Source organism: Rhizobium sp. BK650, assembly GCF_014195325.1.
Classification (GTDB): Bacteria; Pseudomonadota; Alphaproteobacteria; order Rhizobiales; family Rhizobiaceae; genus Rhizobium.
In genome coordinates, this window is sequence record NZ_JACIBK010000007.1 from 222,101 (window position 1) to 279,040 (window position 56,940).

At 59.0% G+C, this 56,940-nt stretch carries 56 protein-coding genes (2 of these 56 only partly in view); 43 read left to right on the forward strand and 13 right to left on the reverse strand.

Annotated elements, in window-relative coordinates:
- Window positions 1-700 carry the 5' portion of an amino acid ABC transporter permease gene (locus FHX15_RS18670; RefSeq protein ID WP_184399701.1) on the reverse strand. Its footprint begins 503 nt before the window's first position, so 700 of the gene's 1,203 nt are visible here — the first part of the coding sequence; the start codon lies at window positions 698-700; its stop codon lies beyond the left edge, outside the window.
- 104 nt (window positions 701-804) lie between these two features.
- Window positions 805-1,830, reverse strand: a complete 1,026-nt coding sequence (locus tag FHX15_RS18675; RefSeq protein ID WP_184399703.1) for an amino acid ABC transporter substrate-binding protein — start codon at window positions 1,828-1,830, stop codon at window positions 805-807.
- A 374-nt stretch (window positions 1,831-2,204) separates the two neighbouring features.
- Here FHX15_RS18675 and FHX15_RS18680 point away from each other — a divergent pair, with 374 nt between their 5' ends.
- Window positions 2,205-3,395, forward strand: a complete 1,191-nt coding sequence (locus FHX15_RS18680) for a cystathionine beta-lyase (RefSeq protein ID WP_184399705.1) — start codon at window positions 2,205-2,207, stop codon at window positions 3,393-3,395.
- A gap of 30 nt (window positions 3,396-3,425) precedes the next feature.
- Here the strand turns inward: FHX15_RS18680 and FHX15_RS18685 are convergent, their stop codons facing one another.
- Together FHX15_RS18685 and FHX15_RS18690 are read right to left on the reverse strand one after the other, a co-directional pair.
- Complete coding sequence (locus FHX15_RS18685; RefSeq protein ID WP_184399706.1) at window positions 3,426-4,574, reverse strand: FAD-dependent monooxygenase; 1,149 nt, start codon at window positions 4,572-4,574, stop codon at window positions 3,426-3,428.
- Window positions 4,575-4,600: 26 nt separating this feature from the next.
- On the reverse strand, window positions 4,601-4,846 hold the full coding sequence (locus FHX15_RS18690) for a zinc-finger domain-containing protein (RefSeq protein ID WP_184399708.1): 246 nt from the start codon (window positions 4,844-4,846) through the stop codon (window positions 4,601-4,603).
- Window positions 4,847-4,993: 147 nt separating this feature from the next.
- Between FHX15_RS18690 and FHX15_RS18695 the strand changes: the two genes are divergently transcribed.
- The 6 genes from FHX15_RS18695 to clpA all read left to right on the forward strand — a co-directional run bounded on the left by FHX15_RS18695 (window position 4,994) and on the right by clpA (window position 10,857).
- On the forward strand, window positions 4,994-5,779 hold the full coding sequence (locus FHX15_RS18695; RefSeq protein ID WP_184399710.1) for an alpha/beta fold hydrolase: 786 nt from the start codon (window positions 4,994-4,996) through the stop codon (window positions 5,777-5,779).
- A 130-nt stretch (window positions 5,780-5,909) separates the two neighbouring features.
- Entirely contained in the window at window positions 5,910-6,743 is an 834-nt protein-coding gene (cysE, locus tag FHX15_RS18700) for a serine O-acetyltransferase (protein WP_184399712.1), read from the forward strand.
- A 134-nt stretch (window positions 6,744-6,877) separates the two neighbouring features.
- Entirely contained in the window at window positions 6,878-7,081 is a 204-nt protein-coding gene (locus tag FHX15_RS18705) for a DUF3126 family protein (RefSeq protein ID WP_132651386.1), read from the forward strand.
- A gap of 290 nt (window positions 7,082-7,371) precedes the next feature.
- The gene (locus tag FHX15_RS18710; protein WP_184399714.1) at window positions 7,372-7,740 is read left to right on the forward strand and encodes a phasin family protein; all 369 of its coding nucleotides are present in this window, start codon (window positions 7,372-7,374) and stop codon (window positions 7,738-7,740) included.
- Window positions 7,741-8,003: 263 nt separating this feature from the next.
- A complete protein-coding gene (gene clpS, locus FHX15_RS18715) occupies window positions 8,004-8,357 on the forward strand; it encodes an ATP-dependent Clp protease adapter ClpS (protein WP_112568291.1) in 354 nt (117 codons plus the stop codon).
- A 10-nt stretch (window positions 8,358-8,367) separates the two neighbouring features.
- Window positions 8,368-10,857, forward strand: a complete 2,490-nt coding sequence (gene clpA / locus FHX15_RS18720; protein ID WP_184399716.1) for an ATP-dependent Clp protease ATP-binding subunit ClpA — start codon at window positions 8,368-8,370, stop codon at window positions 10,855-10,857.
- A gap of 90 nt (window positions 10,858-10,947) precedes the next feature.
- On the opposite strand, the gene FHX15_RS18725 is transcribed toward clpA, so the two are convergent.
- From FHX15_RS18725 to FHX15_RS18740, 4 genes are all read right to left on the reverse strand, one after another.
- Complete coding sequence (locus FHX15_RS18725) at window positions 10,948-11,376, reverse strand: HIT family protein (protein WP_184399718.1); 429 nt, start codon at window positions 11,374-11,376, stop codon at window positions 10,948-10,950.
- A gap of 54 nt (window positions 11,377-11,430) precedes the next feature.
- On the reverse strand, window positions 11,431-12,621 hold the full coding sequence (locus FHX15_RS18730; protein WP_184399924.1) for a GNAT family N-acetyltransferase: 1,191 nt from the start codon (window positions 12,619-12,621) through the stop codon (window positions 11,431-11,433).
- Between the two features lie 91 nt (window positions 12,622-12,712).
- Window positions 12,713-13,432, reverse strand: a complete 720-nt coding sequence (locus tag FHX15_RS18735) for a glycerophosphodiester phosphodiesterase (RefSeq protein WP_184399720.1) — start codon at window positions 13,430-13,432, stop codon at window positions 12,713-12,715.
- The gene (locus FHX15_RS18740) at window positions 13,432-13,899 is read right to left on the reverse strand and encodes a RidA family protein (protein ID WP_184399722.1); all 468 of its coding nucleotides are present in this window, start codon (window positions 13,897-13,899) and stop codon (window positions 13,432-13,434) included. Before FHX15_RS18740 ends, FHX15_RS18735 begins: the two co-directional genes overlap by 1 nt.
- A 150-nt stretch (window positions 13,900-14,049) precedes the next feature.
- Here FHX15_RS18740 and FHX15_RS18745 point away from each other — a divergent pair, with 150 nt between their 5' ends.
- From FHX15_RS18745 to lpxB, 14 genes are all read left to right on the forward strand, one after another.
- Window positions 14,050-14,889 (forward strand): cell envelope integrity EipB family protein, encoded by an 840-nt coding sequence (locus FHX15_RS18745; RefSeq protein ID WP_184399724.1) that lies wholly within the window; start codon window positions 14,050-14,052, stop codon window positions 14,887-14,889.
- Between the two features lie 410 nt (window positions 14,890-15,299).
- Window positions 15,300-16,067 carry a 30S ribosomal protein S2 gene (gene rpsB / locus FHX15_RS18750; RefSeq protein WP_184399726.1) on the forward strand — a complete coding sequence of 256 codons (768 nt, stop codon included), beginning with the start codon at window positions 15,300-15,302 and terminating at the stop codon, window positions 16,065-16,067.
- Window positions 16,068-16,304: 237 nt separating this feature from the next.
- Window positions 16,305-17,231 (forward strand): translation elongation factor Ts, encoded by a 927-nt coding sequence (tsf, locus tag FHX15_RS18755; RefSeq protein ID WP_184399729.1) that lies wholly within the window; start codon window positions 16,305-16,307, stop codon window positions 17,229-17,231.
- A 95-nt stretch (window positions 17,232-17,326) separates the two neighbouring features.
- A complete protein-coding gene (gene pyrH / locus FHX15_RS18760; protein ID WP_184399731.1) occupies window positions 17,327-18,049 on the forward strand; it encodes a UMP kinase in 723 nt (240 codons plus the stop codon).
- 49 nt (window positions 18,050-18,098) lie between these two features.
- Complete coding sequence (frr, locus tag FHX15_RS18765; RefSeq protein ID WP_184399733.1) at window positions 18,099-18,659, forward strand: ribosome recycling factor; 561 nt, start codon at window positions 18,099-18,101, stop codon at window positions 18,657-18,659.
- Between the two features lie 37 nt (window positions 18,660-18,696).
- A complete protein-coding gene (locus tag FHX15_RS18770) occupies window positions 18,697-19,440 on the forward strand; it encodes an isoprenyl transferase (protein WP_184399735.1) in 744 nt (247 codons plus the stop codon).
- Complete coding sequence (locus FHX15_RS18775; protein ID WP_184399737.1) at window positions 19,440-20,270, forward strand: phosphatidate cytidylyltransferase; 831 nt, start codon at window positions 19,440-19,442, stop codon at window positions 20,268-20,270. Before FHX15_RS18770 ends, FHX15_RS18775 begins: the two co-directional genes overlap by 1 nt.
- 28 nt (window positions 20,271-20,298) lie before the next feature.
- A complete protein-coding gene (gene rseP, locus FHX15_RS18780) occupies window positions 20,299-21,432 on the forward strand; it encodes an RIP metalloprotease RseP (RefSeq protein WP_184399739.1) in 1,134 nt (377 codons plus the stop codon).
- 197 nt (window positions 21,433-21,629) lie between these two features.
- Window positions 21,630-23,969 (forward strand): outer membrane protein assembly factor BamA, encoded by a 2,340-nt coding sequence (gene bamA / locus FHX15_RS18785; RefSeq protein ID WP_184399925.1) that lies wholly within the window; start codon window positions 21,630-21,632, stop codon window positions 23,967-23,969.
- A gap of 50 nt (window positions 23,970-24,019) precedes the next feature.
- Window positions 24,020-25,081: a UDP-3-O-(3-hydroxymyristoyl)glucosamine N-acyltransferase gene (gene lpxD / locus FHX15_RS18790; protein ID WP_184399741.1), complete on the forward strand. Its 1,062-nt coding sequence runs from the start codon at window positions 24,020-24,022 to the stop codon at window positions 25,079-25,081.
- Window positions 25,074-25,541 carry a 3-hydroxyacyl-ACP dehydratase FabZ gene (gene fabZ / locus FHX15_RS18795; RefSeq protein ID WP_184399743.1) on the forward strand — a complete coding sequence of 156 codons (468 nt, stop codon included), beginning with the start codon at window positions 25,074-25,076 and terminating at the stop codon, window positions 25,539-25,541. Before lpxD ends, fabZ begins: the two co-directional genes overlap by 8 nt.
- Complete coding sequence (gene lpxA, locus FHX15_RS18800; protein WP_184399745.1) at window positions 25,538-26,356, forward strand: acyl-ACP--UDP-N-acetylglucosamine O-acyltransferase; 819 nt, start codon at window positions 25,538-25,540, stop codon at window positions 26,354-26,356. Before fabZ ends, lpxA begins: the two co-directional genes overlap by 4 nt.
- A 3-nt stretch (window positions 26,357-26,359) precedes the next feature.
- A complete protein-coding gene (locus FHX15_RS18805) occupies window positions 26,360-27,241 on the forward strand; it encodes an LpxI family protein (RefSeq protein WP_184399748.1) in 882 nt (293 codons plus the stop codon).
- Complete coding sequence (gene lpxB, locus FHX15_RS18810) at window positions 27,238-28,407, forward strand: lipid-A-disaccharide synthase (protein WP_184399750.1); 1,170 nt, start codon at window positions 27,238-27,240, stop codon at window positions 28,405-28,407. Before FHX15_RS18805 ends, lpxB begins: the two co-directional genes overlap by 4 nt.
- 29 nt (window positions 28,408-28,436) lie before the next feature.
- Here lpxB and gltA read toward each other — a convergent pair whose 3' ends face one another.
- A complete protein-coding gene (gltA, locus tag FHX15_RS18815) occupies window positions 28,437-29,726 on the reverse strand; it encodes a citrate synthase (RefSeq protein ID WP_184399752.1) in 1,290 nt (429 codons plus the stop codon).
- 290 nt (window positions 29,727-30,016) lie between these two features.
- Here gltA and FHX15_RS18820 point away from each other — a divergent pair, with 290 nt between their 5' ends.
- On the forward strand, window positions 30,017-32,443 hold the full coding sequence (locus FHX15_RS18820; protein ID WP_184399755.1) for a ComEC/Rec2 family competence protein: 2,427 nt from the start codon (window positions 30,017-30,019) through the stop codon (window positions 32,441-32,443).
- Here the strand turns inward: FHX15_RS18820 and lexA are convergent.
- Window positions 32,424-33,149 carry a transcriptional repressor LexA gene (gene lexA / locus FHX15_RS18825; RefSeq protein WP_184399757.1) on the reverse strand — a complete coding sequence of 242 codons (726 nt, stop codon included), beginning with the start codon at window positions 33,147-33,149 and terminating at the stop codon, window positions 32,424-32,426. The two genes, FHX15_RS18820 and lexA, sit on opposite strands and share 20 nt — an antisense overlap.
- A 193-nt stretch (window positions 33,150-33,342) precedes the next feature.
- Between lexA and FHX15_RS18830 the strand changes: the two genes are divergently transcribed.
- The 15 genes from FHX15_RS18830 to FHX15_RS18900 all read left to right on the forward strand — a co-directional run bounded on the left by FHX15_RS18830 (window position 33,343) and on the right by FHX15_RS18900 (window position 46,518).
- Window positions 33,343-34,230 (forward strand): VOC family protein, encoded by an 888-nt coding sequence (locus FHX15_RS18830; RefSeq protein WP_184399759.1) that lies wholly within the window; start codon window positions 33,343-33,345, stop codon window positions 34,228-34,230.
- Window positions 34,227-35,072 (forward strand): 3-deoxy-8-phosphooctulonate synthase, encoded by an 846-nt coding sequence (gene kdsA, locus FHX15_RS18835; RefSeq protein WP_184399762.1) that lies wholly within the window; start codon window positions 34,227-34,229, stop codon window positions 35,070-35,072. Before FHX15_RS18830 ends, kdsA begins: the two co-directional genes overlap by 4 nt.
- A gap of 131 nt (window positions 35,073-35,203) precedes the next feature.
- Complete coding sequence (eno, locus tag FHX15_RS18840; RefSeq protein ID WP_184399765.1) at window positions 35,204-36,478, forward strand: phosphopyruvate hydratase; 1,275 nt, start codon at window positions 35,204-35,206, stop codon at window positions 36,476-36,478.
- Between the two features lie 145 nt (window positions 36,479-36,623).
- Entirely contained in the window at window positions 36,624-36,944 is a 321-nt protein-coding gene (locus FHX15_RS18845; RefSeq protein ID WP_184399767.1) for a septum formation initiator family protein, read from the forward strand.
- Window positions 36,945-37,090: 146 nt separating this feature from the next.
- Window positions 37,091-38,137, forward strand: a complete 1,047-nt coding sequence (pdhA, locus tag FHX15_RS18850; RefSeq protein WP_184399769.1) for a pyruvate dehydrogenase (acetyl-transferring) E1 component subunit alpha — start codon at window positions 37,091-37,093, stop codon at window positions 38,135-38,137.
- 15 nt (window positions 38,138-38,152) lie between these two features.
- Window positions 38,153-39,550 carry a pyruvate dehydrogenase complex E1 component subunit beta gene (locus FHX15_RS18855; protein ID WP_184399771.1) on the forward strand — a complete coding sequence of 466 codons (1,398 nt, stop codon included), beginning with the start codon at window positions 38,153-38,155 and terminating at the stop codon, window positions 39,548-39,550.
- A 15-nt stretch (window positions 39,551-39,565) separates the two neighbouring features.
- On the forward strand, window positions 39,566-40,915 hold the full coding sequence (locus FHX15_RS18860) for a pyruvate dehydrogenase complex dihydrolipoamide acetyltransferase (RefSeq protein WP_184399774.1): 1,350 nt from the start codon (window positions 39,566-39,568) through the stop codon (window positions 40,913-40,915).
- Window positions 40,916-40,936: 21 nt separating this feature from the next.
- Window positions 40,937-41,578 (forward strand): SGNH/GDSL hydrolase family protein, encoded by a 642-nt coding sequence (locus FHX15_RS18865; protein WP_184399776.1) that lies wholly within the window; start codon window positions 40,937-40,939, stop codon window positions 41,576-41,578.
- 2 nt (window positions 41,579-41,580) lie between these two features.
- A complete protein-coding gene (locus tag FHX15_RS18870; RefSeq protein WP_184399926.1) occupies window positions 41,581-42,159 on the forward strand; it encodes a GNAT family N-acetyltransferase in 579 nt (192 codons plus the stop codon).
- A 16-nt stretch (window positions 42,160-42,175) separates the two neighbouring features.
- On the forward strand, window positions 42,176-43,639 hold the full coding sequence (lpdA, locus tag FHX15_RS18875; RefSeq protein WP_184399778.1) for a dihydrolipoyl dehydrogenase: 1,464 nt from the start codon (window positions 42,176-42,178) through the stop codon (window positions 43,637-43,639).
- Between the two features lie 79 nt (window positions 43,640-43,718).
- On the forward strand, window positions 43,719-43,973 hold the full coding sequence (locus tag FHX15_RS18880; RefSeq protein ID WP_007822459.1) for a GlsB/YeaQ/YmgE family stress response membrane protein: 255 nt from the start codon (window positions 43,719-43,721) through the stop codon (window positions 43,971-43,973).
- A gap of 13 nt (window positions 43,974-43,986) precedes the next feature.
- Window positions 43,987-44,235 carry a GlsB/YeaQ/YmgE family stress response membrane protein gene (locus tag FHX15_RS18885; protein WP_184399780.1) on the forward strand — a complete coding sequence of 83 codons (249 nt, stop codon included), beginning with the start codon at window positions 43,987-43,989 and terminating at the stop codon, window positions 44,233-44,235.
- 104 nt (window positions 44,236-44,339) lie between these two features.
- Window positions 44,340-45,311 carry a lipoyl synthase gene (lipA, locus tag FHX15_RS18890; RefSeq protein WP_184399782.1) on the forward strand — a complete coding sequence of 324 codons (972 nt, stop codon included), beginning with the start codon at window positions 44,340-44,342 and terminating at the stop codon, window positions 45,309-45,311.
- A 157-nt stretch (window positions 45,312-45,468) separates the two neighbouring features.
- On the forward strand, window positions 45,469-46,062 hold the full coding sequence (locus FHX15_RS18895) for an AAA family ATPase (protein WP_184399784.1): 594 nt from the start codon (window positions 45,469-45,471) through the stop codon (window positions 46,060-46,062).
- A 9-nt stretch (window positions 46,063-46,071) separates the two neighbouring features.
- Window positions 46,072-46,518, forward strand: a complete 447-nt coding sequence (locus FHX15_RS18900; RefSeq protein WP_184399787.1) for a type II toxin-antitoxin system RatA family toxin — start codon at window positions 46,072-46,074, stop codon at window positions 46,516-46,518.
- A 3-nt stretch (window positions 46,519-46,521) separates the two neighbouring features.
- Here FHX15_RS18900 and FHX15_RS18905 read toward each other — a convergent pair whose 3' ends face one another.
- The 3 genes from FHX15_RS18905 to FHX15_RS18915 all read right to left on the reverse strand — a co-directional run bounded on the left by FHX15_RS18905 (window position 46,522) and on the right by FHX15_RS18915 (window position 48,613).
- Window positions 46,522-46,827, reverse strand: coding sequence for a hypothetical protein (locus FHX15_RS18905; protein ID WP_184399789.1), 306 nt, complete (start codon window positions 46,825-46,827; stop codon window positions 46,522-46,524).
- Between the two features lie 74 nt (window positions 46,828-46,901).
- A complete protein-coding gene (locus tag FHX15_RS18910; RefSeq protein ID WP_184399791.1) occupies window positions 46,902-47,396 on the reverse strand; it encodes a CinA family protein in 495 nt (164 codons plus the stop codon).
- Complete coding sequence (locus tag FHX15_RS18915) at window positions 47,393-48,613, reverse strand: bifunctional 2-C-methyl-D-erythritol 4-phosphate cytidylyltransferase/2-C-methyl-D-erythritol 2,4-cyclodiphosphate synthase (protein ID WP_184399793.1); 1,221 nt, start codon at window positions 48,611-48,613, stop codon at window positions 47,393-47,395. Before FHX15_RS18915 ends, FHX15_RS18910 begins: the two co-directional genes overlap by 4 nt.
- Before the next feature lie 144 nt (window positions 48,614-48,757).
- On the opposite strand from FHX15_RS18915, the gene dusB reads away from it, so the two are divergent.
- The 6 genes from dusB to FHX15_RS18945 form a co-directional block, all read left to right on the forward strand.
- Window positions 48,758-49,774, forward strand: a complete 1,017-nt coding sequence (gene dusB, locus FHX15_RS18920; RefSeq protein ID WP_184399795.1) for a tRNA dihydrouridine synthase DusB — start codon at window positions 48,758-48,760, stop codon at window positions 49,772-49,774.
- Complete coding sequence (locus FHX15_RS18925; protein ID WP_184399797.1) at window positions 49,771-50,925, forward strand: nitrogen regulation protein NR(II); 1,155 nt, start codon at window positions 49,771-49,773, stop codon at window positions 50,923-50,925. The genes dusB and FHX15_RS18925 overlap by 4 nt, the downstream gene beginning before the upstream one ends.
- A complete protein-coding gene (gene ntrC, locus FHX15_RS18930) occupies window positions 50,922-52,373 on the forward strand; it encodes a nitrogen regulation protein NR(I) (RefSeq protein WP_132651426.1) in 1,452 nt (483 codons plus the stop codon). Before FHX15_RS18925 ends, ntrC begins: the two co-directional genes overlap by 4 nt.
- A 181-nt stretch (window positions 52,374-52,554) precedes the next feature.
- Window positions 52,555-54,822, forward strand: coding sequence for a PAS domain-containing sensor histidine kinase (locus tag FHX15_RS18935; RefSeq protein ID WP_184399799.1), 2,268 nt, complete (start codon window positions 52,555-52,557; stop codon window positions 54,820-54,822).
- Window positions 54,812-56,176 (forward strand): sigma-54 dependent transcriptional regulator, encoded by a 1,365-nt coding sequence (locus FHX15_RS18940; RefSeq protein WP_184399801.1) that lies wholly within the window; start codon window positions 54,812-54,814, stop codon window positions 56,174-56,176. The genes FHX15_RS18935 and FHX15_RS18940 overlap by 11 nt, the downstream gene beginning before the upstream one ends.
- A gap of 61 nt (window positions 56,177-56,237) precedes the next feature.
- On the forward strand, window positions 56,238-56,940 hold the 5' portion of the coding sequence (locus FHX15_RS18945) for a D-amino-acid transaminase (RefSeq protein ID WP_184399803.1). Its footprint extends 161 nt past the window's final position; 703 of the gene's 864 nt are visible here — the first part of the coding sequence; the start codon lies at window positions 56,238-56,240; the stop codon falls past the right edge of the window.

Here is a 56,940-nt window from a genome sequence, read left to right on the forward strand (position 1 = left end):
CGACGATGAGGCCGATCGAGACCCAGATCGTGTGGAAGGGCTGGCCCGTCGCCGCCTGCCGGCGATGCGCCCACCGTGCCGTGACGATAGTTGCGATGATCGCGATCACGAAGGCAACGCCGACCAGCCAGAAACCGTCGCCGAAGATCGGCTTGGGGAAGGCGAGGCCGCGATTGTTCAGATATGATCCGAGCGGCAGATGCAGCGAGTCACGAGCATTGGGCAGAATCGCCAGAACGCCCGAGTACCAGAAGAAGATCACCAGCAGCGGCGGAATGTTGCGGAAGACTTCCACATAGACCGTGCAGAGTTTTGCAATCAGCCAGTTCCGCGACAGGCGGCCGATACCGATGATGAAACCAATAATCGTCGCGGTAATGATACCGGTAACGGCGATGAGGATAGTGTTCAGAAGGCCGACGAGCAGCGCACGGCCATAGGTCGAATCGCTTGAATATGGGATCAGCGACTGGCCGACTTCGAAGCCGGCGCGGCCGTTCAGAAAGCCGAAGCCCGATGCGATGTTAGCGCGCGCCAGGTTGACTGCCGTATTGTGAGCAATCGACCAAATCAATGCGACCAACAAAATAATGGTAAGAGCTTGGAAGAAGATGCCCCGAATTGTCGGGTCATAGAGGGCAGACTGGAAGCTCCAGCCGCTCCTGGTCAAAGAGGATGAATCCGCAACCTGATGCGTCATGCCTGGCCAATTCCCCACGTTATGCGCCCCTTTTCGGAGCTTTTTTATAGGAGGATGAGGAAAGGCGGTTTCCCGCCTTTCCGGCTTTTCATGCCTGGTGCCGATTAGCGAACCGGCGGAGCATACTGGATGCCACCCTTGTTCCAGAGGGCGTTGAGGCCGCGTGCGATCTTCAGCGGGCTGCCCTGACCGATGTTCTTTTCGAAGACTTCGCCATAGTTGCCGACGTTCTTGACGACGTTGTAGGCCCAGTCATTAGTCAGGCCGAGGTCGGTACCGATCTTCGTGTCGGCTTCGACGCCGAGGAAGCGCTTGATATCCGGGTTCGGCGAGTTCTTCATTTCGTCGACATTGGCCTGGGTGATGCCGAATTCTTCGGCGTTGACCATCGCGTAGCCAACCCAGCTGACGATATCGAACCATTGGTCGTCACCCTGGCGAACGGCTGGGGCGAGAGGTTCCTTGGAGATGATTTCCGGCAGGATCATGTGCTCGTCGGGGTTCTTCAGCGTCAGACGCAGCGAGTAGAGGCCCGACTGGTCGGTCGTGTAGACGTCGCAACGGCCCGAGTCATAGGCGGCGTTGACTTCGTCGAGCTTCTCGAAGACCACCGGATTGTACTGCAGGTTATTGGCTTTGAAGTAGTCGGCGAGGTTGAGCTCGGTCGTGGTGCCCGACTGAACGCAGACGGATGCGCCGGAAAGTTCGAGCGCCGACTTCACGTTCAGACTCTTGCGAACCATGAAGCCCTGGCCGTCATAATAGTTGACGAAGCGGAAGTTGAGGCCGAGAGCCGTATCGCGGTTGATCGTCCAGGTCGTGTTACGCGCCAGAACGTCGACTTCGCCGGACTGCAGGGCCGGGAACCGGTTGGCGGCGCTGAGGGGCGTGAACTTCACCTTGTTGGCGTCGCCGAAGACCGCAGCGGAAACCGCGCGGCAGAAATCGACGTCGAAGCCCGACCAGTTGCCGGACGCGTCAGGGGCAGCAAAACCGGCAAGGCCCGTATTGACGCCGCACTGGATGAAACCTTTTGCTTTTACGTCTGCGAGAGTCGTGGCCGAAGCGGCCGAAGCGCCAAGAGCGAAAACTGCTGCGCCGACTGCTGCGGACAGGAGCTTGTACTTCATTTTTCCCAACCTTTTCCGTTGTCTTATCTTTATGTTTTCGGGGGTGGCCGCTAGAAACTGCCCATTTACCTCCCCGTTTCCCCGCAACCCTCCCGGCGCGAGTGGGTCTATCTCAGTCGCAAATGTCACTATGGTCAAGTGTCGCGGATGATAATTGCGGCAAATTTCAGCATTTTGGTAGATTGCGCTGTCCGCATGGGCATTTGGCTAGAAATTGAGCGCCAGGGTGAGGAAAAATAGCGCGGAAACTCCGAAGTAAAGGCCGCTGATTTCAGGGAGTGGGGTCTCAGGTCCAGGTGTAGGGGTTGACCCTGATGGCAACGGGGTCCAAATGTTCGGCCTTTGCATACCCTCGCCAGAAGGCCATTTCCGATATGAAAGATCTAGACAGTCTCCTGCCGGGCGCCGGTGTTAACACCCGGCTTTCCCACATTGGTTACGATCCCACCGATTATCATGGTTTCGTCAACCCGCCGGTGGTGCGCGCTTCGACCGTGCTCTTTCCCGATGCCAGGTCCATGGAGACGCGCGACAAGAAATACACCTATGGCACGCGCGGTACGCCGACGACCGATGCCCTTGCCGAAGCGATCAACGCGCTCGAAGGCTCGGCCGGCACAGTGCTGGTGCCCTCCGGCCTTGCCGCCGTTACTGTCGCAATCCTAGCCTATGTTGCGGGCGGCGATCATGTTCTGGTCGTCGATTCGGTCTATGGTCCGACGCGACATTTCTGCGACACGATGCTGAAGCGCATGGGTGTCGAGGTCGACTATTTCGATCCGGCGATCGGCGCTTCAATCGAAACCCTGATCAAGCCGAATACCACGGTCGTGCTGACCGAGGCTCCCGGCTCCAACACATTCGAAATGCAGGATATCCCGGCCATTGCGGCCGTGGCACATAAGCACAGTGCCGTCGTGCTGATGGACAATACCTGGGCGACACCGCTTTATTTCCGCCCACTGGATTTCGGCGTCGACGTTTCCATTCATGCTTCGACCAAATATCCGTCGGGCCATTCCGACATTCTTATGGGGACCATCTCTGCCAATGCCGAACACTGGCCTCGGCTGATCGATACGCACGGCACGCTCGGCTTGTGCGGCGCGCCTGATGATTCCTACCAAATCCTGCGTGGCCTTCGCACCATGGGAATCCGCCTGGAGCGCCACTACGAAAGCGCGCTCGCGATTGCCACGTGGCTGGAAAATCGCGAGGAGGTTGCGCGCGTCCTGCATCCGGCACTGCCGAGCTTCCCGTCGCACCATATCTGGAAGCGCGACTTCAAGGGCGCCAGCGGCATCTTCTCTTTCGTGCTCAAGGCCGGTGATCCGCAGAAGGCCAAGCCGAAGGCGCATGCCTTCCTCGATGCGCTCTCCTATTTCGGGCTCGGCTATTCCTGGGGCGGCTATGAAAGCTTGGCCTTGCTGGTCAATCTCTCCGACCGTAAGATCGCCAAGGCGCCGGCCGAAGGCCCGGTCATTCGCCTGCAGATCGGCCTCGAAGATGTCGCTGACCTCAAGGCCGATATCGAGCGCGGTTTTGCCGCCGCTAACGCTGTCTGATCAACCACCATCTGATCAGTCGCGATCTGGTCAGCCAATAGGGCGATAGCCGTAGATCCAGTCGAGATCCGCCGCAAGGCTTTGCGGCGGTTTCAGCGACAACACGATGTCACGACCGAGACGGATTGGCCCGCGCGCATGGTAGGCAAAGCGATTGAAGGCGCCACGCTGACGCAGCTTGGCGATGCGCGGTGTGCGATGCCGTTCGAAGAGAGAAATGGCCTCGGCAACCGGGCGGGTGGCAAGGAAAGCCGCAAGCTCGAAGGCGTCTTCGATCGCCATCGCCGCACCCTGCGCCGCAAAGGGCATCATGGCATGCGCCGCATCGCCGATCAGTACCGTTTTGTCGCCGTCCTGCCATCTGCCCGGTATCGCCTCGAAGAGCGGCCAGAAAGTGATGTCGTTCCGGCCTCTCAGTAGCCCGGAAATCGAAGGATGCCAGTGCCGGAAGCGGGACTGCAGAAGCTCCTGTTGCACCGGTGTCGGCTGGCCTTGCCAGGCTTGCGCCGCAATATTGCCGGCGGTGATCGCCACCATGTTGAAGCCGCCAGTTTCCTTCAGCGGATAACAGACCATATGCGCCGAGGACCCGAGCAGCGCCGAAACGCTCGTCCTGTCGAGAAAGCCCGGCGCTTCGGCCTTCGGGATTGTGAAGCGGAAGGCGACATTTCCGGAAAAATGCGGGGCATGAGCGCCTGCTATTGCCTGCCGTAATTTCGACCAGACGCCGTCAGCGCCGATAATGACCTCGGCCGGGCGCCGGCATTGCGCCAGGTTCGATTCGAAATGTGTTCCGAGATGGAGTGCGCAAAGCGGATTGTCAGTGACTGCATCCAGAAGAGTCTTCTGAAGCGTTTTGCGGTGCAGGACACCGTAGGGTGCTCCCCAGCGATTCCGGGCAAAATTTCCGGCGGGTACCGCCGCGAGCTCGCGCAGCGAACTGCCGGAAATCAGCCGAATGGATTGCGGTTCGAGCCAAACACTTGTGAGCCGGTCGAGCAAACCAAGTTCGGCAAGCACATGCGATGCGTTAGGGGAGATCTGCAATCCGGCGCCGACTTCGGCAAGCACAGGCGCCTGTTCGAAAATATCGGAGCTGATGCCACGTCTTGCAAGCGCCAGAGCGGCTGTCAGGCCCGCAATTCCCGCGCCGATGATGGCGGCATGTTCGACCGGCATGGGATGTCCGATCTAAAGAGGAGACTTTACGCTGCCTTGACGTGGAAGACGCAGCCGGGCGGGTTGGTCTGGTTCGACTTCAGCGAGGCATTGTACCGATAGAGGGTCGAGCAGTAGGAGCAGACTTTCTCGTTATCGTCGCCCATGTCGATGAAGATATGCGGATGGTCGAAGGGAACGGATGCGCCAGTGCACATGAATTCCTTGACGCCGACTTCGATAACGCTGTGACCGCCGTCGTTCTGGAAGTGGGGAATGCTGTGGCCGGCCATGTCTGTCTCCGAATGCTTTGAAATTCTGCGCGGACCTTATAGGCCTTCGAAGCAAAAGTGTAGTGCCAAAGCATGGCTCGTTTACGAGTTTTTGGCTTCACGCTGAAAGGCCGCTCGATTATGGTCCCCGCAACAAAGGACGGCCCGATGAACCTGAATACGCCTGCATTTTCAAGCTTCACCCATGATGGACTGAAACTCGCCTTTTTCGACGAGGGCGACCCCTCCGGCCCGCCGGTGCTGCTGATCCATGGCTTTGCTTCCTCGGCCAACGTCAACTGGGTTCATCCGGGCTGGCTGAAGACGCTCGGTGACGCCGGTTATCGTGTGATCGCTATCGACAACAGGGGGCATGGCGCAAGCGACAAGCCGCGTGACGCCGAGGCCTACAGGCCATGGTTCATGGCAGGCGATGCGATCGCGCTGCTCGATCATCTTGGCATCCCAGAAGCCAATCTGATGGGTTACTCCATGGGAGCGCGCATCTCCGTCTTTGCAGCACTTGCCCATCCCCACCGCGTCCGCTCGCTCGTGCTCGGCGGCCTCGGCATCGGCATGACCGATGGGGTAGGGGACTGGGATCCGATTGCCGATGCACTTCTTGCGCCTTCACTCGCCGACGTCACCCATCAGCGCGGCCAGATGTTTCGCGCTTTTGCCGATCAGACCAAGAGCGATCGTGAGGCTCTTGCCGCGTGTATCAAAGGGTCGCGCGATCTGGTTGCCCGCGCCGACATGGGCAAGATCGACGTGCCCACCTTGATCGGCGTCGGAACGAAGGACGACATTGCCGGTTCTCCTCAGGAGCTTGCAGCGCTGATGCCTGATGCCGAAGCGCTGGATATTCCAGGCCGCGATCACATGCTTGCCGTCGGTGATCGGGTGTTCAAGAAGGCGGTGCTGGAGTTCTATGCCAAGGTCGCTGCGGGATGAGGTCGCCGCCAGGTGACATAAGGTGATCTCGGGAAAAATGCGCTGAACTAACGTTCTCGGGGCACCCATTTATGTTATCGGCGTTTTCCTCTATATAATCGCATTTCAACGGAAAATGAGGAGACCGGTAATGGTCGCGAAGACGGATATCCGCACGCTGGACGCAGCCCATCCGCTGAAGGTGATGGACCCCATTTGGGATAGTCTGCGCGAAGAAGCGCGCCTGGCTGCGGAAGGCGATCCGGTGCTGGCAGCCTTCCTCTATTCGACCGTGATCAATCATCGCTCGCTGGAAGAATGCGTCATACACCGTATCTGCGAACGTCTCGACCATCCCGACATGCAGGCTAACCTGCTGCGCCAGACTTTCGAGGAAATGCTCGAGGACTGGCCGGAATGGGGCTCGATCCTGCGCGTGGATATCCAGGCAGTTTATGACCGCGACCCCGCCTGCCTGCGCTTCATGGAAGCCGTTCTCTATTTCAAGGGCTTCCACGCCCTCCAGACGCATCGGCTGGCGCATTGGCTGCTGAACCGTGGCCGCCGGGATTTTGCGCTCTACCTGCAGAGCCGTTCCTCCAGCGTCTTCCAGACGGACATCAACCCCGCTGCCCGCATCGGCAAGGGCATCTTCCTCGACCATGCGACCGGCCTCGTCGTCGGCGAAACGGCTGTCATCGGCGACAATGTGTCCATCCTGCATGGCGTCACGCTCGGCGGCACCGGCAAGGAAGGCGCTGACCGTCACCCGAAGATTGGCACAGGCGTGCTGATAGGCGCCGGCGCCAAGATCCTCGGCAATATCGAGATCGGCTTCTGTTCGCGCGTTGCCGCCGGTTCCGTTGTGCTGAAGCCGGTGCCGCCGAAGACTACCGTGGCAGGTGTGCCGGCCAAGGTCGTCGGCGCGGCAGGTTGTTCCGAGCCGGCACGCATTATGGATCAGGTTATCGGCGCCGATATCTGAACTTCTCTTGGAAAATGCGAAAAACTGCCTAAATCCTGGCGGAGGCAGTCGTTGCTAACACGATCTCGCGACCTTTACAGCGCCGCTTTACCTGTGCAAGAAGCGGCCACCGAGATCGCTACGGAGATGAGAGAGTGAAGCCTGAAGAAATCAAGAAGCTCGACGCCTATTTCAAACGCACGCTGAACCCGCAGATGGTGGTGAAGGCGCGCCCGCGCAAGAACGATTCCGCGGAAGTCTATCTCGGCGAAGAATTTCTCGGCGTCATCTATATCGATGATGAAGATGGCGACCGGTCCTACAATTTCTCGATGGCCATCCTTGACGTCGATCTCTGATCGCTCATAACCCCTACTGGAAAAGCCGGGCATCGCGAGCCGATGTCCGGCTTTTCGGCGTTATAGCATGCTAATACACCCGGGCATCAAAATTTCATCTAACCCTGTGGTTGCATGCCCCTGATATATTTTAGCAAAATCAATAAAAGACGAACGTGCCCGAAAAGCCGGTCATTTAAGCGGATATGTAGTGCAACTTTTGGATGTTTTGCAACGCACAAGACTACTTGACTCTTTGTGCGTTGCAGCTACCCTCTGCCCATAATAGCCAACTGGAGGATGGTGTGGTCATGTTCAATTTCGAAGACGCAAACCGGAAGAGCAAGGAAGCGGTGGATACCATGCTCAAGAACTATTCCGATACAGCCAAGGGTTTCCAGGCGATTGCCTCCGAGGCGGCCGAATATTCCAAGAAGTCTTTCCAGGATGCGGTTAGCCATTTCGAGACTCTGTCAGGCGTAAAGAGTTTCGAGGCCGCCTTCGAGTTGCAGAGCAGCTATGCGAAGTCCTCCTACGAGGCTTTCGTTGCTGAGGCGACGAAGCTCGGCGAAATGTATGCAGACCTCGCCAAAAATGCTTATAAGCCCTACGAAACACCGATGACCGCTGCTGCCGTTAAGGTTTCGAAAGCCGCTCCGGTGACCCCCGCAGCCGCGTAAATCTTGCGGCGCGCAGTGCGCCGTCTATTGAAAATCAAAGACCGGCACCGCATCTGCGGCCGGTCTTTTTTGTTTCTCGAAGCACGCCCTGGTTTTTACGCAGACTTTTTTGGCCTTTGCGTCAAGTCCTGCGGAATTGTGATTGCAGTCGAAAACAAGGGGCTTAAAATCGCTCTATTATGAACTACCTTAGTGTTTCAGATATTCGACGGGATAGCACCCCTCCCACGCTGCCTGCCGGATTGATTGAGGAATGAATGACAATGATCGCCAGACCGATCCGGATGCAGAATGACAGCGAAAGGAACGGGGACAACGGAAATCGCGGAACCTCGGTCATCACGCGCACCAAGCCGAAGACCAAGAAGCCCAATCTCTATCGTGTACTGCTTTTGAATGACGACTACACCCCAATGGAATTCGTCATCCATATTCTGGAGCGTTTTTTTCAGAAGGATCGGGAAAGTGCCACCCGCATCATGCTGCATGTCCATAACCATGGCGTCGGCGAATGCGGAATATTCACATACGAGGTAGCGGAAACCAAGGTGAGCCAGGTGATGGATTTTGCCAGGCAGCACCAGCATCCGCTGCAATGCGTCATGGAAAAGAAGTGAGGAACTGAACGTGCCAACATTTTCGCCTAGTCTTGAGAAGGCGCTCCATCAGGCACTGACTTTTGCCAACGAGCGGCATCACGAATATGCGACGCTCGAGCATCTGCTGCTCGCCCTGATCGACGATGCCGATGCGGCCGCGGTCATGGGTGCTTGCAATGTCGACCTCGACGCACTCCGCAAAACGCTCATGGAATACGTCGACAACGAACTCTCCAATCTGGTCACGGGCTATGACGAGGACTCCAAGCCGACATCCGGCTTCCAGCGCGTCATTCAGCGTGCGGTGATTCATGTCCAGTCTTCGGGCCGCGAGGAGGTGACCGGTGCCAACGTGCTCGTTGCGATCTTCGCCGAGCGCGAAAGCCATGCGGCCTATTTCCTGCAAGAGCAGGAAATGACCCGCTACGACGCGGTCAACTATATCTCCCACGGCATCGGCAAGCGTCCCGGCGCATCCGAAAGTCGTCCGCCGCGCGGTGCGGAAGAAGAGTCCGAATCCAAGCCGACTGCACGCGGCAACGAGGAAGAAGGCGGGCCGAAGAAGCAGCAGGATGCGCTGAAGGCTTACTGTGTCAACCTCAACGAAAAGGCCAAAGGCGGCAAGATCGACCCGCTGATCGGCCGTAACGCTGAGGTGAACCGCACGATCCAGATCCTGTGCCGACGCTCCAAGAACAACCCGCTCTATGTCGGTGATCCCGGTGTCGGCAAGACTGCTATCGCAGAGGGCCTCGCCAAGCGTATCGTCGAAGGCAAGGTGCCTGAGGCTTTGGCCGATGCCACGATCTTCTCGCTCGACATGGGCACGCTGCTGGCTGGCACCCGTTACCGCGGTGATTTCGAAGAGCGCTTGAAGCAGGTCGTCAAGGAACTGGAAGAATATCCGGGCGCCGTGCTCTTCATCGACGAAATCCATACCGTCATCGGTGCGGGTGCAACGTCGGGTGGGGCCATGGATGCCTCGAACCTCTTGAAGCCGGCTCTGTCCTCGGGCGCGATCCGCTGCATTGGTTCGACCACGTACAAGGAATACCGCCAGTTTTTCGAAAAGGACCGGGCTCTGGTCCGCCGCTTTCAGAAGATCGACGTCAACGAGCCTTCGATCGACGATGCGATCGAGATCATGAAGGGCCTGAAGCCCTATTTCGAAGAATACCACCACCTGCGTTACTCGAACGAGGCGATCAAGACCGCTGTCGAGCTCTCGGCCCGCTATATTTCGGACCGCAAGCTGCCGGACAAGGCGATTGACGTTATCGACGAGACCGGCGCGGCACAGATGCTGCTCCCGCCGTCCAGGCGCCGGAAGCTGATCACCGAAAAGGAGATCGAAGCGACGATTGCGACGATGGCGCGCATCCCGGCGAAGACGGTCTCGAAGGATGACGAAGCCGTTCTTGCCAATCTCGAGCAGGAACTGCGCTCGGTGGTCTACGGTCAAGATGTGGCGATAGAAGCCCTGTCCACCTCGATCAAGCTGGCCCGTGCGGGTCTGCGCGAGCCGAACAAGCCGATCGGCGCCTATGTCTTCTCCGGCCCAACCGGTGTCGGTAAGACGGAAGTCGCCAAGCAGCTTGCCGCCTCGCTCGGTGTCGAGATGCTGCGCTTCGACATGTCGGAATATATGGAGCGGCATACGGTTTCCCGTCTGCTCGGCGCACCTCCCGGCTATGTCGGCTTCGACCAGGGCGGCCTTTTGACCGATGGCGTCGATCAGCATCCGCATTGCGTGGTGCTGCTGGACGAAATCGAGAAGGCGCATCCGGATATCTACAATATCCTGCTGCAGGTCATGGACCACGGCACGCTGACCGACCATAACGGCAAGAAGATCGATTTCCGCAACGTCATCCTGATCATGACGACCAATGCGGGTGCTTCGGAAATGGCCAAGGCCGCCATCGGCTTCGGTTCGTCCAAGCGCACCGGTGAAGATGAAGAGGCTCTGACGCGCCTGTTCACGCCGGAATTCCGCAACCGCCTCGACGCGATCATCCCGTTCGCGGCGCTGCCGACGGCCGTCATCCACAAGGTCGTACAGAAGTTCATCATGCAGCTGGAAGCTCAGCTCTCCGAACGCAACGTCACCTTCGACCTGCACGAGGATGCGATCGCCTGGCTGTCCGAGAAGGGCTACGACGAAAAGATGGGTGCTCGCCCGTTGGCTCGCGTCATCCAGGAAAACATCAAGAAGCCGCTGGCGAACGAAATTCTCTTCGGGAAGCTGAAGAAGGGCGGCGTCGTCAACGTCACCGTCGGCCCGAAGGAAGACGGCAAGCCCGGTCTTATTCTGGAAGCCATTCCGGAAACGGCGCCGATCAAGCCGAAGCCGGAAGCCGAACTGATTCATCCGGAAGCGGTCGATGAGGATGATGGTGAGCTGAAGACCAAACCGGTCAAGAAAACGAAGGCCAAGACCGTGCCGCGGCCTGAACCGGAAGTTCGCGATGCGCCTAAGAAGGGCACGGCGGTTCCGAAAGTTCCGCGCAAAAAGTAAGTCTTCAAAGACAGAGAATGAAAAAGGCCGTTGAAAAGCGGCCTTTTTGTTTGCGTTAGACCGTGCCGCGCAGACCGGGCGGTGCGTATGTTACGCGAGTTCAGCCTTGATCTTCTCGGCATTGGCCGCGAGCACCGCGCCGTCCTCCATCTTGCCTGAATGCGGCTTCAGCGCCACGCCCTCATGCCGTGGAATAACATGGAAATGCAGGTGAAAGACTGTTTGGCCGGCTGCCGGCTCGTTGAACTGGGCGATGAACACGCCATCGGCGTCGAAGGCTTCCTTCACCGCATTCGCGACCTTCTGAACAACGGTGATCGTGTGGGAAAGGGAAGCCGGGTCGGCATCGAAGATATTGCGGGACGGTGCCTTTGGCAGAACCAGAACATGGCCTGGCGCCTGCGGCATCACATCCATGAAGACGACGGTCTTGTCGTCCTCGTAGACGCGATACGACGGGATCTCGCCGCGCAGGATCTTGGCGAAGATGTTGTTGTCGTCATAGGCGGCGCTGGTCATGGCGAAATCTCCTCATGTTTGCCCTGATCGCGTAGCGCGGCGGAGCCAAGCGCGTCAATCCTCCTGCAACCGCTCGCCCTTGCGGAAAGGTGTATGCTCGCTCAGCAACTCATTCATATATTCGACGTCTTCGCGCTCGCGCCTGAGATAGTCGGCAATTGCGCGGCGCAGACCCGTATGGGCAATATAATGTGCCGAATGTGTCGTCACCGGCAGGTAGCCACGCGCGAGCTTGTGTTCGCCCTGCGCTCCCGCCTCCACCTTTTTGAGGCCCATTTCCAGTGCGAAATCGATCGCCTGATGATAGCAGACCTCGAAATGCAGGAAGGGGTGATCCTCGATGCATCCCCAGTGCCGTCCGTAGAGCGTATCGCCGCCGATGAAGTTGATGGCGCCTGCTATATAATGGCCGTTGCGTTTGGCCATCACTAGCAGGACGTCGTCGGCCATGCGCTCGCCAATTAGCGAATAGAATTTGCGGGTCAGATAGGGCCGGCCCCATTTGCGGCCTCCAGTATCCATATAGAAGGCGAAGAACTGGTCCCAGATGCCTTCGGTTAAATCCTTGCCCGTCAGCCAGTCGATGGTAATGCCATTCTCGACAGCCGCCCGTCGCTCCTTGCGCAGCGCCTTGCGTTTGCGGGAGGCAAGCGTCTCCAGGAACGCATCGTGATTGGCATAGCCTTCATTGATGAAATGAAACTGCTTGTCCGTGCGATGCAGATAGCCGTCGGTCTCGAACACCGACATCTCCTCCTCAGGCACGAAGGTAATATGGGCCGAGGAGATATCGAGGCGGCGTACGACCTCCTTGAGACTTTCCGCCATAGCATTCTGAAGCGGCAGGCGCGCAAAGCCATCAGCCACGAGCAGGCGCGGGCCGGTCGCCGGCGTGAAGGGGATCGAGCACTGCAGCTTCGGATAATAGCTGCCGCCAGCGCGTTCAAAGGCGTCGGCCCAGCCATGATCGAAGACATATTCGCCCTGGCTATGGTTCTTGAGGTAGCCGGGCAGGGCGCCGACCAATTCACCCTTGTCCGTCTCGAGAAGCATGTGATGGCCAAGCCAGCCGGTCTGCGCGGTGGCTGAGCCGGATTCCTCCAGCGACGAGAGAAAGGCATGCGAAACGAAAGGGTTATAGGCGATGGTATCGCAGCCCCTTGAAGCTCCCGAAAGCCTGGACCAGCTCTCGGAAGAGATTTCGGTGAATGATCGCTCGATGCGAATGGAAAGTTCGTCTGACAATTCGTCTGTCATGAAACAAATGGAAAGCCGTTGGGAGGAGGGAGCGGGCTCCCTCCTTAGTCTGCGCATGATCTTGTCGAAAAAGCGAGCGTCAAACCGCCGCGTGCGGATCAAAGCCCTCGAAAGTCATCTGGTCGGCATTGTCGAAAGTGCGCTTGCGGGCCTCTTCGTCACGTACCGTCCAGGTGATGACCGGAATGCCCTTGTCGCGCTGGCCGGCAATGAAGGGGTTCGGCAGATCGGCATAATAATAGGAGATGAAATCGAGACCGAGCCCCATCGCCTTCTCGTGCGTGGCATATTCCTCCGACGTATTGCCGTTGGCGGTCAGGCCGACCGGGTAGGGGGCGTTGAGGTCTTTGAGGTCCTTCAGCAGCCAATGGTCGAAGCTCATCAATGCGACCTTGCCGTCATAACCTTCGAGCACTTCGAGAACGGCTTCGGCAAAACCCTCGTCGTCGGCTTCACGACCCTTGAGTTCCAGTACCAGCGGTACCTTGCCCTGCACGAGGTTGAGAAGCTGCTTCAGCGTCGGCACCTTGTCTCTGGTGCCGCCGACAGCGATCAGCCCGAGCTCTTTGGAGGTCCGCTCACGCACGTCACCCTTGAGGTTGCAAAGACGCTCCAGGTCTTCATCGTGGAAGACGACCGGAACGCCATCCGAGGCGTAATGCAGATCACATTCGATGGCGAAACCCGCTTCGACGGCGCGTGAGAAGGCCGAGAGCGTATTTTCCCAGATGGCGTTGTTGAGGTCATGATAGCCGCGATGTGCGACCGGCAGCTCCTTGATCCAGGCAGCGTTCGTCATCACGCGATTTCCATGATAGCATCGATTTCAACTGCAGCAGCAAGCGGCAGGGCCGCCATGCCGACGGCGGCGCGGGCATGCTTGCCGGCTTCGCCGAGCACGCCGGCGATCAGGTTCGAAGCGCCGTTGATGACGAGGTGCTGCTCGATAAAATCAGGTGCTGACGCAACGAAGCCGTTAAGCTTGATGACGCGGCGGATGCGGCCGAGATCGCCGCCAAGGGCTGCCTTTGCTTGCGCTAGAATATTGATGGCGCAAAGCTCTGCGGCGCGCTGGCCGGCGGCAACGTCGACATTCTTGCCGAGATGGCCTGACACAGCGAGCTTGCCGCCTTCGAGCGGCAGTTGGCCGGAAATGGTGAGAAGATTGCCGCTGATGACATAGGGGACATAATTGGCGGCAGGTGCTGCAGCTTCGGGCAGGGTTATCCCCATTTCCGACAGGCGCTTGGCGATTTGGTCGGACATTTTCGTCTCCGCTTTTGTTGTCAATTCTTCAAAAATTATGCATCAAGGCTAGAATCTCTAATGTGATAGCGTCGAGCCTTGACCTGGCCGCCTCGATTTGGCCGAAACGGTTCTTATAACATCGCGGACGAGTCCAACAGGAGTTAGTGAATGTTCCGGTCGTTACTTGCCGCTCTTTTCCTCGCAAGCGTCTCCGCCAATGCCTCGGCGGCTGCGCCGGCGACGAGCGCTGCAATCGCGACCGGGCTCGTCGCTCACCGCGCCGTCTATGATTTGGAACTGAAGGACGCCTCGGAGCGCTCCGGCATCGCCTCAATGTATGGCCGCATGGTCTATGAGTTCGACGGCAATTATTGCGAAGGCTTCACCACCAATTTCCGCTTCGTCACCCAGATCGACACTGGCGACAGCGTGCGCGTCAGCGACCAGCAGACGAAGACTTTCGAGAGCCTGAAGGATGGGAAGTTTACGTTCGATACCAAATCCTTCACCGACGACCAGCTCGACAAGGAAGTCAACGGCGCGGCTGAGGACAAGCCGGAAGGTGTGAAGGTCGATCTCACGCAGCCGGCCAGCCGCGAGCTGCAGCTCGCCGAAAGCCGCTTCCCGACCGAGCACATGCTTGACGTCATCCAGAATGCCAAAGACGGCAAGCGCTTCTTCGAGGCCCGCGTTTTCGACGGTTCCGACGATGGCGACAAATCTCTGGTCACCACGACCATTGTCGGCAAGCAGGAAACGCCGGTTGCTGATGAGGCTGATGCCGGTAATGCCGGCCAGTTTTCCAAGACCGCATTCTGGCCGGTGACGATCTCCTATTTCAACGAGAATGCCAAATCGGACACGCTGCCTGTCTACCGCATGTCGTTCAAACTTTACGAGAACGGCATCACGAGGGACCTGACGATGGATTACGGGGATTTCGTTCTGTCCGGCAAGCTTGCCAAGCTTGAGCTGCTCGATAAGAAGGCTGCTCCGACCTGCCAGTAAGGCTGCGTTGCGACAAGGTAAGCTACTGTCATAATTTCCAGTGCGGCTAAACTTTTGCCCTGCAGATGAGTCTTCGTGGGTCGGGTTTTGTGGAAATTTGCCTTTCCGATTCCGCATAGTGGTTGGCCATTTGCTGCCCGCCGAGATCCATGCCGTCTTGCCGGTCCCGGATGCCGTCCCTATTGAACATGCTGGAAAGTGGAGCCGCCGGCACTTATGTTGTCGCGCGCTTCCAGGCAGATTTTTTGCCACAAGCCTTGCTTTTGCGGAAAATCGAATGTAAGGGCACCGCATTCCACACGTAAGGCATGGGATCGTCCGGGAGAAATCCGGCTTTTCCGCCCGGTGGCATCTTCGATGAAGATGCTGTTCGCCTTGCGGAGGTTCAACCGGAAAAGGAGTAACAAGGCATGGCATTGCCTGATTTTTCTATGCGCCAGCTTCTAGAAGCAGGCGTCCACTTCGGTCACCAGACGCACCGCTGGAACCCGAAGATGAAGCCGTACATTTTCGGCGATCGTAACAACATCCACATCATCGACCTGGCTCAGACCGTTCCGATGCTGTCTCGGGCCCTGCAGGTCGTGTCCGACACCGTCGCTCGCGGCGGCCGCGTTCTCTTCGTCGGCACAAAGCGTCAGGCTTCCGAGCTGATCGCTGACTCGGCCAAGCGTTCTGCCCAGTACTACGTCAACTCGCGTTGGCTCGGCGGCATGATGACGAACTGGAAGACGATCTCCAACTCGATCCAGCGCCTGCGCAAGCTCGACGAAATCCTCGGCTCCGAGCAGTCGGGCTACTCCAAGAAGGAGCGCCTGAACCTCGAGCGCGAACGCGAAAAGCTTGACAAGGCCCTCGGCGGTATCAAGGACATGGGCGGCACGCCGGACCTGATGTTCATCATCGACACCAATAAGGAAAAGATCGCGATCGACGAAGCCAAGCGCCTCGGCATTCCGGTCGTCGCCATCATCGACTCGAACTGCGATCCGGACCTGATCGACTATCCGATCCCGGGCAACGACGACGCTTCGCGCGCCATCGCTCTCTACTGCGACCTGATCGCACGCGCTGCCATCGACGGTATCGCCCGTCAGCAGAGCGCATCAGGCCGCGACCTCGGCGCATCGACGGAAGTTCCGCTCGAGCCGGCGCTCGATGAGGCAGCCGAAGCCTGATAAAGCAGGCGGAGTAAAACTCCGCCAAAGCTTGCAACGATTGGGAAAGGCCGCTGGCGACTCTCAGAAGTTCGGCGGCCTTGCCTGTTTCAGGGAGAAGCTCACAGCTTTTGCCCCGACGAATTCTGCTATGATGCGTCTTCATAACGCTGTCATACATACAGGTACATTTCGTGCCTCAATCCGGTGCCGCGCCGCGTCCTGCGGCCCACCGTATAAACCGACAAGAGGAAGCTTATGACCGAGATTACGGCTGCACTGGTGAAGGAACTGCGCGAAAAGTCTGGCGCAGGCATGATGGACTGCAAGAAGGCGCTGACCGAGACCAACGGCGACATCGAAGCCGCCATCGACTGGTTGCGCGCCAAGGGCATCTCCAAGGCCGACAAGAAGTCCGGCCGCGCTGCCGCTGAAGGCCTGGTCGCTATTGCCGGCGCCGGTCACAAGGCTGTGGTCATCGAACTCAACTCCGAAACCGACTTCGTTGCCCGCAACGACGCCTTCCAGGACCTCGCTCGCGGCGTCGCCGAAGTTGCGCTCTCCACCGATGGCACGGTTGAAGCCATTTCGGCTGCGACCTATCCGGCATCCGGCAAGCCGGTCGCCGACACCATCAAGGAAGCGATCGCAACAATCGGCGAGAACATGACGCTTCGCCGTGCAGCCAAGCTGGAAGTCGAGCACGGCGTTGTTGCGACCTACATCCACAATGCTGCCGGCGACGGCATCGGCAAGCTCGGTGTTCTAGTCGCGCTGAAGTCGGCTGGTGACAAGGCTGTCCTGACCTCGGTCGGTCGCCAGGTTGCCATGCACATTGCTGCGACGAACCCGCTGGCGATCCGCGCCGAAGAAGTCGACGCTGCCGTCGCCGAGCGCGAACGCAACGTCTTCATCGAACAGTCCCGCGCTTCCGGCAAGCCGGAAGCCATCATCGAGAAGATGGTGGAAGGCCGCATGCGCAAGTTCTTCGAGGAAGTCGCTCTTCTCTCGCAGGCTTTCGTCATTAACCCGGACCTGACGGTCGGCGCTGCGATCAAGGCAGCCGAAAAGGAAGCCGGCGCTACGATCGAAATCACCGGCATGGCACGCCTGCTCCTCGGCGAGGGCGTCGAGAAGGAAGAGACTGATTTTGCAGCTGAAGTTGCTGCTGTCGCTAAGGGTTGATCTTTCAGCCATATTTGGGAAAACCGAAGGGCATCGCGTGACAACGCGATGCCCTTCGTGTATCGGGCATTGGCGGCAATTTACGAGGAGCCAACATGACGTCGGAACCAATCTATAAACGTGTTCTACTCAAGGCTTCCGGGGAAGCCATGATGGGTGCCCAGGGATTCGGGATCGACGTTGCGGTAGCGGACCGCATCGCGTCCGACATTGCCGAGGCAAGGCAGATGGGTGTCGAGGTCGGCGTCGTCATTGGCGGCGGCAACATCTTTCGCGGCGTGGCGGTCGCATCCAAGGGCGGCGACCGCGTCACCGGCGACCACATGGGCATGCTGGGGACCGTCATCAACGCGCTGGCGCTGGCAACATCGTTGCGCAAGTTGAACATCGACACAGTGGTTCTCTCGGCAATTTCCATGCCGGAAATCTGCGAAAGCTTCTCGCAGCGCGCCACGCTTTATCATTTGTCTTTGGGCAGAGTGGTGATCTTTGCGGGCGGCACCGGCAATCCCTTCTTCACGACTGATTCTGCCGCAGCGCTCCGCGCCGCCGAAATGGGTGCTGAGGCGATCTTCAAGGGCACGCAGGTGGACGGCATTTATACCGCTGACCCGAAGAAGGATCCGACGGCGACCCGTTTCGACCACCTTAGCCATAAGGAAGTTCTGGACAGGGGCCTTGCCGTGATGGATGTCGCAGCCGTTGCGCTGGCGAGAGAAAATTCCATTCCGATCATCGTTTTCTCGATCCATGAGAAAGGGCGTTTCGGTGAAATCTTGACGGGCGGTGGTCTCAAGACCATCGTATCCGACAACTGATAGAGGCTGCGCCGCTGCCGGCGCAAATCCTCGAGACGGGAGCATAGACATGAGTGAAGGTATCGATATCAAGGAACTGAAGCGCCGCATGGATGGCGCCATTTCCGCATTCAAGAGCGATATTGCATCGCTGCGCACCGGCCGTGCTTCGGCCAATATTCTCGATCCGGTGACGATCGAAGCCTATGGCTCGCGCATGCCGCTGAACCAGGTTGCCAACATCACCGTGCCGGAGCCGCGCATGCTAACGGTCTCTGTCTGGGACAAGAGCATGGTCGGCGCCGTTGACCGTGCGATTCGTGAATCGAATCTTGGCCTGAATCCGATCGTCGACGGTCAGAACCTTCGCATTCCGCTGCCGGAGCTCAATGAAGAGCGCCGCAAGTCGCTCGTCAAGGTGGCGCACGATTATGCCGAAAAGAGTAAGGTTGCGATTCGCCATGTTCGCCGCGACGGCATGGACAGCCTTAAGAAAGCCGAAAAGGATGGCGTAATCGGCCAGGACGAAAGCCGGGCACAGTCGGACCGCGTCCAAAAAATGACGGACGAGACGATTTTGGAAATCGACCGCTTGCTTGGTGAGAAAGAAAAGGAAATCATGCAAGTCTAGTATACTTGCGTCCCCGCCAAGAAAGACCGGACGGAATATGTCGGAAACCTCATTTTTGACTGCGCCAGAACATGTTGCCATCATCATGGATGGCAACGGTCGTTGGGCAAAGCAGCGCGGCATGCCGCGAACGATGGGACACCGCAGGGCGGTCGAGACCGTTCGCCAGACCGTGCGCACTGCCGGTGATCTGGGCATCAAATATCTGACGCTCTTCGCCTTCTCCTCGGAGAACTGGCGGCGCCCGGAAGCCGAGGTCTCCGATCTCCTCGGTCTTCTGAAGGCCTTTATTCGCAGCGATCTCGCCGAGCTGCATCGGCAGAATGTGCGCATCAGGGTGATCGGCGACCGCTTCAACCTGCGCAGCGACATCCTCACGCTTCTGCTCGAGGCCGAGGAGACGACCAAAGCCAACACGGCGCTGACACTCGTCATCGCCTTCAACTATGGCTCTCGCGATGAGATTGCCCGCGCCATGATGAGCCTCGCCAAGGATGTGGAGGAGGGGCGCTTGAGATCGCAGGACATCACGCCTGCGTTGATCAACGCCCGGCTCGATACCGCCGGCATCCCGGACCCTGATCTCATCATCCGAACCAGCGGCGAGGAACGGCTTTCCAACTTCCTGCTGTGGCAGGCTGCCTATTCGGAGTTCGTTTTCCTGCCGGAATATTGGCCGGACTTCAGCCGGGAACTTTTCCTTTCGGCACTCGAGAAATTTGCCTCGCGTGATCGCCGCTTCGGCGGATTGTCCGCGCAGGCTGCAGCAGTGAACACCTGATGAAGCGGGAACTGAAGCTCCGCATCGTTTCAGGCCTGATTCTCGCGACCGTTGTTCTTGCCGCCACTTGGTATGGGGGCTTCATTTTCCGCATCGTGGCGGCGGCAATCGCGCTTCTGATATATTACGAATGGTCGACGATAACAGGCATCGCGCGAGACCCGGTCACGAACGTCCTTGGCTGGGCGGGTGAGGCGCTGGTAGCCCTGCTCGTTCTGGCCGGCGCGTACGAATATGCCTTGGGAATGCTGGTCGCGCTGACCGCTCTTGGCATCGCCATGGTTTTCCTGCACCGGGCCAGCCGCTGGTTTGCGCCAGGGCTTTTATATGCCGGCGGCACCGGACTGGCGCTTGCAGCGATCCGCGGCGATGAAACCGTTGGCCTCTATGCGATGCTCTTCATCTTTGCCGTGGTCTGGGCGACCGATATTCTCGCCTATTTCGTGGGGCGCGCGATTGGCGGCCCAAAGCTTGCTCCGCGCATATCGCCCGGCAAGACTTGGTCGGGGGCTGTCGGCGGCGCCATTTCGGCCGTCATCGCCGGAGCCGTCATTGTTCATGTTCTCGTTCCGGAAGCCCAGGATCGTGCCGCGGTGATCGCCCTCGTCCTCTCCGTCTTCAGCCAGTCAGGCGATCTTTTCGAAAGCTTCATTAAACGAAAATTCGGTGTCAAGGACTCCAGCCGTCTCATTCCGGGGCATGGCGGCGTCATGGACCGCGTCGATGGACTGATTTTCGCCTGTTTTTCAGCGTTCTTGCTTGCTGGCCTCTTTTCGCTGATAAAGGGTGGCGGAGTGACGTCGCTCGGCGCGGCATTGTTCGGCCTGTGATCGATACGCCAGATAGAAGAAGGAAGTCATGGAAGCGGTGACCGGCATATTCGGTTTTTTGACGGGCTACATCGTCCCCTTCGTCATCGTGCTGTCGCTGCTCGTTTTCGCGCATGAAATGGGCCACTATCTCGTCGGGCGCTGGAGCGGTATCCGCATCCTTGCCTTTTCCGTCGGCTTTGGACCGGAGATCGCCGGTTTCACCGATCGCCACGGAACCCGCTGGAAGATTTCGGCAATCCCGCTGGGCGGCTATGTCCGATTCTTCGGCGACGAAGATGCGTCAAGCAAACCGGATACCGACAAATTGGCGTCGATGACGGAAGAGGAGCGCGAGCGTTCCTTCGCCGGCGCAAAGTTGTGGAAACGTGCTGCAACCGTCGCGGCCGGTCCGATCGCCAATTTTATCCTGGCGATTGCTATCTTCACTGTCCTTTTCGCGGTCTATGGCCGCACGGTGTCCGATCCCGTCGTCGCGGAAGTGAAGCCGGATAGTGCCGCTGCGGCAGCCGGCGTGCTCCCGGGCGACCTGCTCGTCTCCATAGACGGTACAAAGGTCCAGACTTTCGACGACGTGCGTCGTTATGTCAGCATCCGGCCGAACCAGAATATCGTCGTGACCGTCGAGCGTAACGGCGAAAAGATGGATCTGCCTATGGTGCCGCAGCGCACGGATATCACCGACCAGTTCGGCAACAAGATCGAGATCGGCCTGATTGGTATTGTCACGAACGAAGAGGTCGGCCACTTCCGTCTGCAGACCTTCACGCCGCTCGAAGCGCTGGGTGAAGGTGTGAACCAGACCTGGCATATTGTGACCGGCACCTTCAAATATATTGGTAACTTGCTCACTGGATCGATGAAAGCCGACCAGTTGGGCGGTCCGATCCGCGTGGCGCAAGCTTCGGGCCAGATGGCTACGCTTGGAATAGGCGCGTTACTTCAGCTTGCGGCGGTTTTGTCGGTTTCGATTGGATTGCTGAATTTGATGCCGGTTCCGGTACTTGATGGCGGCCACCTGATGTTCTATGCGGTGGAAGCGGTCAGGGGACGGCCGCTGGGTTCTTCGGCTCAGGAAATTGCGTTTCGCATTGGTCTGGCCATGGTGCTTACATTAATGGTTTTTGCGACCTGGAATGACATTAGCGCGCTCATCGGCTAGCGCGTAAAAATGAGGGAAAATTACTGTTTATTTACGATGTTTCAAAGCTGTAGTGGCGAATGGGTCACGCTTCGAAATGAAGTAAACAGAAATTAACTGGCTCCCTTGCTTGTATGTCAAAAGCGGGTAAAACGACACACGTGGCCGGAATCGGGGCTTCCCGGGACCGGAGACGAGGGAAAAAGGTAATGGGTGAAATGAAGGCTGGTTCAAGATTTTTGAACGCAGTATCGGCGATTGCGCTGTCTGCTGGTGTTGTTGCTTCTGGCGCAGGTGCTTTGACTTTCGTTTCGGCTACGGCTGCGGAAGCTGCCGTCATTCAGCGGATAGATGTCCGTGGTGCAAGCCGTGTCGGTGCAGAGGCCGTCCGTTCGAACCTCACCATTACGCCTGGTAAGAGCTTCTCCAACACTGATATCGATGACTCCGTGAAGCAGCTTTACGGCACCGGGTACTTCTCTGACGTCAAAATCTCGGTTTCCGGCAGCACCCTTGTAGTCAACGTTCAGGAAGCGCAGCTCGTCAACCAGGTCGTCTTCAACGGCAACCGCAAGGTCAAGGACGACAAGTTGGCAGCCGTCGTCAAGACGCATGCCGCCGGTCCCTTCAACGATGCGCAGATCCAGGCTGATATCGCAGCGATCAAGGAAGCCTATGCCGCAACCGGGCGCAGCGAAGTCGAAGTGACGACGCAGGTCGTGCCGCTTGGCGAAGGCCGGGTCAATCTTGCTTTCGTGATCAACGAGGGCGACCGCACCAAGATCGATGCCATCAATTTCGTCGGCAATCACGCTTATAGCGCCGGCCGTCTCGCGGCTGTCATTCAGACCAAGCGTTCGAACTTCCTCTCGTTCCTGACCCGCAAGGATGTCTATAACGAAGACAAGATGCACGCTGACGAAGATGCGCTGCGCCAGTTCTATTACAATCGCGGTTATGCCGACATGCGCATCGTTTCTTCCGATGCTGCTTTCGATGAAGCCACAAACAAGTACACACTGACCTTCAATATCGAAGAAGGCCCGCGCTACGACTTTGGCCCGGTCAGCGTTCAGTCGACCGTTGAAGGTGTCGATGCGCAGCAGCTGCAGTCGCTCGTCAAGACCCGCGAAGGGCAGGTCTACAGCGCCAAGGAAGTCCAGAAGTCCATCGAGGCTATTTCGGACCAGGTTGCTTCCGCCGGTTATCCCTTCGCGCGCGTCACGCCGCGCGGCAACCGCGACCTGAATAACAATACGATCGGCGTCGAATATCTCGTTGATCAGGGCGAGCGCGCTTACGTCGAGCGTATCGAAATCCGCGGCAACAGCCGCACACGCGATTACGTTATCCGCCGCGAGTTCGATCTCAGCGAAGGCGACGCCTTCAATCAGCAGATGATCACCCGCGCAAAGCGCCGTCTCGAAGCGCTCGGCTACTTCTCCTCGGTCAACATCTCGACTCAGCCGGGCAGTTCGCCTGACCGCGTCGTCATCGTTGTCGACGTACAGGATCAATCGACGGGTTCGTTCGGTATCGGTGCCGGTTACGCTGCAGGCGGCGACGGCCTGCTGCTCGAAGCTTCGATCGAAGAAAAGAATTTCCTCGGTCGCGGCCAGTATATCCGTATTTCGGCCGGCGGTGGTCAGGAAGGCTCGCGCGCTTACGGTCTTAACTTCACCGAACCTTATTTCCTCGGTTATCGCCTCGCTGCCGGTTTCGACATCAATCACTCGGAAACGTCGAGCAACGACAACTATGATTATCAGGAAACCAGCGTGGTCCTGCGCGTAACGGCGCCGATCACGGAAGATCTGGCGACGACGTTCCGCTATAATTACAAGCAGATGAAGTACGATGCCAGCGGAAGCAATCTGGCTGATTTGTCCGCTACCTATCAGAACCTGGTTGAGGAAAGCCCGTGGACGCGGTCTTCCGTATCGCAGACGCTGACCTACAATACGCTGGATGACACCGTCCTGCCGCGCGAAGGTATTTATGCCACCGCAACGCAGGAAATTGCCGGCCTCGGCGGCGACTCTCAGTACTACAAGATCTACGGTAAGGCCCGTTACTACCATCTGCTCGCTGACGATGCCGACATTATCGGTTCGCTCTCGGCGTCAGCTGGTTATGTCGTCGGCTTCGGCGATCACCTGAACGTCTTCGACCAGTTCACGCTCACCAATTCCGATATTCGCGGCTTTGAGAACAAGGGTATCGGCCCGCGCATCACCAATCCGGACGATCCGCTGGGCGGTACGACCTATTTCACTGCGTCTGCTGAAGCGACGTTCCCGATGCCGGGCTTCCCGCGCGACTTCAACCTGCGCGGCGCCGTCTTCGCAGATGCCGGCACGCTGTTCGGCAATGATGTCGAGCTCCTCGGTTCGGATACTGCGCAGGGTACGGACGCGCAGCTGCGTGCTTCTGTCGGCCTCGGCCTTATCTGGCAGTCGCCCTTCGGCGCCCTGCGCGTCGACTACGCGATCCCGGTTGTGAAGGAAGACTTCGACAAGACCCAGCGCTTCAAGTTTGGCATTAACAACCAATTCTGATATCGGCAGTCCGGAACTGTAAATTTCAATTCCGTTCTGGAGTTTTGCCGATGGAGCAAAATGGTTTTTTTCCGCCCCATGAAGGCGTGAAGCTCGTTGAGTTGGCGCAATTTCTTGGGGCGGAACTTGGTGATTTCGCGCATGCCGATGTCATCATCCGCTCGGTCTCTCCGATAGCCAGGGCAAGGGAGGGGGATATCTGTTATATCCTCTCTCGCCGCAATCGTGATGAACTGCTGAGCTGCGAAGCTTCGGCCGTGATCTGCGACAAGGCGCTTGCCGAGCTGGTGCCGCCGCATATTCCCGTGGTGATCTCTTCCAATCCGCATGCCGCCTTTGCTATGGCCGGCGGGTATCTCTATCCCGCTGCTCTTAAGCCAGTGACGTTTTCGTCCGGCGAGACGGAGATCGCGCAGAGCGCCATCATCGATCCGACTGCGCGGCTTGAGAAGGGCGTGATCGTCGAGCCGATGGCGATCATCGGCCCGGGCGCTGAGATCGGCGAAGGCACGCGCATCGGCGCTCAGTCGATCATCGGTCCCAATGTCAAGATCGGCCGCAACGGCTCGATCGCGACAGGCGTGAGCATCCTCTGTGCGCTCATCGGGAATGGCGTCATCATCCATAATGGTGTCCGTATCGGCCAGGACGGATTCGGCTATGCGCCAGGTCCGCGTGGCATGATCAAGATCGTGCAGATCGGTCGCGTCATCATCCAGGATAATGTCGAAATCGGCGCCAATACAACGATCGATCGTGGCGCTATGGACGATACCGTTATTGGCGAAGGAACCAAGATCGACAACCAGGTCCAGGTCGGCCACAACGTCCGCATCGGCCGCCATTGCGCTATCGTTTCACAGGTTGGTCTTGCCGGCAGCACGATTGTCGGCGATGGCGTGCAGATCGGTGGTCAGGTTGGCCTGAAAGGTCATATCACCATTGGCGACGGCGTCCAGATCGCTGCAAAAAGCGGTGTCATGACCGACCTTCCTGCGGGTGGCCGCTATGGCGGAATACCTGCACGTCCTCTAAATGAATATCTGAAAGAAGTCGCCCAGCTCATGGTAAAATCCGGAGCGCGCGGGAAAAAGGGAGGCAAGAATGACTGAGGAAACAGCCAGCGCGCTTTCTTCGGCGGATATCATGGAGATCATGAAGCTGCTGCCGCATCGCTATCCGTTTCTGATGGTCGACAAGATTGTCGATATCGACGGCGACAACGCCGCTGTGGGCATCAAGAATGTGACGGTCAACGAGCCGCATTTCACCGGCCATTTCCCGGAGGCGCCGATCATGCCGGGCGTTCTGTTGGTCGAAGGCATGGCGCAGACGGCGGGTGCGATCTGTGCTAAGAAAGAGGGACAAACCGGCAACCTCGTCTATTTCATGACGATCGACAACGCCCGCTTCCGCAAGCCGGTCGTGCCGGGCGACCGCGTTGAATTTCACGTGCAGAAAATCAAGCAACGCGGCAATATCTGGAAATTCCATTGCGACGCAAAGGTGGATGGCGCGCTTGTCGCCGAGGCCGATATCGGCGCGATGATCGTACGTAAGGACAACGCATGAGCATGATCGCCGAAAGCGCCAGAATTCATCCGATGGCCGTAGTCGAGGACGGCGCGACGATCGGTGAAGGCGTGGTCATCGGCCCGTTCTGTCATGTCGGTTCCAAGGTCACGCTTCACGACAATGTCGAGCTGATCAGTCACGTGGTTGTGCTCGGGGTGACGACCGTTGGCGCCGGTACGCGGATATTTCCATCGGCTGTCATCGGCGGCGACTCCCAGAGCGCTCGTCACAGCGCCGTGGACACCACCCTGATCATCGGGCGCAACTGCACGATTCGCGAAGGCGTCACGATGAACACCGGTACTGTCGAACATGGCGGCTCGACAACCGTGGGCGACAACAGCCTGTTCCTCGCCTATTCGCACGTCGCCCATGATTGCCGAGTCGGCAACCATGTCATCATGTCGAATAACGTCATGCTGGCCGGCCATGTTACAATCGGCGATCACGCGATCATCAGTGGCGGTGCGGCCGTGCACCAGTTCACCCGTGTCGGCAAATATGCTTTCGTCGGTGGACTTTCCGCCGTCAGTTACGATGTCATCCCTTACGGCATGCTGAACGGCAATCCTGGTATCCTGAGCGGTCTCAACGTCGTCGGCATGACGCGCGCCGGCGTTGATCGCGCTGTTATTCACACGGTTCGCCGCGCCTATAAGGCGATCTTCGAGGGGCCCGGTTCAATCCGCGAGAATGCCGCCCAGATTCGCAGCGAATATGCCGATTGCGAACAAGTGATCGAGATCCTCGATTTCATCGCAGCTGAGAGCGATCGCGCGCTGTCTTCGCCGAGCCGGGGGCAAAAGGGCTGATCCGTGGCTTCCGCCGGTGACACCACTGAAGGCCGGCTGGCGATTATTGCCGGCGGCGGCCTTCTGCCGTCCTATGTCGCCGAGGCTGCGCGTTCGGCCGGAGAAAACCCTGTTATCGTCATCCTGAAGGATGAGGGTGATCGTCGCTGGGATGGCTTCGATCACGCCACGATCGGCATCGGCGATTTTGCTGCGCTCGACGGGCTTTTCAGGAAATACCGTATTGACCGTGTGGTCATGTCCGGCAGCGTGCGCCGCCGGCCTGAGTGGCGCGAGGTGCGGCCGACGTTGCGGATCCTCCGCAAGGTTCCCGCTGCCATTCGCACGCTATTGTCCGGCGGCGACGACACTGTTCTGCAGATGGTCATCAAGCTGATCGAAGGTGAAGGCCTGCGCGTCGTCGGCGCGCATGAGATCGCCCCCAATCTTCTCGCGACCGTCGGCCCGCTCGGCGCTGTTTCTCCCAGCGACGACGATAGGCGCGATATCGCGCGCGCTGGCGAAGCGGCCGAGGCACTTGGCCGCCTCGATATCGGGCAGGGCGCGGTTTCGATTGGCGGACGCATCGTCGCCGTTGAAGGCGTCGAAGGCACAGATGGTATGCTCGACCGGGTGGGGGTCCTGAGGGGGGCAGGCCGGATTTCGCAGCGCCGGCGCGGCGTGCTCGTCAAGCTTTGCAAGCCGCAGCAGGATATCCGCGCAGACTTGCCGGCGATCGGCGTATCGACCGTGCTCAATGCCAAGGCCGCCGGCCTTGCCGGCATCGCCATAGAGGCCGGCCGGTCGCTGGTGCTCGATCGCGAGGCATTGATCAAAGCGGCGGACGAGAATGGTTTGTTCGTTTGCGGCATCGACAAGGGATTGCCGGGATGGGGGCTTCGATGACTGAGAGACCGCTGAAGATTGCCGTCATTGCCGGCGAAGTCTCCGGCGATCTCTTAGGCGCTGATCTCATTGCCGGGCTCAAGAGAATCCATCCCGGACCGATAGAGCTGGTCGGTGTCGGCGGCGAGGGTCTGCAAAGTCAAGGATTGAAATCGCTCTTCGATTTTTCCGAGCTTTCCATCATGGGCATCACGCAGGTGTTGGCAAAGCTGCCGAAGCTTTGGTCGCTCATTCGCCAGACGACGGCCGCGGTCATTGCGGCAAAGCCGGATATCCTCCTCATCATCGACAGCCCCGATTTTACCCATCGCGTTGCAAAGCGCGTGCGCACGGCACTGCCTGACTTGCCCGTCGTCAACTATGTCTGTCCGAGTGTCTGGGCATGGAAGGAATATCGGGCCCAGCGCATGCTCGCTTATGTCGATCATGTGCTGGCGGTGCTCCCGTTTGAGCCCGCAGCAATGCAGCGCCTCAATGGACCGGCGACCACTTATGTCGGACATCGCCTGATTGCTGATCCAGCGGTTCTGGAGACGCGTCGCCTGCGTGACGGTCGGCAGCCCGGCAACGGTACGATCCTGCTTCTTCCCGGCTCGCGTTCCTCTGAAATCAAGAAGCTTCTGCCCTATTTCGAGGTTGCAGCCCAGGAACTCGTCGCCCGCAATGGCCCGATGCGGTTCATTCTGCCGACCGTGGCGCACAAGGAAGCCCTTGTGCGAGAAATAACGGCGGGATGGACGGTCAAGCCTGACATCGTCGTCGGTGCCGAGGCGAAGTGGAAAGCCTTCGCCGAAGCCGATGCGGCCATGGCGGCATCCGGCACCGTAATCCTCGAATTGGCGCTTGCCGATGTGCCCGTCGTATCTGCCTACAAGGTGGATTGGATCATGCGCCTGCTCACTTCAGGCATCAAAACCTGGACCGGCGCGCTGCCCAACCTGATCGCAGACTATGCGGTCGTGCCGGAATATCTGAACGACATCGTTCGCGGCCAGAGCCTCGCGCGCTGGATGGAGCGACTTTCCGCGGACACCTATCAGCTCAAAGCGATGAAGGAAGGCTACGAGCTCATCTGGCGGCGCATGCAGACGGAGACGCCGCCTGGTGAGCACGCGGCGCAGATCTTGCTCGATGTCATCGCCAACAAAAAAACCGGCCATCTCTGACCGGTTTTCTTTTTGTTTTGTCGCAGCGCTTAGCGCTTGGACACTGGTACGTAATCGCGCTTCGGTTCGCCGATATAGAGCTGACGCGGACGGCCGATGCGTTGCTCCGGATCCTCGATCATTTCGTTCCACTGCGCGATCCAGCCAACGGTGCGAGCCAGAGCGAAGAGAACGGTGAACATCGTGGTGGGGAAGCCAAGAGCCTTCAGCGTGATGCCCGAGTAGAAGTCGATGTTCGGATAGAGCTTCTTCTCGATGAAATATTCATCGGTCAGAGCGATGCGCTCCAGTTCCATAGCGACTTCGAGAAGCGGATCGTCTTTGATGCCGAGTTCGCCGAGAACTTCATGCGTGGTCTTCTGCATGATCTTGGCGCGCGGATCATAGTTCTTGTAGACCCGATGACCGAAGCCCATCAGGCGGAACGGATCGTTCTTGTCCTTGGCGCGAGCAATATATTCCGGAATGCGCTCAACCGAGCCGATTTCGGTCAGCATGTTGAGAGCTGCTTCGTTGGCGCCGCCATGAGCCGGGCCCCAGAGGCACGCAATGCCGGCGGCAATGCAGGCGAACGGGTTTGCGCCCGACGAACCGGCGAGGCGAACCGTCGAGGTCGAAGCGTTCTGCTCGTGATCGGCATGCAGGATGAAGATGCGATCCATCGCGCGGGCGAGCACAGGATTGACCACATATTCTTCGCATGGGACGGCAAAGCACATGCGCAGGAAATTGGACGCGTAATCCAGATCGTTCTTCGGATAAACGAAGGGCTGGCCGATATGGTACTTGTAAGCCATGGCGGCAAGCGTCGGCATCTTGGCGATCATGCGCAGGCTGGCGACCATCCGCTGGTGCGGATCGGTGATGTCGGTCGAGTCGTGATAGAAGGCCGAAAGTGCGCCGACGCAGCCGCACATGACGGCCATCGGATGTGCGTCACGGCGGAAGCCGGTGAAGAAGCGGCTCATCTGTTCGTGCACCATGGTGTGGTGCGTAACGCGGTAGTCGAAGTCTTTCTTCTGAGCGGCAGTTGGCAGTTCGCCGTAGAGCAGCAGGTAGCAAACTTCCAGGAAGTCGCCGTGTTCGGCAAGCTGCTCGATCGGATAACCGCGATGCAGCAGAACGCCTTCGTCACCATCGATATAGGTGATCTTCGATTCACAGGATGCGGTCGACGTAAAGCCCGGGTCGTACGTGAAGGAAGCCGTGTTCTTGTAGAGTGCACCGATATCGATGACGTTAGGCCCAACCGTGCCTTTTCGCACGGCGAGGTCGACTGATTTGTCACCGATTTTGATTGTAGCGCTTTGATCCGTCATGCTGATCCTCCGGGGGTGGCGGTTGGCGCCGCAAAAGCGCCATAAGGGTTAAGCGTCCTAAGCGATAGCTATATGATCGCGAAGCTAATGCCAAGTTACCGTGACGCCATTTTGTGCACCGCGGCATCATCTTTTAGGCAGTGCAGCGATGACCTGAATGCATACCAGAACACCATGATTTGACTGGATTTTCGGCGCCGCAAATTTTTCTGGTATTTCAATCGATTATTGTTTGCGCGTTTTCATCTCTGGTTGCATTCTGTGGCCATCCGGGGGCGGGTCCAGGCGATATGACGGTGTTCGAGACAAGAGAACGGCAGACCCAATCCATTGATCAAAAGATGGATTTTATTGCCGCCGGCCCGCGCGCCGTTGTGACGCAACCCGCCCGGACACAAGCCGCAGTTCCGTTCCGAAGGCGATTATTAACCGGCACGAAACGGTATATCGAGCTATCGGCGCGCATGATGTCTGAGGAGGCTGGGCATGGTCGCCTTGTCTTGTTCTCTCCCGTCTTCCTCGGAGCAGGTGCCGCAACCTGGTTTTTGACGGCTGCGGATTTTCCCGCCATGTCGCTTTTGCTCTGTCTGCTTGTTCTTGTCATTGCTGTTATTCTCAGCGGCCATGCCCGTCCGAAGCTGCGCGCGACTTTGCTCGCCGTGCTTCTCTTTGTCAGCGGAATGCTTTCCGCACAGGTCGAAACCTGGCTGGATCGCACGCTCATCCTGGATTCCGCCGTGACGACAACGGTGACCGGCCGTATCGAACGCCGCGAAGGCGATGGGCCGGGCCGATGGCGTTATATCCTTGGCGTCAGCGGCACGAGCGCTCCCGAAGTCAAGCGCCCGCCTGAACGCATTTCGGTGCTTGTCCGTGGCGCCAAACAGGCTTTCGAGCTTGGCGACGTCATCGAGGGCAGGGCACGTCTGACGCCTCGCGCGGGACCGGCGCTTCCGCAGCTGCATGATTTTGCCTTCAGCTCTTATTATGACGGCATTGGCGCCAATGGCTTTTTCTTTGGCGCTCCGAAGAAAGTCGCATCTCAGCCGATGCAAGAAGGCTCGGTTGGAGAGATAATGCTCGAATGGCTCTTCCGCCTGAGAAGTGGCATCGGCGATCGAATACGCTCCATCCTGCCTGGCGATACCGGCGCCTTTGCCGCGTCTCTTGTCACCGACGAGAGACGCGCGATCTCCGATGAAACAACCGAGGCGCTGCGTCAGTCCGGTCTCGCGCATATCGTTGCGATTTCCGGCCTCAACATGGCGTTATCGGCCGGGATATTCTATGTCGGTCTGCGCGTCTTCCTCAGCCTGTTTTCGGGCGTCGCCCAGGCTTGGCCGATCAAGAAGATCGCCGCAGCCGGTGCGCTTGCGGCAGTAACAGCCTACTATCTGATCTCCGGCTTTGCCGTCTCCGCCGAACGTGCCTTCATCATGATGGCGATCATGTTGATTGCCGTCTTTTTCGACCGGCCTTCGATCAGTCTCAGAAACGTGGCGCTGTCCGCTCTCGTGATCCTTGGAGTCTCGCCATCGGAGGTGTTGGGGCCAAGCTTCCAGATGTCCTTTGCCGCAACCCTCGCCCTGGTCGCCGGCTACGACCTCTGGAAAGGACGACCGATACGGGACAATGCCTTCGCCAAGCTGCCGGTCATGAAGCCGATCTTCATGGTCGGCGGTTTCTTTGGCGGCATCTTTTTGACCTCGCTGATTGGAGGCTTTTCGACCGCATTGTTTTCGATCGAGCATTTCCATCGGCTGACCGCCTACGGGCTGCCGGCAAATCTTGCGGCCATGCCGGTCATCTCCTTCATCGTCATGCCGTTTGGCATGATGGCGATGTTGCTGATGCCCTTTGGGCTCGACGGTCCGTTCTGGCAGGTCGCGGGCTTCGGCCTCGATCTGGTGATCAAAATCGCAAAGACGGTGTCGAACTGGGGCGGCAATATCGATGTCGGCCGTTTGCCCGCTTGGTATTTTCCGACGGCGGTCTTCGGGTTCCTGCTGCTGACGCTGCTGAAAACCCGGTTGCGGCACGCGGGTACGGCAATCGTCGCCGCCTCGACGCTGACTGTCGCGTTGCTGCCGGACCGCTCGGCACCTGATGTCGCCATAGCTGAAGACGGCGGCCTGGTCGCTATCGTCAATGGCGAGGTGATAGCTTCGAACCGCGAAAAACCGCCTTCTTTCATCTTCCAGCAGTGGCAGCGGGCACTTGCGATCGAGGAACATCAGAAACCGATCATCGTCGAAGGTGTCGAGGCGCCTGTGGCGCGCGAAGGCAAAAGGCTGAAGTTTTCATCAGAGCAGCAGGATGAAGCCAGAGAGGTGATGATACAGGCAGTAGCCACTGGTCCGCCATTGCGCTTCTCCTGTCTGAAGGACGCTTGGTGTACCGCCTCGCTCAAGAACGGTAAGCAGCTGACGGTCATCAACAACGCAGCTTATCTCGGGCCGGCCTGCGATACGGCGGACATCGTCGTCACGCCTGTTCGTCTGCGCTTTGATCACTGCCGCTCCGGCGCAATGCTCTTTACTGGCGAGACGCTGCGCAAAACCGGTTCAGTCGAACTTCGTTTTACGGAGAAGGGGATCGAGATCGCAACCGCCTTCGATACATTGCTGCGACCCTGGATGCGTCACCGCGCCTATGATTGGCGCAGCGACACATTTACTGACGCCAGCCTGTCATCGATCAGTGATAGCGGCGAATGAGACCGACGAGCTTTCCCTGGACCTTGACGCGATCCGGTGGGAAGATGCGGGTCTCGTAAGCGGGGTTTGCGGCTTCGAGCGCAATCGATGCGCCCTTGCGGCGGAAGCGCTTGAGCGTCGCTTCCTCGTCATCGACAAGCGCGACAACGATATCGCCTGGATTGGCCGTGCTGCCGTTGCGGATGATGACGGTGTCGCCATCGAAAATGCCGGCTTCGATCATCGAGTCGCCGCGAACTTCGAGCGCATAATGTTCGCCCGCGCCCAGCATGTCAGAGGGAACGGTGATGTCATGCGTATTGTTCTGGATTGCCGAGATCGGCACCCCCGCGGCGATGCGGCCCATGACCGGAACGGAGACGGCATTGCCGTTGTCGGCAGCAGGTGCCGGCTTCGCTGAAGCGGGTGGCGCAACAGGCTGCGGTTTGCCAAGGCTGCCTTCGATGACGCTTGGCGAGAAGCCGCGTCGCGGCTGCAGGCTCGGGTTATAGGCCTCCGGCAATTTGATGACTTCGAGCGCACGCGCCCGGTTCGGAAGCCGGCGAATGAAGCCGCGCTCTTCCAGCGCAGTGATCAGCCGGTGAATGCCGGATTTTGAAGCCAGATCCAGGGCATCCTTCATCTCGTCGAAAGATGGTGGAACGCCGGATTCCTTCATCCTTTCATGAATGAAAAGAAGAAGTTCCTGTTGTTTGCGTGTGAGCATGGCGTGTACCCCAGTATCGAAACAAATCCAGAACAGACACTATATGTTCCATATGTGTTCCGCAAGTGGCTAAATTTTCGTAAAACTTCTGTTCATTCTGCTGATAATTTTATTTTTTCCGGGAAAGCCGCCGGGCCTTGCCTCGCAACGTCTGTCGAAGCACATCATCGGGACGATGACAGGAGAGTAGCTGATGACCCAAGAGACGCTTCCGATCGATCATCTCGTTTTGCCGGTTACCGACATCGCCCTTGCACGCGAAAGGCTGGGCAAACTGGGCTTCACCGTCGCGCCGGATGCGCGTCATCCCTTCGGCACGGAGAACGCCTGCGTTTTCTTCGCGGACAAAACCTATCTCGAGCCATTGGGCGTTGCGAGCGCCGAAGAGAGCGAGGAGACGGCGCGCGAAGGCAATGTCTTCACCGCCCGCAATCAAGCTTTCCGTTTCCGCTGCGGCAGCGAGGGACTGTCGGCCATCGCCTTTGCGACAGCGGATGCAAAGCGCGAACATGCTCGATTTGTAAAGGGCGGCATCAGCGCTGGCTCTGTGTTGCAGTTCGAACGTCCGGTGAAAATGCCCGATGGTGCAGAGAGTGTTGCCGGCTTCCGGCTCGCCTTCGCGGGTGACCTCCGGGCGCCGGACTTCTTTCTCTTCGCTGTGGAGCGCGTCAACCCGCTTCCGACCGACCGCAGCGCTCTGGAGACCCATGCCAATGGCGTGACGGCCATTGTCGAGATCGCGGTCGCGACACCCGAGCCGACAGCCTTCGGCGAGTTCGTTCGCTCGGCGGCAAAAGCCGCTTCTGCCGATGTCACGAGTTTCGGGCTGGAGCTGCCCACCGGAAACGCAAAGATCAGCCTGATGACCCCAGAGGGACTGGAGGGCTATTTCGATCTGGCGACGCCGGATACCGATCGCGGCCTACGCGGCCGGGCGATCCTCTTTGCGGTTGGCGATCTGGCCGTGACAGAAGCGCATTTGGCTGCTAACGGGGTGACCTATACACGCAAGGGCAATCGTATTCTTGTGAAGCCCGCGCCCGGACAGGGCGTGCTCTTCGCCTTCGAGGAAACATCATGAGTTCCAATACCAATGCAGAGGTCCGGATCGGCGAAGGCGCTGGCCAGGTTCTGTTTTCCAATTCTGCCAAGCTTTCGCTCATCGCAGGTCCGTGCCAGATGGAGAGCCGCGAGCATGCCTTCATGGTCGGCGGCACGCTGAAGGAGCTTTGCGATAAGCTCGGTATCGGCCTCGTCTACAAGACCTCCTATGACAAGGCGAACCGCACTTCGATTTCCGCCAAGCGCGGTATTGGCCTCGAAAAGGCGATGGAAGTTTTCGACGACCTCAAGAAGGAATTCGGCTTTCCTGTGCTAACGGACGTTCATACGGCAGAACAATGCGCCATCGTCGCCGAAACCGTCGACGTGCTGCAGATCCCGGCCTTCCTCTGCCGCCAGACAGATCTTCTCGTTGCCGCTGCCAAGACCGGCCGCGTCGTCAACGTCAAGAAAGGTCAGTTCCTGGCTCCCTGGGACATGAAGAACGTACTCGGCAAGCTGAATGCCAGCGGCAATCCGAATGTACTGCTTTGCGAGCGCGGCGCTTCCTTCGGCTACAACACTCTGGTTTCCGACATGCGTTCCCTGCCGATAATGGCGGCGATGGGCGCTCCTGTTATCTTCGATGCCACGCATTCCGTCGCCCAGCCGGGCGGGCAGGGCGACTCCTCCGGCGGCCAGCGCGAATTCGTTGAAACGCTGGCGCGTGCTGCCGTTGCAGCCGGCGTTGCGGGTGTCTTCATCGAAACTCATGAGGATCCGGACAACGCCCCTTCCGACGGCCCGAACATGGTCTATCTCAAGGATATGCCGCGGCTTCTGGAAAAGCTGCTGGCCTTTGACGCGGTCGCCAAGGGCTGACAGTCAAAAGCCTGACATGATCGTGCTATAGCGACGACTGAACAGTGCAGGTCGAAGTGCCATTGTAATTTGCGTACCTTCGATTAAGACGATTTCAAACGATTTATCCACCCACCGAGCAGGAAGAAACCATGACTGCAATTACCGATATCATCGCCCGCGAGATTCTCGATAGCCGTGGTAATCCCACCGTCGAAGTCGATGTCTATCTCGAAGACGGCAGCATGGGCCGTGCAGCTGTTCCCTCGGGTGCTTCGACCGGCGCGCATGAAGCCGTCGAAGTGCGCGATGGCGGCAAGCGCTATCTCGGCAAGGGTGTAGAAAAGGCTGTCGAAGCCGCCAACACCGAAATCTTCGATGCCATCGGTGGGATCGACGCTGAAAACCAGATCCAGATCGACAAGATCATGATCGAACTCGACGGCACGCCGAACAAGTCGCGCCTCGGCGCTAACGCGATCCTCGGCGTTTCTCTCGCCGTCGCCAAGGCTGCCGCGCAGGCTGCAGGCCTGCCGCTTTACCGCTACGTTGGCGGCGCTTCCGCAAGCGTCCTGCCGGTTCCGATGATGAACATCATCAACGGCGGCGCACATGCCGATAACCCGATCGACTTCCAGGAATTCATGATCCTGCCTGTGGGTGCAGATTCGATTCGCGAAGCCGTCCGCATGGGCTCGGAAGTCTTCCATACGCTCAAGAAGGAACTGGCTGCCCAAGGCCATAACACCAATGTTGGCGACGAAGGTGGTTTTGCACCGGGCCTGAAGAGCGCTCCTGAGGCTCTCGACTTCATCATGAAGTCGGTCGAGAAAGCCGGCTACAAGCCGGGTGATGATATCTGCCTCGGCCTCGATTGCGCCTCGACGGAATTCTTCAAGGACGGCAAGTATGTGCTGGAAGGCGAAGGCCGCACACTCGAATCCGGCGCGATGGCCGAGTATCTGGCCGAACTCGTTGTCAAATATCCGATCATCTCCATCGAAGACGGTATGGCTGAAGACGACTGGGAAGGCTGGAAGACACTCACCGACCTCGCTGGCAAGAACTGCCAGCTCGTCGGCGACGACCTCTTCGTCACCAATTCGGCTCGGCTGCGCGATGGTATCCGCATGGGTGTCGCCAACTCGATCCTCGTCAAGGTCAACCAGATCGGCTCGCTGACGGAAACGCTCGATGCCGTCAACACCGCACATAAGGCAGCCTACACCGCGGTCATGTCGCACCGCTCGGGCGAAACCGAAGACTCCACGATCGCCGATCTTGCAGTTGCCACCAACTGCGGTCAGATCAAGACCGGCTCTCTGTCGCGCTCGGATCGCCTTGCCAAGTACAACCAGCTCATCCGCATCGAGGAGGGTCTTGGCCCCCAGGCTCAGTATGCCGGCCGTTCCATCATCCGCGGCTAATACGGACTGATAAATCAGGCATTTGGAACCCGCGCTCTGGCGCGGGTTTTTTGTTGAGTTCGTGCCGGAAAGCCTCAGAGTCAACGAACGGTTAATCTCTGCGCGCTAAATTGAAATGATTGGTAATGCGTTAGAGCATGCGTGTATGTGGACAAAGCATCATAAGAAGAGAAAGACCGGTCGCTTCGTCATTCCGGCCATGACGGTCGCCTTCCTCTCCTATTTCGGCTATCATTGCATTCATGGCGATTATGGTCTGCGTGCGACGGAGGCGTTCGAGCGCCAGCGTATCGCGCGCGAGAAGGAATTAACCGTGCTGAAGGCCAAGCGCGAGCACCTGGAGGCGCAGGTGGCATTGCTCAGTGACGGCTCGCTGGATAAGGATATGCTTGACGAAAAGGCGCGGTATCAGCTCAACATGTCGCGCGCGGACGAGATCGTCATTTACAATCATTACCGCAATTAACCGGATTTAGGTTAATCGAATTTTTTTGTTTTTTATCAATTAATTACTGCCGAATATGAGCCATGCAATTATGGCATTGCTGTGGTCATTTTTCTTCCCTATGGTACGCGCCACCTGAGAACCGATAAATCCATAGGGAGGGTTGAATGGCGTTGCGCAAAACCGCGACCGTTTCCAGCCGCAAAACCAGTGCGAAATCTGTAGCCAAGGCATCGAATGGCGGTCCGATCGCCGATTTCGATCGCGATGAGGAGCTGAAGGCCTATCGCGAGATGCTGCTCATCCGCCGTTTCGAAGAAAAGGCGGGCCAGCTGTACGGCATGGGTTTCATCGGTGGTTTCTGTCACCTTTATATCGGCCAGGAAGCAGTCGTCGTCGGCATGCAGATGGCGCAGAAGGAAGGCGATCAGGTCATCACGGCCTATCGCGACCACGGTCATATGCTGGCTACCGGAATGGAAGCCCGCGGCGTCATGGCTGAGCTGACCGGCCGCCGCAGCGGTTATTCGCGCGGCAAGGGCGGCTCCATGCACATGTTCTCCAAGGAGAAGCATTTCTACGGCGGTCACGGCATCGTTGGTGCGCAGGTGTCGCTCGGCACCGGTCTCGCCTTCGCCAACAAGTATCGCGGCAACAATTCCGTCGCTGTTGCCTATTTCGGTGATGGCGCGGCCAACCAGGGGCAGGTCTACGAGAGCTTCAACATGGCTGCTCTGTGGAAGCTGCCGATCGTCTACATCGTCGAAAATAACCGTTACGCCATGGGTACTTCGACTGCCCGCGCAACGGCGCAATCGAACTACTCGCTGCGCGGTTCCGGCTTCGGCATTCCCGGCGTTCAGGTCGACGGCATGGACGTTCGCGCCGTCAAGGCGGCTGCCGACGAAGCGCTTGAGCATTGCCGCTCCGGTAAGGGCCCGATCATCCTTGAAATGCTGACTTATCGTTATCGCGGGCACTCCATGTCCGACCCGGCGAAGTACCGCACCAAGGAAGAAGTGCAGAAGATGCGCTCCGAGCAGGACCCGATCGAGCAGGTGCGTCTGCGTGTGATGGAAAAGGGCTGGGCGACCGAAGACGATCTGAAGGCGATCGACAAGGAAGTTCGCGATATCGTCGCCGACAGCGCCGATTTCGCCCAGGCCGATCCAGAGCCGGATGTATCCGAGCTCTACACCGACATTCTGCTCTAATCGGGGAGGGAACCCATGCCTATCGATATCCTCATGCCCGCCCTTTCTCCGACGATGGAAGAAGGCACGCTGTCCAAGTGGCTCAAGAAGGAAGGTGACAAAGTCACATCAGGTGATGTGATTGCCGAAATCGAAACCGACAAGGCGACGATGGAAGTCGAGGCCGTCGACGAAGGCATCATCGGCAAGCTCCTGGTCCCGGCCGGTACCGAAAACGTCAAGGTGAACGCCAAGATCGCTGTCTTGCTGCAGGACGGCGAATCCGCCGACGCGATTTCCGCAACTCCGGCTGCCGCTCAGCCGGCTCCAGTTGCCGCCCCGCAGGTTGCCCAGGAAGAGAAGCCGACCAACACCGGTTCGGCTGCCGCTCCGGTTCCGGCCGAGCCTAAGGCATTCGTGCCGAACGATCCGGAAATTCCTGCTGGTACCGAAATGGTCTCGACCACGGTTCGCGAAGCTCTTCGCGATGCCATGGCTGAAGAAATGCGCGCTGACGACAGCGTCTTCGTCATGGGCGAAGAAGTCGCCGAATACCAGGGCGCTTATAAGGTGACCCAGGGCCTGCTGCAGGAATTCGGCGCGCGCCGCGTCGTCGACACGCCGATCACCGAGCATGGTTTTGCCGGCGTCGGCGTTGGTGCGGCAATGGCCGGTCTGAAGCCGATCGTTGAGTTTATGACCTTCAACTTCGCCATGCAGGCGATCGACCAGATCATCAACTCCGCTGCCAAGACGCTCTATATGTCCGGCGGCCAGATGGGTGCTCCGATCGTCTTCCGCGGCCCGAACGGCGCTGCTGCCCGCGTTGCGGCTCAGCACAGCCAGGATTATGCAGCCTGGTACAGCCATGTTCCCGGCCTCAAAGTCGTTATGCCATATACGGCATCGGATGCGAAGGGCCTGCTCAAGGCCGCGATCCGTGATCCGAACCCAGTCATCTTCCTTGAGAACGAAATTCTCTACGGCCAGCATTTCGATGTGCCGAAGCTCGATAATTTCGTCCTGCCGATCGGTAAGGCTCGCATCCACCGTCCCGGCAAGGACGCTACGGTCGTCTCCTTCGGCATCGGCATGACCTATGCGACGAAGGCGGTTGCCGAGCTCGAAAAGATCGGCATCGACGTCGAGCTGATCGACCTTCGCACCATCCGCCCGATGGATCTTCCGACGGTCATCGAATCCGTCAAGAAGACCGGCCGTCTGGTCACTGTCGAGGAAGGCTATCCGCAGTCGTCGGTCGGCACGGAAATCGCCACGCGCGTCATGCAGCAGGCCTTCGACTATCTCGATGCGCCGATCCTGACGATTGCCGGCAAGGACGTTCCGATGCCTTACGCCGCTAACCTCGAGAAGCTCGCGCTTCCGAATGTCGGCGAAGTGGTCGATGCAGTGAAAGCCGTTTGCTACAAATAAGGGGAGGGCCTTTCAATGCCGATCAATATCACGATGCCTGCCCTCTCTCCGACCATGGAAGAAGGCAATCTGGCCAAGTGGCTGGTTAAGGAAGGCGATAAGGTCAAGTCCGGCGATGTGATTGCCGAGATCGAAACCGACAAGGCGACGATGGAAGTCGAAGCCGTCGATGAAGGCACAGTTGCCAAGATCGTCGTTCCGGCCGGTAGCGAAGGCGTGAAAGTCAATGCGCTGATCGCGGTTCTGGCCGGCGAAGGCGAAGATGTCGCCGCTGCTGCAAGTGGCGCTGGATCTGCTGCTCCAGCCCCGAAGGCTGCCGCTGCTCCGGCTGAGGCGCCGAAGGCTGAGGCCGCACCCGCTCCGGTACCGTCGGCTCCGGCCGCTGCTCCGGCACCGGCTGCCGTTTCGTCCAGCGGTGCGCGCACCTTCTCCTCGCCGCTTGCTCGTCGTCTCGCCAAAGAAGCCGGGATTGATCTTTCCGCTGTTGCCGGCACCGGTCCACGTGGCCGTGTCGTCAAGAGCGATATTGAAGCCGCCGTTGCCGGTGGCGGAGCCAAGGCGGCTCCGGCCGTTGCGGCTGCCCCGCAGGCTGCTGCACCGGCTCCGGCTGCAGCGGCTCCGAAAGGCGCCCCGGACGAAGCTGTCCTCAAGCTCTTCGAGCAGGGCTCCTACGAGCTGGTGCCGCATGACGGCATGCGCAAGACGATCGCCCGCCGCCTCGTCGAATCCAAGCAGACCGTTCCGCACTTCTACGTCTCGGTCGATTGCGAACTCGATGCGCTGATGGCGCTGCGTGCCCAGCTCAACGACGCAGCCCCCCGCAAGGATGGTGCTCCGGCCTACAAGCTCTCCGTCAATGACATGGTCATCAAGGCGATGGCTCTAGCGCTGCGCGACGTGCCTGATGCCAACGTCTCCTGGACCGAAAGTGCCATGGTCAAGCACAAGCACGCCGATGTCGGCGTCGCTGTCTCGATCCCTGGCGGCCTGATCACTCCGATCGTCCGCAAGGCCGAGGAGAAGACGCTCTCCGTCATCTCCAACGAGATGCGCGACCTCGGTAAGCGGGCGAAGGACCGCAAGCTGAAGCCCGAGGAGTATCAGGGCGGCACGGCTTCAGTCTCCAATATGGGCATGATGGGCGTGAAGAATTTCGCAGCCGTCATCAACCCGCCGCATGCGACGATCCTCGCAGTCGGCGCGGGCGAGCAGCGCGTCATCGTCAAGAACGGCGAAATGGCGATTGCGACAGTAATGACCGTGACGCTCTCGACCGACCATCGCTGCGTCGACGGCGCTCTCGGCGCGGAGTTGCTGCAGGCTTTCAAGGGCTACATCGAAAATCCGATGGGAATGCTGGTCTAGGCAGGACGCGGGAGGGCGGACATGACGAAGACTGTTCTTTGCTATGGTGACTCGCTGACCTGGGGCTATGACGCCGAGACGATCGGCCGTCATGCCTACGAGAACCGTTGGCCGAGCGTGCTTCAGGCAACGCTCGGAAGCGCGGCTCGCGTCATCGCGGAAGGCCTGAACGGCCGTACCACCGCCTTCGATGATCATCTTGCCGATTGCGATCGCAACGGTGCACGCATTCTGCCGACGATTCTGCAGACGCACGCGCCGCTCGATCTCGTCATTCTGCTGCTTGGCACCAATGATATGAAGCCGGTTGTCGTAGGATCGGCTTTTGCTGCATGCCAGGGTATCGGCCGTCTGGTGCGGCTGATCCGCAATCATGCCTGGCCCTTCGAATTCGATGGACCGGACATCCTGATCGTGGCGCCGCCGGCGATCTGCGAGACGGGCAACGTACCCTTTGCAGCATCCTTCCCCGGCGGGATCGAGGAATCGGCAAAGCTTCCCACGCTTTACCGTGACCTTGCCGATGAACTTGGCTGCGGCTTCTTCGACGGCAATTCCGTCGCCAGGACCACGCCGCTCGATGGCATTCACCTCGATGCTGAGAATACGCGTGCGCTCGGGCGTGGTCTTGAGCCGATCGTGCGGATGATGCTGGGCCTTTGACGGTGGCCGCTTTCCTTGCCCTCCGACAAGCCTCCCGCAGGGATGCTTCGGAACTGGCGATTCTGGCGGATATTGCGTCACACGGCTTTGCTTCATGGCTCTGGTTTGCCGATGTCGCAAGCGGCATGAGCGACACGCCGCTGGAGCGGGGCCGGCTGAAGATGAGCGACGAGGGGCTCGGCGGCTGGAAGAATGCCGTCATCGGCGAGGCCTACGACGAGATCGCTGGAATGGCGGTCGGCTATGAAGTGGATGAAGGGATACGCGATCTCGAAGCGCGGCATCCGGCCATAGAGCCGATGCTGGCGATGCAGAGATCGGTGATCGGGAACTGGTTTATTGGCAGCCTCGCGGTCTATCGCCATATGCGCGGTATCGGTATCGGCAGAAGGCTGCTCGAAGACCAGATAGAAAAGGCAGATGGACTGTCGGTTAGCCTGATCACGTCGGATAGTAACGAAGCGGCGCTGTCGCTTTACGGGAGAAACGGATTTTCGGAAGCGGCGCGCATGGATGCCGTGCCGCTCTTCGACAACAGCAAGAAGCACGCATGGGTTTTGATGACCCGCGCGGGAGCGTAACAAAGGCAGGAAAGCAATGGCTCAATCCTACGACGTCATCGTTATCGGTTCCGGTCCTGGCGGCTATATCGCCGCCATCCGCGCAGCACAGCTCGGCCTTAAGGTCGCCTGCGTCGAGCGCGAACATTTGGCCGGCATCTGCTCCAACTGGGGCTGCATTCCGACCAAGGCGCTGCTGCGCTCCGCGGACGTCCTGCATACCGCACAGCACGGCAAGGATTACGGTCTGACGCTTGAAGGCACGATCAAGCCTGACATCAAGGCGATCGTTGCCCGTTCGCGCGGCATCGCACATCGTATGAACAATGGCGTCGGCTTCCTGTTCAAGAAGAACAAAGTTGATGTCATCTGGGGCGAGGCCAAGATCACCAAGCCCTCTTCTGGTTCACAACTGGCCGAGATCGTCGTTTCCAAGACGACGAAGAAGCCGATGGAGCCTATGGGTCCCGTGCCGAAGAACGCACTCGGCGAAGGCACATACACTGCAAAGCACATCATCGTCGCGACCGGTGCCCGTCCGCGTGCGCTACCGGGCATCGAACCTGATGGCAAGCTGATCTGGACCTATTTCGAAGCGATGAAGGCTGACGAATTGCCGAAGTCCCTGCTCGTCATGGGCTCGGGCGCCATCGGCATCGAATTCGCAAGCTTCTACCGCACCATGGGCGTCGACGTCACCGTCGTCGAAATCATGAGCCAGGTCATGCCGGTCGAGGATGCGGAAATCTCCGCGCTCGCCAAGAAGCAGTTCGAACGCCAGGGCATGAAGATCCACCTGGAGGCCAAGGTCGCCAAGGTGGAGAAGGGCGCAAACTCGATCACCGCTACCATCGAGAAGAAGGATGGCACGACCGAGACCATCACAGCCGACCGCATGATCTCGGCCGTCGGAGTGCAGGCTAATGTAGAAGGCATCGGCCTTGAAGCTGTCGGCGTGAAGACCGACCGCGGTTTCATCGCCATCGACGGCTACGGCAAGACCAACGTGCCCGGTATCTATGCGATCGGCGACGTTGCCGGCCCGCCGCTTCTGGCCCACAAGGCCGAGCATGAGGCTGTCGTCTGCGTCGAGAAAATTGCCGGCCTGCCGAACGTTCATCCGATGGACAAGCTGAAGATCCCTGGCTGCACCTATTGCAACCCGCAGGTCGCTTCCGTCGGCCTGACCGAAGCCAAGGCCAAAGAACAGGGCCGCGATATCCGCGTTGGCCGCTTTCCCTTCAGCGCCAACGGCAAGGCTGTGGCGCTCGGCGAAGACCAGGGGCTGGTCAAGACGATCTTCGACAAAAAGACCGGCGAACTGCTCGGCGCCCACATGGTCGGCGCTGAAGTCACCGAACTCATCCAGGGCTTCGTCGTTGCCATGAACCTGGAGACGACGGAAGAAGAACTGATGCACACGATCTTCCCGCATCCGACCATTTCGGAGACGATGAAGGAAAGCGTGCTGGATGCTTACGGCCGCGTGTTGAACGCTTGATAATTTCTAGGGCCGCTCTTTATCCCGGGATGGAAAACCGATCCCGTCCTTGGGGTGGAAAAAGCAAAAGGAAATCATCATGTCTATGGGTACGCAGTCGCTTCTCATCTTTCTGCTGATCGGCTTGGTGGCGGGCTTTCTCGCAAGCCTGGTCGTCGGCGGCGGCGGACTGATAAGGTGCCTCTTGAGCGGCATCATCGGCGCGTTCGTGGGCGGGTTTCTGTTCAATGCGCTGGGGATTTCGTTGGGCATTGAAAATGCATTGGTGGTTCAGATCATCCACGCCACAGTCGGCGCCATCGTCGTGGTGCTGATCGCAAGGGCGATAGCGTAGGGCAAGGGATAGGATGGAAGGCGTCGGCTGGATTTCGGCAGTCATCATCGGCGGACTTGCAGGCTGGCTTGCGGGCAAGCTGATGGAAGCGCGTTACGGCGTCTTGCTGAACATTGTGCTCGGCATTGTCGGCTCGGTGGTCGCTACCGCCATCCTGGCGCAGTTCCACATCGAGGTCGCCGGTGGGAGGTTCGGCTATTTCGTGACCGGCTTCATCGGCGCCTGTCTGCTGATATTCTTCGCGCGGCTGGTTCGAAGATAAGTGCGAAGATCGGGCGCACCTTCTCAAATCGAAAGATTTGAATAAAGGAGCGATGCGCAATATGAGAAGCCGGGCCGCATGGGGCGGCGGAAAGTTGAACTGACATGGTCACCATTCTCGACACGATCAATCCCGACGTTAAGCGCGTGCGCCATCCGGAAAAGGCGCATCGCCCGGATACGGAAGTCCTGCGCAAGCCGGACTGGATCCGTGTGAAGGCGCCGACCTCGAAGGGCTATGCCGAGACTCGTTCGATCGTGAAGGAGCACAAGCTCGTTACCGTCTGCGAAGAGGCAGGCTGCCCGAATATCGGCGAGTGCTGGGACAAAAAGCACGCCACTTTCATGATCATGGGCGAGATCTGTACGCGCGCCTGTGCCTTCTGCAATGTCGCGACCGGCAAGCCGAACGCGCTCGACATGGCCGAGCCGGAAAACGTCGCCAAGGCCGTCAAGCAGATGGGTCTGAGCCACGTTGTCATCACCTCCGTCGATCGTGACGATCTGGAAGACGGTGGCGCCGAGCACTTCGAAAAAGTGATCTGGGCAATCCGTGCCGCATCGCCGCTAACGACGATCGAAATCCTGACGCCAGACTTCCTGAAGAAGCCCGGTGCGCTGGAACGTGTCGTCGCCGCCAAGCCCGATGTCTTCAACCACAATATGGAAACCGTTGCTGGCAACTACCTGACGGTTCGCCCTGGCGCGCGCTATTTCCATTCCATCCGCCTGCTGCAGCGCGTCAAGGAACTCGACCCCACCATGTTCACCAAGTCCGGCATCATGGTCGGCCTCGGTGAGGAACGAAACGAGGTTCTCCAGCTCATGGACGATCTGCGCACCGCCGATGTCGACTTCCTGACAATCGGTCAATATCTGCAGCCGACCCGCAAGCACCACAAGGTCGAAAGCTTCGTCACGCCCGAGGAGTTCAAGTCCTACGAGACGGTCGCCTACACCAAAGGCTTCCTCATGGTGGCTTCCAGCCCGCTGACCCGCTCCTCGCACCATGCCGGCGATGACTTCGCCCGGCTGAAAGCTGCGCGCGAGAAGAAGCTGCTGATGGCTGCAGAGTAAGAGCTTCCCTTTTTTTGATGGGACCGCGGCGATTTCGCCGCGGTTTTTCTTTGTGCGTTTCACTGTCATCATCAGGTCATACGAAGCAGTTAGCCAGCACGCCGCTCTTCGCCGTTAAGTCTGTCGCGAAGGCGATCCTGTTGAAAGCGAGCCTGCCATGCATCAAGTGACGACGTCGCCTGAACCCATTCGTGCGGTCTCTGTTGCCGACGCAGCCGATATCATCCCACGTGTCGAGCGCATAATGGTCATCGGCTGCTCGGGCGGCGGCAAGTCGACGCTTGCGCAGAAGCTGGCGAGCCATTTCAGCCTGACCTACCTCTCCATCGACCGCGATATTCTCTGGCTGCCGGGCTGGGTGGAGCGCAGCAAGGAGGAACAGCGCCAGCGGATTGTCGAAAGGATTGCTGGCGAACGCTGGATCATGGATGGTACCAATCCCTCCACTTTCGACATCCGCCTGCCTCGTACCGAGATCGTCATCTGGGTACGGATGTCGCGCCTGCTTTGCGTCTGGGGCGTCATGACCCGCTGGCTGAAGCATATCGGCCGCACGCGTCCTGAAATGGCGCCGGGATGTATCGAGAAGGTCGACTGGCAGTTTCTGAAATTCATCTGGACCTTCGAGAGAAAGTTCTCGCCGCGCGTGACCGCAGCGATCGCTGCCCATGGGCCGCACGTGCCGGTTTTGCAGGTGAAATCCCGCCGCCAGATGCGCGCGCTTCTTGATCTTCTCGGTGTGCCGGCTTAACTGCGCTTCATGCCGCAATTCGAAACGCACCGCTCTGTCCCGCACACGCCCGATCAGATGTTCGACCTGGTGTCTGATGTCGAACGTTATCCGCAGTTTCTGCCGCTCTGCGAAGCCCTCGTTGTGAAGAACCGCAAGGAGCGTGCCGGTAAAGAACTGCTGATCGCCGACATGACGGTCGGTTACAAGGCGATCCGCGAAACCTTCACGACCCAGGTCTTGTTAAACAGGGCCGAGCGCATCATCGACGTCAAATATATCGACGGTCCATTCCGCTACCTCGACAACCGCTGGCGGTTCGTCGAGGAGGAAGGCGGCGGCTGCACGGTCGATTTCTTCATCGACTATGAGTTCAAGAGCCGCATTCTCGGCGCCCTTATGGGGTCGATGTTCGACAGGGCTTTCCGCATGTTCACGGAAGCCTTCGAAAAACGGGCAGCAGCGATCTACGGCTGACAGTCAGCGATCGATGAAATGATCGAAGGGGCGATTCGCAGGATAGGCGTATGCGCCACGATCGGTGAATCCGTAGCGATAGAGGCAGCCCCTAAGCGCCGCGTTGTAGATCAGGCCGTAAATGTCAGGCGAGCCGCGCTTGCCCATGGCTTCCGGCTCGCAGCGGCCGAGCGCATGGTCGTACTTGCGCAGCAGAACGGGATCGGAATCCACCCGCACGCCGCCATAGACCTGATAGTTGGATGGTGCCTCAGCCGCCGAAACGCAACCGAGGCTCAATACGACTCCGATGCAAGCGAAATATCTCATTTGACTGGTCCCTCAAAACCGGCTGTAGACGCGGCAGAAACTGAGATTTCTGCCTTTGGTTCCCTCACTCAAAGTCACGCGATTTCAACAAGCATTTCAAGCGCTGTTCGGATCGTTGCTAACCGAACTTCTGTGCGGCCGACATCTCCGTAAAACATCCTGCTGTGGACAAGCTTACCTGAGCGTGACTTTGCTGCAAGATGCACCAGGCCGACAGGCTTTTCCGGCGATCCGCCAGTGGGGCCGGCGACCCCCGTGACGGCAACCGCAAGGTCTGCTCGTGAGCGGAAGAGGGCGCCATGAACCATCTGCCGCGCCGTTTCCTCCGAGACTGCTCCGAACCGGGCAAGCGTTTCCTCCTGCACGCCGAGCATCTGGATCTTAGCCACGTTCGTATAGGTGACGAAACCGCGGTCGACCACGGCGGACGATCCCGATATTTCCGTCAATGCGCCGGCAATCAGCCCGCCGGTGCAGGATTCCGCCGTCGAGACCATCAGACCCGCAACCGTGAAATCGCGGATGATGCCTTCCGCCATCGCGGTGATATCTGCGGGAAACAGGCTCACCGCTTGGTACCTCTATAGACGACGGTAGCGGTCGCAATCGCTGCGATGCCTTCGCGACGACCGACGAAACCGATCTTCTCGTTGGTGGTCGCCTTCACCGAGCAGCGCTCGATGTCGATGCCGAGGAATTCGGAGAGATTGGCGCGCATGGCGTTGCGGTGAGGGCCGACCTTCGGCGCTTCTGCAATCAGCGAGACATCTGCATTGGTGATCGTGCCGCCGTGGTCGCGTACGATCTTTGCCGCATGTTCGATGAAGATGCGGGAAGCCGCCCCCTTCCATTGCGGATCGGACGGCGGGAAATGGTCGCCGATATCGCCGGCGCCGCAGGTAGCCAGCAGCGCATCCGTCAGCGCATGCAGCGCGACGTCGGCATCCGAATGGCCCTTGAGCTTCTGGTCGTGCGGAATAAAGACACCGCAGAGCGTTACGCCGTCACCGGGCTCGAGTTGATGCACGTCATAGCCGTTGCCGGTGCGCACATCGGGAATACGGGCGCCCGAGAGCTTGTCGTCCGCCATGGCAATATCGCTCCTGACCGTCAGCTTCACATTTGTCGCCGCGCCCTCGATGATGGTCACTGGAATGCCGAGCCATTCGGCAATGGAGGCATCATCGGTGAAATCCGTCCGGCCGCTTGCCGCTGCTTTCTCATGCGCTTGGAGGATCGTGGCAAAATCGAAAGATTGCGGCGTCTGGGCTGCATAGAGCTGGTTGCGTGGAATGGTCTTGACCACGGTTCCGTCGCTGCCTGCCTGCTTCAGCGTATCGGCAACCGGGATTGCAGGCAGGACCGCGGGTGCGCCGGCCGAAAGCATGTCGGCGATCCGGTCGAGAAGCTGATGATCGAAGAAGGGGCGCACGGCGTCATGGATCAGCACATGGCTGACGCCCTTATCCCGAAGGTGCCGAAGACCGGCCAGCACCGACTGCTGTCGGGTCGCGCCACCGTGGACCGTCTCGATCGGCGTTGCGGAGATAATGTGCCGGGATGCTCTGTCAAAAAGCACCGCATCATCCGGGTGGATGACGACGACGATGTGTTTCGCCGGCTCCCATGTCATGAAGTTTTCAAGCGTATGGACGATAACCGGCTTGCCGCCGACCATCCGGTATTGCTTGGGGCCTTCCTCGTGCGATCCGGCACGTTCGCCGCGGCCTGCCGCAACGACGACAATTCCAGCCGATATCGGTTGCTTACTATGCATTTGCAGCATAAATCCCTGAAATATGCGGAATGGATGTCAGTTGCTCTATCGTCTTGCTCGGCCCTTTTCCAGCATCTGCCCAAAAAATATCAATTCGGGCTCGACCCTCTTGGCAAGTCACAGATCTATGGCTAAAAATAATGCAGTTACCCAGTGTGCCTGAAAGATAATCATTTGATTTCCAAGGACCTCGCAACGCCTTTTCGAGTCGGCTCTGTATCCGTGCGGAACCGCGTTGTGCTTGCACCGATGTCCGGCGTCACGGATATGCCATTCCGCGAACTCGCATGGCGCTACGGCGCAGGCCTGGTCGTCACGGAGATGGTGGCAAGCCGGGAGCTGGTAAACGATACTGCCGAATCTTGGGCGCGCCTGCGCGATGCCGGTTTCCGCCCGCATATGGTGCAGCTCGCCGGCCGTGAGGCGTACTGGATGGCCGAAGCTGCGAAAATCGCGGCTGGTCATGGCGCCGACATTATCGATATCAATATGGGCTGCCCGGCCAAGAAGGTTATTGGTGGCTATTCCGGTTCGGCGCTGATGCGCGATCCCGATCATGCGCTCGAACTCATCGAGGCGACGGTCAAGGCGGTTGATATCCCGGTGACCCTGAAGATGCGGCTCGGCTGGGATGAGAATTCCGTTAACGCTCCACATATTGCCAAGCGTGCCGAACAGGCGGGCGTTCAGCTCATCACCATCCATGGCCGCACCCGCATGCAGTTCTATACGGGCAGGGCCGACTGGGATGCGATCCGTCCCGTGCGCGATGTCATTTCTGTGCCGCTGATTGCCAATGGAGATGTGGAAACGGCTGAAGATGCGCAGGAGATCCTGCGCCGCTCGGGCGCCGATGCCGTCATGATCGGCCGTAGTTGTCAGGGCAGGCCCTGGCATGCCGGCGTTCTCTCGGGCGCTCGCGAACCATTGCGCGTGGAGATCGCGGCGATCGCCGTCGAGCACTACCGGATGATGCTGGAATTCTATGGCGAGGACGTTGCCATCAGGCACGCTCGCAAACATCTCGGCTGGTATCTGGAGCGATTCGCGCCGGACCTGCCGGGTGAACATAAGGCTGCGATCATGACATCGCGCGATCCTGACGATGTCATTGCCCGCTTCGGCGATGCAATGGCGGCAGGTGAAGGGGAACAGCGGGAGGCGGCATGAGCACGGATGGCACACCTTCTCCCGAGAATGCAGTCAATGCCGTCGCGATGTCGGTGCTGAACGCCATCCAGAACCCGGTTGTCATGGTGGATGAGGGTGGTTTCATCGCCTTTGCGAATTGGGAAGCCGAAGCCTTCTTCGGTGCCAGCGCCGCGCATCTTTCCCGCTATCGCATCTCGACCTTCATTCCCTTCGGTAGTCCGCTTCTGGCATTGATCGACCAGGTGCGCGAACGTAAGGGCCCGGTCAATGAATACCGGGTGGACCTGAGCTCCCCACGTCTCGGCCAGGACAAGCTCGTCGATATCTACGTCGCTCCCGTCGTTACTGAACCGGGTTCCGTTGTTGTCGTCTTCCAGGAACGGTCGATGGCAGACAAGATCGACCGGCAGCTGACGCACCGCGCAGCAGCTCGTTCAGTGACTGGCTTGGCTTCCATGCTGGCGCATGAGATCAAGAACCCGCTTTCCGGTATCCGCGGCGCTGCCCAGCTTCTCGAACAGTCCGTGGTCGACGACGACCGTGCCTTGACCCGGCTGATCTGCGACGAGACAGACCGCATCGTCTCGCTGGTCGATCGCATGGAAGTCTTTTCCGATGAGCGCCCGGTTGACCGCGTGCCCGTCAACATTCATTCCGTGCTCGATCATGTAAAGGCCGTCGCCAAGGCAGGCTTTGCCCGCAATATCCGCATGACGGAGAATTACGATCCGTCGCTGCCCGCCGTCTACGCCAATCGCGATCAGCTCGTGCAGGTTTTCCTCAATCTGGTGAAGAATGCAGCCGAAGCGGTCGGTGATCGTCCCGATGGTGAAATCATCCTGACGACGGCTTACCGCCCCGGCATCCGTCTTTCGGTCGCTGGCACGCGTGAGAAAATCTCGCTGCCGCTGGAATTCTGCGTCATCGATAACGGTCCCGGCGTGCCGACGGACCTGCTGCCGCATCTTTTCGACCCGTTCATCACCACCAAGACGAATGGCAGTGGTCTCGGCCTTGCCCTCGTTGCCAAGATCATCGGCGATCACGGCGGCATCATCGAATGCGACAGCCTGAACAACCGCACGATTTTTCGCGTCCTCATGCCGGCATCCAAGGATGCCTCGCTTGATGATGCCGGTATTGCAAGCTCGACAGGACCCAATAGATGACAGCCACGATCCTCGTTGCAGATGACGATGCGGCCATCCGCACGGTGCTCAATCAGGCCTTGAGCCGCGCCGGTTATGATGTGCGCATTACCTCCAATGCCGCGACGCTGTGGCGTTGGGTTTCGGCCGGCGAGGGCGATCTCGTCGTAACCGACGTTGTCATGCCCGATGAAAATGCTTTCGATCTTCTGCCTCGCATTAAGAAGGCGCGGCCGGAACTGCCGGTCCTCGTAATGAGCGCGCAGAATACCTTCATGACGGCGATCAAGGCCTCCGAAAAGGGCGCTTATGACTACTTGCCGAAACCCTTCGACTTGACCGAGCTGATCGGGATCATCGGCCGCGCGCTCGCCGAGCCGAAGAAGAAGCCTGCCAAACTCGACGAGGATATGCAGGACGGTATGCCGCTTGTCGGTCGCTCCGCCGCCATGCAGGAAATCTACCGCGTTCTCGCCCGCCTCATGCAGACCGATCTGACGCTGATGATCACCGGCGAATCCGGTACCGGCAAAGAGCTCGTCGCCCGCGCGCTGCACGACTACGGCAAACGCCGCAACGGACCCTTCGTCGCCATCAATATGGCCGCCATCCCGCGTGACCTTATCGAATCCGAACTCTTCGGCCACGAAAAGGGCGCCTTTACCGGTGCGCAGACGCGCTCCACCGGCCGTTTTGAACAGGCCGAAGGTGGCACGCTTTTCCTCGATGAAATCGGCGACATGCCGATGGATGCCCAGACGCGTCTTCTGCGCGTGCTGCAGCAGGGCGAATACACCACCGTTGGCGGACGTACACCGATCCGCACCGATGTGCGCATCGTCGCTGCGACTAATAAGGATTTGAAGCAGGCCATTAATCAGGGCCTCTTCCGCGAAGATCTCTATTATCGCCTCAACGTCGTGCCGTTGCGTCTGCCACCGTTGCGAGACCGCGCCGAGGACATCCCGGATCTCGTTCGCCATTTCGTCCAGCAGGCCGAAAAGGAAGGCCTCGGTTCCAAACGCTTCGATCAGGAGGCGCTGGAACTGATGAAGGCCTATGCCTGGCCGGGCAACGTGCGTGAGCTCGAAAACCTCATTCGCCGCCTGATGGCGCTTTATCCACAGGATGTCATCACCCGCGAGATCATTGATGCCGAGCTACGCTCCGATGTTCCCGACAGCCCGATCGACAAGGGTCCGATCCGCAGTGGGACGATGACAATTGCCCAGGCGGTCGAAGAGAATATGCGCACCTATTTTGCAAGTTTCGGCGAAAATCTGCCGCCGCCCGGCCTTTATGACCGTGTACTGACGGAAATGGAATATCCGTTAATACTTGCGGCATTGACGGCGACCCGCGGCAACCAGATCAAGGCTGCCGATTTGCTGGGCCTGAACCGCAATACGTTGCGCAAAAAGATCCGCGAACTCGGCGTTTCCGTCTACAGAAGCTCGCGCACTGCCTGATCGTCGACCTTGACATTGTGGCAGACGGCGTTGCATTTTCGCCACAATGCGTTGCTTAAAGGTCACGCATAGGGTTGGATATTCGCCCCACGATTAAGTCGTTTGGACGCCGGTTTTCGCAAACCGATGCTGTTCGATTTCTCGTCGGGCTTGGCGGCAATGCCGTGCGAAGAGAGGTTGAATGGACGAAGAAGGGGTATCGCCGGAAACGGCGAACGAGGCGGTGACAACGGTAACCGACCGTCGTGCCCTGTTTGCCGTACCCGGTCTGGTGCTTGCTGGCGGAGCGCTCGTCTGTGCCACTGTTACGCTATTCGTGCTGCTCGGTGTCACGCCGATTGCCCCGACCTCGCACGTCGTGATCGGCTCAGTCGTCATCAATTCCTTTTTTGTCCTCGGCCTGATCGCGCTGATCGGTCGCGAAGTCGCGCGGCTTTACAAGGCCCGCACGCGCGGCCGGGCCGCCGCGCGTCTGCATATCCGCATCGTCGTGCTCTTCTCCATAGTTGCGATCACGCCGGCGATCCTGGTGGCGATCTTTGCCAGTATCACGCTGAATGCCGGTCTCGATCGCTGGTTTGCCCTGAGGACCCAGGCAATCGTCAGCTCGTCCCGGAATATTGGCCAGGCCTATATGCTGGAAAACGCCAGCTATCTGCAGGGCCAGACGGTCTCGATGGCAAATGATCTTGAGCGCAACCGCGCGCTCTACAGCCTCGACAAGACCGGCTTCGCCGATTTGATGACGCGGCAGGCGAGGGGCCGCGGCCTGCTCGGCGCCTTCCTTGTCGAGCGCGACGGCTCGGTCAATATCCAGGCCGACATCGCCACGGAAAAACCGCTGCCTGCTATTCCGCAGGATGCGCTGGAAAAGGCCGCTGCCGGCCAGCCGACGCTGATCCCGCCCGGCGTGACCAACCTCGTCGGCGCCATCATCCGGCTCGAAGCGATACCTGGAACCTTCCTCTATACCGTGCGCGCGGTCGATCCTAAGGTCATGAACGCCATGCGCATGATGGAGGAGAACGCCACCGAATACCGCTCAATGGAGGCGGGCCGCGTCTCGCTGCAGATCGCCTTTGCGGTCCTCTATATCGGCTTTGCGCTGATCGTGCTGCTGGCGGCGATCTGGACCGCGATTGCAGTGGCCGACCGTATCGTCCGGCCGATCCGCTTGCTGATTACCGCAGCCGACAGTGTTGCATCCGGCAATATGGATATCGTCGTGCCTGTCCACGCCGTCGATGGCGACGTTGCCAGCCTGTCGCGCACCTTCAACAAGATGATCTCGGAAATCCGCACACAGCGCGACGAGATCCTCGAGGCGAAGGATGAGGTGGACGACCGCCGCCGCTTTATCGAGGCCGTTCTGTCGGGTGTTACCGCTGCCGTGATCGGCGTCGAGCAGGATCGGCGCATCACTATCGTCAACAGTTCTGCCGAGACTCTGATGGCGCTGCAAGCAGATCAGATGCTTGGCAAGCAGCTGTCTGAAATTGCCCCCGAAGTGGATCAGGTGCTGACGGAAGCCGCCTCCCGTTACCGTGGCGATTTCCGCAAGCAGATCGCACTGGTCCGCGGCGGCACGGTGCGCACGCTCAGCGTCCAGGTGACCCGCGAGGAAGTGCGCGATCTCAGCGAATCCTACGTCATCACCCTCGATGACATCACCGATCTCGTCATCGCCCAGCGCTCGACCGCCTGGGGCGACGTGGCCCGCCGTATCGCTCACGAGATCAAGAACCCGCTGACGCCGATCCAGCTGTCGGCCGAACGCATCCGTCGACGCTACGGCAAACAGATCGACGAGAATGACCGCGCCGTCTTCGACCAGTGTACGGATACGATCATCCGGCAGGTGGGCGATATCGGTCGGATGGTCGATGAGTTTTCGGCTTTTGCCCGCATGCCGAAGCCGACCAAGGAGCAGAGCGATCTGCGTGCCATCCTTCACGATGCGATCTTCCTGCGCGAGATGGGCAACAATCACATCGCCTTCCAGCAGGAGCTTGGTGAGGAGCGGCTGGAAGGCGCCTTTGACAGTCGCATGCTGGGCCAGGCATTCGGCAATCTCATCAAGAATGCCGTCGAGGCGATCGAAGCCGTGCCGAGCGAGGAGCGCGAAGCGCGCAAGATTCTCGTCCGCGCCTCTCTCGACGAAGCGCGTGACCGCTTCACAGTCGATATCATCGACAATGGCAAGGGCCTTCCTATCGAGAACCGCCACAGCATTCTGGAGCCCTATATGACGATGCGCGAAAAGGGCACCGGCCTCGGCCTCGCCATCGTCAAGAAGATTATCGAGGAACATGGCGGGCAGCTCGAACTGCACGATGCGCCCGCAGATTTTGACCAGGGAAGAGGAGCCATGATCCGCGTGCATCTGCCGCGCCGCGACGTGGCCACGACCCCGTCAGCCAGTGATAAGGAAAGCGTTTATGGCCTCTGATATTCTCGTCGTCGATGATGAGCATGACATTCGCGAGATCGTTGCCGGTATCCTGTCGGATGAAGGGCACGAAACCCGCATGGCGCATGACAGCGACAGCGCCCTTGCGGCAATTTCCGACCGCGTGCCTCGTCTCGTCTTCCTAGATATCTGGATGCAGGGCAGCAAGCTCGACGGTCTCTCGCTCTTGGACGAGATCAAGACGCGCCATCCCGATCTTCCTGTTGTGATGATTTCCGGTCACGGCAATATCGAGACGGCCGTCTCCGCCATCAAGCGCGGCGCTTTCGACTTTATCGAAAAGCCGTTCAAGGCCGACCGGCTGATTCTGATTGCCGAGCGGGCGCTGGAGAATTCCAAGCTGAAGCGTGAAAATATCGAGCTGAAGCGCCGGACTGGTGACGCGCTGGAGCTGATCGGCACGTCTGTTGCCGTTTCGCAGCTGCGCCAGACGATCGAAAAGGTTTCTCCTACCAACAGTCGTATCATGATCTTTGGCGCATCCGGCTCCGGCAAGGAGTTGGTGGCGCGCATGATCCATAAAAAGTCGGCTCGTGCCAACGGCCCCTTCGTGGCGCTAAATGCCGCCAACATCACGCCCGACCGAATGGAAGTCGCGCTCTTCGGCACCGAGGGCGGACCGGGGCAGGCGCGCAAGATCGGCGCGCTTGAAGAAGCTCATCGCGGTATCCTCTATCTCGACGAAGTCGGCGAAATGCCGCGTGAGACGCAGAACAAGATCCTGCGCGTGCTGGTCGATCAGCAGTTCGAGCGTGTGGGCGGTTCCAAACGGGTGAAGGTCGATGTGCGCATCATCTCCTCGACCGCCTACAATCTGGAAAGCCGCATCGCCGAGGGCTGGTTCCGTGAAGATCTCTATCATCGCCTTGCTGTCGTGCCGGTGCGCGTGCCGCAGCTTGCCGAGCGCCGCGAGGATATCCCTTTCCTCGTCGATCAGCTTATGCGGCAGATTTCCGAACAGGCAGGCATCAGACCGCGCCGCATTGGCGATGATGCCATGGCCGTGCTGCAGGCACATGACTGGCCGGGCAATATCCGCCAGCTTCGCAACAATATCGAACGTCTGATGATCCTTGCCCGCACCGACGGTCCGGACGCGCCGATCACGGCGGACATGCTGCCGACCGATCTTGGCGACATGCTGCCGAAGGTCTCGGCCAAGAACGACTATCACATCATGACGCTGCCGCTGCGCGAAGCCCGGGAAATGTTCGAGAAGGATTACCTGATCGCCCAGATCAATCGCTTCGGCGGCAACATCTCCCGCACGGCCGAATTCGTCGGCATGGAGCGCTCGGCGCTGCACCGCAAACTGAAATCGCTCGGCGTCTGATCTTTCTCTGACAGGGCTCGTGTCACCCTGGTTCCTCCCTTTTGCCTGAAGCAGGTTTTGAATGCCAAGAATTGCCTATGTGAATGGACGTTACGTGCCGCATTCTAACGCCATGGTGCATGTGGAGGATCGTGGCTATCAGTTTGCCGATGGCGTCTACGAAGTCTGCGAGGTGCGTCACGGCATGATCGTCGACTTGACCCGGCATCTGAACCGTCTCGACCGTTCGCTTAGCGAATTGCGCATCGCCTGGCCGATGAGCCGGGCGGCCCTGACGCAAGTGATTCGCGAGACGCTGCGCCGCAATCATGTGCGCAACGGGCTCTTCTATCTGCAGGTGACGCGCGGCGTCGCCCGGCGCGACCATGTCTTCCCGGCCGACGGCACGGCACCCTCGATCGTTGTGACGGCCAAGAGCACCGATCCGTCAATCATTGCCAGGAAGAACGCTACCGGCATCAAGGCGATCACCGTTCCAGACAACCGTTGGGACCGCGTCGACATCAAGACGGTCGGCCTGCTGTCGAACGCGCTTGCGCGCCAGCAGGCAAAGGAAGCCGGCGCCCAGGAAGCGATTTATATCGATGCCGATGGCATGGTGAAGGAGGGGGCTGCAACCAATGTCTGGATCGTCGATGCCGACGGTACCTTGGTAACGCGGCCTGCCGAACATGGCATCCTGCGCGGCGTCACGCGCACGACCCTCATCGATGTCGCAGCCAAATTGGGTCTCGATATCGTCGAGCGGAAGTTCTCTCTTTCGG

Coding starts and splice junctions, on each gene's coding strand:
- FHX15_RS18675 (WP_184399703.1), bottom strand. CDS start 1,830: ATGAAGTACAAGCTCCTGTCCGCAGCAGTCGGCGCAGCAGTTTTCGCT.
- FHX15_RS18680 (WP_184399705.1), top strand. CDS start 2,205: ATGAAAGATCTAGACAGTCTCCTGCCGGGCGCCGGTGTTAACACCCGG.
- FHX15_RS18685 (WP_184399706.1), bottom strand. CDS start 4,574: ATGCCGGTCGAACATGCCGCCATCATCGGCGCGGGAATTGCGGGCCTG.
- FHX15_RS18690 (WP_184399708.1), bottom strand. CDS start 4,846: ATGGCCGGCCACAGCATTCCCCACTTCCAGAACGACGGCGGTCACAGC.
- FHX15_RS18695 (WP_184399710.1), top strand. CDS start 4,994: ATGAACCTGAATACGCCTGCATTTTCAAGCTTCACCCATGATGGACTG.
- cysE (WP_184399712.1), top strand. CDS start 5,910: ATGGTCGCGAAGACGGATATCCGCACGCTGGACGCAGCCCATCCGCTG.
- FHX15_RS18710 (WP_184399714.1), top strand. CDS start 7,372: ATGTTCAATTTCGAAGACGCAAACCGGAAGAGCAAGGAAGCGGTGGAT.
- clpS (WP_112568291.1), top strand. CDS start 8,004: ATGATCGCCAGACCGATCCGGATGCAGAATGACAGCGAAAGGAACGGG.
- FHX15_RS18725 (WP_184399718.1), bottom strand. CDS start 11,376: ATGACCAGCGCCGCCTATGACGACAACAACATCTTCGCCAAGATCCTG.
- FHX15_RS18735 (WP_184399720.1), bottom strand. CDS start 13,432: ATGACGAACGCTGCCTGGATCAAGGAGCTGCCGGTCGCACATCGCGGC.
- FHX15_RS18740 (WP_184399722.1), bottom strand. CDS start 13,899: ATGTCCGACCAAATCGCCAAGCGCCTGTCGGAAATGGGGATAACCCTG.
- FHX15_RS18745 (WP_184399724.1), top strand. CDS start 14,050: ATGTTCCGGTCGTTACTTGCCGCTCTTTTCCTCGCAAGCGTCTCCGCC.
- rpsB (WP_184399726.1), top strand. CDS start 15,300: ATGGCATTGCCTGATTTTTCTATGCGCCAGCTTCTAGAAGCAGGCGTC.
- tsf (WP_184399729.1), top strand. CDS start 16,305: ATGACCGAGATTACGGCTGCACTGGTGAAGGAACTGCGCGAAAAGTCT.
- pyrH (WP_184399731.1), top strand. CDS start 17,327: ATGACGTCGGAACCAATCTATAAACGTGTTCTACTCAAGGCTTCCGGG.
- frr (WP_184399733.1), top strand. CDS start 18,099: ATGAGTGAAGGTATCGATATCAAGGAACTGAAGCGCCGCATGGATGGC.
- FHX15_RS18770 (WP_184399735.1), top strand. CDS start 18,697: ATGTCGGAAACCTCATTTTTGACTGCGCCAGAACATGTTGCCATCATC.
- FHX15_RS18775 (WP_184399737.1), top strand. CDS start 19,440: ATGAAGCGGGAACTGAAGCTCCGCATCGTTTCAGGCCTGATTCTCGCG.
- rseP (WP_184399739.1), top strand. CDS start 20,299: ATGGAAGCGGTGACCGGCATATTCGGTTTTTTGACGGGCTACATCGTC.
- bamA (WP_184399925.1), top strand. CDS start 21,630: ATGAAGGCTGGTTCAAGATTTTTGAACGCAGTATCGGCGATTGCGCTG.
- lpxD (WP_184399741.1), top strand. CDS start 24,020: ATGGAGCAAAATGGTTTTTTTCCGCCCCATGAAGGCGTGAAGCTCGTT.
- fabZ (WP_184399743.1), top strand. CDS start 25,074: ATGACTGAGGAAACAGCCAGCGCGCTTTCTTCGGCGGATATCATGGAG.
- lpxA (WP_184399745.1), top strand. CDS start 25,538: ATGAGCATGATCGCCGAAAGCGCCAGAATTCATCCGATGGCCGTAGTC.
- lpxB (WP_184399750.1), top strand. CDS start 27,238: ATGACTGAGAGACCGCTGAAGATTGCCGTCATTGCCGGCGAAGTCTCC.
- gltA (WP_184399752.1), bottom strand. CDS start 29,726: ATGACGGATCAAAGCGCTACAATCAAAATCGGTGACAAATCAGTCGAC.
- FHX15_RS18820 (WP_184399755.1), top strand. CDS start 30,017: ATGACGGTGTTCGAGACAAGAGAACGGCAGACCCAATCCATTGATCAA.
- lexA (WP_184399757.1), bottom strand. CDS start 33,149: ATGCTCACACGCAAACAACAGGAACTTCTTCTTTTCATTCATGAAAGG.
- FHX15_RS18830 (WP_184399759.1), top strand. CDS start 33,343: ATGACCCAAGAGACGCTTCCGATCGATCATCTCGTTTTGCCGGTTACC.
- kdsA (WP_184399762.1), top strand. CDS start 34,227: ATGAGTTCCAATACCAATGCAGAGGTCCGGATCGGCGAAGGCGCTGGC.
- eno (WP_184399765.1), top strand. CDS start 35,204: ATGACTGCAATTACCGATATCATCGCCCGCGAGATTCTCGATAGCCGT.
- FHX15_RS18845 (WP_184399767.1), top strand. CDS start 36,624: ATGTGGACAAAGCATCATAAGAAGAGAAAGACCGGTCGCTTCGTCATT.
- pdhA (WP_184399769.1), top strand. CDS start 37,091: ATGGCGTTGCGCAAAACCGCGACCGTTTCCAGCCGCAAAACCAGTGCG.
- FHX15_RS18855 (WP_184399771.1), top strand. CDS start 38,153: ATGCCTATCGATATCCTCATGCCCGCCCTTTCTCCGACGATGGAAGAA.
- FHX15_RS18860 (WP_184399774.1), top strand. CDS start 39,566: ATGCCGATCAATATCACGATGCCTGCCCTCTCTCCGACCATGGAAGAA.
- FHX15_RS18865 (WP_184399776.1), top strand. CDS start 40,937: ATGACGAAGACTGTTCTTTGCTATGGTGACTCGCTGACCTGGGGCTAT.
- lpdA (WP_184399778.1), top strand. CDS start 42,176: ATGGCTCAATCCTACGACGTCATCGTTATCGGTTCCGGTCCTGGCGGC.
- FHX15_RS18880 (WP_007822459.1), top strand. CDS start 43,719: ATGTCTATGGGTACGCAGTCGCTTCTCATCTTTCTGCTGATCGGCTTG.
- FHX15_RS18885 (WP_184399780.1), top strand. CDS start 43,987: ATGGAAGGCGTCGGCTGGATTTCGGCAGTCATCATCGGCGGACTTGCA.
- lipA (WP_184399782.1), top strand. CDS start 44,340: ATGGTCACCATTCTCGACACGATCAATCCCGACGTTAAGCGCGTGCGC.
- FHX15_RS18895 (WP_184399784.1), top strand. CDS start 45,469: ATGCATCAAGTGACGACGTCGCCTGAACCCATTCGTGCGGTCTCTGTT.
- FHX15_RS18900 (WP_184399787.1), top strand. CDS start 46,072: ATGCCGCAATTCGAAACGCACCGCTCTGTCCCGCACACGCCCGATCAG.
- FHX15_RS18905 (WP_184399789.1), bottom strand. CDS start 46,827: ATGAGATATTTCGCTTGCATCGGAGTCGTATTGAGCCTCGGTTGCGTT.
- FHX15_RS18915 (WP_184399793.1), bottom strand. CDS start 48,613: ATGCTGCAAATGCATAGTAAGCAACCGATATCGGCTGGAATTGTCGTC.
- FHX15_RS18925 (WP_184399797.1), top strand. CDS start 49,771: ATGAGCACGGATGGCACACCTTCTCCCGAGAATGCAGTCAATGCCGTC.
- ntrC (WP_132651426.1), top strand. CDS start 50,922: ATGACAGCCACGATCCTCGTTGCAGATGACGATGCGGCCATCCGCACG.
- FHX15_RS18935 (WP_184399799.1), top strand. CDS start 52,555: ATGGACGAAGAAGGGGTATCGCCGGAAACGGCGAACGAGGCGGTGACA.
- FHX15_RS18940 (WP_184399801.1), top strand. CDS start 54,812: ATGGCCTCTGATATTCTCGTCGTCGATGATGAGCATGACATTCGCGAG.